The 57,671-nt window shown below is 39.4% G+C and carries 39 protein-coding genes (1 of these 39 cut by a window edge); 18 read left to right on the top strand and 21 right to left on the bottom strand.

Annotated features, from left to right (window positions below):
• Positions 1 to 80: 80 nt before the first annotated feature.
• Complete coding sequence (locus QNI15_RS20830) at positions 81 to 758, bottom strand: response regulator transcription factor (RefSeq protein ID WP_314033325.1); 678 nt, start codon at positions 756 to 758, stop codon at positions 81 to 83.
• Positions 759 to 1,156: 398 nt separating this feature from the next.
• On the opposite strand from QNI15_RS20830, the gene QNI15_RS20825 reads away from it, so the two are divergent.
• On the top strand, positions 1,157 to 3,592 hold the full coding sequence (locus QNI15_RS20825) for a TonB-dependent receptor domain-containing protein (RefSeq protein WP_314033324.1): 2,436 nt from the start codon (positions 1,157 to 1,159) through the stop codon (positions 3,590 to 3,592).
• An 875-nt stretch (positions 3,593 to 4,467) separates the two neighbouring features.
• On the opposite strand, the gene QNI15_RS20820 is transcribed toward QNI15_RS20825, so the two are convergent.
• The 3 genes from QNI15_RS20820 to QNI15_RS20810 all read right to left on the bottom strand — a co-directional run bounded on the left by QNI15_RS20820 (position 4,468) and on the right by QNI15_RS20810 (position 7,666).
• Complete coding sequence (locus QNI15_RS20820; RefSeq protein WP_314033323.1) at positions 4,468 to 5,229, bottom strand: phosphatase PAP2 family protein; 762 nt, start codon at positions 5,227 to 5,229, stop codon at positions 4,468 to 4,470.
• Positions 5,230 to 5,288: 59 nt separating this feature from the next.
• The gene (locus QNI15_RS20815; RefSeq protein ID WP_314033322.1) at positions 5,289 to 6,086 is read right to left on the bottom strand and encodes a phosphatase PAP2 family protein; all 798 of its coding nucleotides are present in this window, start codon (positions 6,084 to 6,086) and stop codon (positions 5,289 to 5,291) included.
• A gap of 803 nt (positions 6,087 to 6,889) precedes the next feature.
• Entirely contained in the window at positions 6,890 to 7,666 is a 777-nt protein-coding gene (locus QNI15_RS20810) for a transposase (RefSeq protein WP_314033321.1), read from the bottom strand.
• Positions 7,667 to 9,075: 1,409 nt separating this feature from the next.
• Between QNI15_RS20810 and QNI15_RS20805 the strand changes: the two genes are divergently transcribed.
• The 9 genes from QNI15_RS20805 to QNI15_RS20765 all read left to right on the top strand — a co-directional run bounded on the left by QNI15_RS20805 (position 9,076) and on the right by QNI15_RS20765 (position 20,956).
• The gene (locus tag QNI15_RS20805) at positions 9,076 to 12,435 is read left to right on the top strand and encodes a SusC/RagA family TonB-linked outer membrane protein (RefSeq protein ID WP_314033320.1); all 3,360 of its coding nucleotides are present in this window, start codon (positions 9,076 to 9,078) and stop codon (positions 12,433 to 12,435) included.
• A gap of 42 nt (positions 12,436 to 12,477) precedes the next feature.
• Entirely contained in the window at positions 12,478 to 14,073 is a 1,596-nt protein-coding gene (locus tag QNI15_RS20800; RefSeq protein ID WP_314033319.1) for a SusD/RagB family nutrient-binding outer membrane lipoprotein, read from the top strand.
• 273 nt (positions 14,074 to 14,346) lie between these two features.
• Positions 14,347 to 14,763 (top strand): hypothetical protein, encoded by a 417-nt coding sequence (locus QNI15_RS20795; protein WP_314033318.1) that lies wholly within the window; start codon positions 14,347 to 14,349, stop codon positions 14,761 to 14,763.
• A 58-nt stretch (positions 14,764 to 14,821) separates the two neighbouring features.
• Positions 14,822 to 15,841: a tyrosine-protein phosphatase gene (locus QNI15_RS20790; protein ID WP_314033317.1), complete on the top strand. Its 1,020-nt coding sequence runs from the start codon at positions 14,822 to 14,824 to the stop codon at positions 15,839 to 15,841.
• A gap of 659 nt (positions 15,842 to 16,500) precedes the next feature.
• Complete coding sequence (locus tag QNI15_RS20785; protein ID WP_314033371.1) at positions 16,501 to 17,499, top strand: PstS family phosphate ABC transporter substrate-binding protein; 999 nt, start codon at positions 16,501 to 16,503, stop codon at positions 17,497 to 17,499.
• Complete coding sequence (gene pstC, locus QNI15_RS20780) at positions 17,474 to 18,361, top strand: phosphate ABC transporter permease subunit PstC (protein ID WP_314033316.1); 888 nt, start codon at positions 17,474 to 17,476, stop codon at positions 18,359 to 18,361. Before QNI15_RS20785 ends, pstC begins: the two co-directional genes overlap by 26 nt.
• An 8-nt stretch (positions 18,362 to 18,369) precedes the next feature.
• Positions 18,370 to 19,251 (top strand): phosphate ABC transporter permease PstA, encoded by an 882-nt coding sequence (gene pstA, locus QNI15_RS20775; RefSeq protein ID WP_314033315.1) that lies wholly within the window; start codon positions 18,370 to 18,372, stop codon positions 19,249 to 19,251.
• A 58-nt stretch (positions 19,252 to 19,309) separates the two neighbouring features.
• Positions 19,310 to 20,191 carry a phosphate ABC transporter ATP-binding protein PstB gene (gene pstB, locus QNI15_RS20770; RefSeq protein WP_314033314.1) on the top strand — a complete coding sequence of 294 codons (882 nt, stop codon included), beginning with the start codon at positions 19,310 to 19,312 and terminating at the stop codon, positions 20,189 to 20,191.
• A 588-nt stretch (positions 20,192 to 20,779) separates the two neighbouring features.
• Positions 20,780 to 20,956, top strand: coding sequence for a hypothetical protein (locus QNI15_RS20765; protein WP_314033313.1), 177 nt, complete (start codon positions 20,780 to 20,782; stop codon positions 20,954 to 20,956).
• A 533-nt stretch (positions 20,957 to 21,489) separates the two neighbouring features.
• On the opposite strand, the gene QNI15_RS20760 is transcribed toward QNI15_RS20765, so the two are convergent.
• The 5 genes from QNI15_RS20760 to QNI15_RS20740 form a co-directional block, all read right to left on the bottom strand.
• The gene (locus QNI15_RS20760) at positions 21,490 to 22,389 is read right to left on the bottom strand and encodes a glycerophosphodiester phosphodiesterase family protein (RefSeq protein ID WP_314033312.1); all 900 of its coding nucleotides are present in this window, start codon (positions 22,387 to 22,389) and stop codon (positions 21,490 to 21,492) included.
• A gap of 40 nt (positions 22,390 to 22,429) precedes the next feature.
• Complete coding sequence (locus tag QNI15_RS20755; protein WP_314033311.1) at positions 22,430 to 23,857, bottom strand: RagB/SusD family nutrient uptake outer membrane protein; 1,428 nt, start codon at positions 23,855 to 23,857, stop codon at positions 22,430 to 22,432.
• Positions 23,858 to 23,954: 97 nt separating this feature from the next.
• Positions 23,955 to 27,401 (bottom strand): SusC/RagA family TonB-linked outer membrane protein, encoded by a 3,447-nt coding sequence (locus tag QNI15_RS20750; RefSeq protein ID WP_314033310.1) that lies wholly within the window; start codon positions 27,399 to 27,401, stop codon positions 23,955 to 23,957.
• Positions 27,402 to 27,702: 301 nt separating this feature from the next.
• On the bottom strand, positions 27,703 to 28,779 hold the full coding sequence (locus QNI15_RS20745) for a FecR family protein (RefSeq protein WP_314033309.1): 1,077 nt from the start codon (positions 28,777 to 28,779) through the stop codon (positions 27,703 to 27,705).
• Between the two features lie 250 nt (positions 28,780 to 29,029).
• The gene (locus QNI15_RS20740) at positions 29,030 to 29,614 is read right to left on the bottom strand and encodes an RNA polymerase sigma-70 factor (protein WP_314033308.1); all 585 of its coding nucleotides are present in this window, start codon (positions 29,612 to 29,614) and stop codon (positions 29,030 to 29,032) included.
• Between the two features lie 1,247 nt (positions 29,615 to 30,861).
• Here QNI15_RS20740 and QNI15_RS20735 point away from each other — a divergent pair.
• Complete coding sequence (locus QNI15_RS20735) at positions 30,862 to 31,209, top strand: hypothetical protein (RefSeq protein WP_314033307.1); 348 nt, start codon at positions 30,862 to 30,864, stop codon at positions 31,207 to 31,209.
• Positions 31,210 to 31,285: 76 nt separating this feature from the next.
• Here the strand turns inward: QNI15_RS20735 and QNI15_RS20730 are convergent, their stop codons facing one another.
• Positions 31,286 to 31,993, bottom strand: a complete 708-nt coding sequence (locus QNI15_RS20730; protein ID WP_314033306.1) for a response regulator transcription factor — start codon at positions 31,991 to 31,993, stop codon at positions 31,286 to 31,288.
• Between the two features lie 457 nt (positions 31,994 to 32,450).
• Positions 32,451 to 32,705 (bottom strand): hypothetical protein, encoded by a 255-nt coding sequence (locus tag QNI15_RS20725; RefSeq protein ID WP_314033305.1) that lies wholly within the window; start codon positions 32,703 to 32,705, stop codon positions 32,451 to 32,453.
• Between the two features lie 195 nt (positions 32,706 to 32,900).
• On the opposite strand from QNI15_RS20725, the gene QNI15_RS20720 reads away from it, so the two are divergent.
• Both QNI15_RS20720 and QNI15_RS20715 read left to right on the top strand, forming a co-directional pair.
• Positions 32,901 to 33,389, top strand: coding sequence for a hypothetical protein (locus QNI15_RS20720; protein ID WP_314033304.1), 489 nt, complete (start codon positions 32,901 to 32,903; stop codon positions 33,387 to 33,389).
• 629 nt (positions 33,390 to 34,018) lie between these two features.
• The gene (locus QNI15_RS20715) at positions 34,019 to 34,288 is read left to right on the top strand and encodes a GlsB/YeaQ/YmgE family stress response membrane protein (RefSeq protein ID WP_314033303.1); all 270 of its coding nucleotides are present in this window, start codon (positions 34,019 to 34,021) and stop codon (positions 34,286 to 34,288) included.
• 261 nt (positions 34,289 to 34,549) lie between these two features.
• Here QNI15_RS20715 and QNI15_RS20710 read toward each other — a convergent pair whose 3' ends face one another.
• The 9 genes from QNI15_RS20710 to QNI15_RS20670 form a co-directional block, all read right to left on the bottom strand.
• Positions 34,550 to 35,746 carry a T9SS type A sorting domain-containing protein gene (locus QNI15_RS20710; protein ID WP_314033302.1) on the bottom strand — a complete coding sequence of 399 codons (1,197 nt, stop codon included), beginning with the start codon at positions 35,744 to 35,746 and terminating at the stop codon, positions 34,550 to 34,552.
• Between the two features lie 23 nt (positions 35,747 to 35,769).
• On the bottom strand, positions 35,770 to 37,617 hold the full coding sequence (locus QNI15_RS20705; RefSeq protein ID WP_314033301.1) for a glycerophosphodiester phosphodiesterase family protein: 1,848 nt from the start codon (positions 37,615 to 37,617) through the stop codon (positions 35,770 to 35,772).
• Positions 37,618 to 37,715: 98 nt separating this feature from the next.
• Positions 37,716 to 38,954, bottom strand: a complete 1,239-nt coding sequence (locus QNI15_RS20700) for a hypothetical protein (protein WP_314033300.1) — start codon at positions 38,952 to 38,954, stop codon at positions 37,716 to 37,718.
• A gap of 88 nt (positions 38,955 to 39,042) precedes the next feature.
• Positions 39,043 to 40,881: a glycerophosphodiester phosphodiesterase family protein gene (locus tag QNI15_RS20695; RefSeq protein ID WP_314033299.1), complete on the bottom strand. Its 1,839-nt coding sequence runs from the start codon at positions 40,879 to 40,881 to the stop codon at positions 39,043 to 39,045.
• Positions 40,882 to 41,021: 140 nt separating this feature from the next.
• Positions 41,022 to 42,440 (bottom strand): RagB/SusD family nutrient uptake outer membrane protein, encoded by a 1,419-nt coding sequence (locus QNI15_RS20690; protein WP_314033298.1) that lies wholly within the window; start codon positions 42,438 to 42,440, stop codon positions 41,022 to 41,024.
• 93 nt (positions 42,441 to 42,533) lie between these two features.
• The gene (locus QNI15_RS20685) at positions 42,534 to 45,941 is read right to left on the bottom strand and encodes a SusC/RagA family TonB-linked outer membrane protein (protein ID WP_314033297.1); all 3,408 of its coding nucleotides are present in this window, start codon (positions 45,939 to 45,941) and stop codon (positions 42,534 to 42,536) included.
• A 329-nt stretch (positions 45,942 to 46,270) separates the two neighbouring features.
• Positions 46,271 to 47,311 (bottom strand): FecR family protein, encoded by a 1,041-nt coding sequence (locus QNI15_RS20680; protein WP_314033296.1) that lies wholly within the window; start codon positions 47,309 to 47,311, stop codon positions 46,271 to 46,273.
• A gap of 268 nt (positions 47,312 to 47,579) precedes the next feature.
• The gene (locus tag QNI15_RS20675) at positions 47,580 to 48,140 is read right to left on the bottom strand and encodes an RNA polymerase sigma-70 factor (protein ID WP_314033295.1); all 561 of its coding nucleotides are present in this window, start codon (positions 48,138 to 48,140) and stop codon (positions 47,580 to 47,582) included.
• Between the two features lie 1,033 nt (positions 48,141 to 49,173).
• A complete protein-coding gene (locus tag QNI15_RS20670) occupies positions 49,174 to 49,887 on the bottom strand; it encodes a response regulator transcription factor (RefSeq protein WP_314033294.1) in 714 nt (237 codons plus the stop codon).
• An 885-nt stretch (positions 49,888 to 50,772) separates the two neighbouring features.
• Between QNI15_RS20670 and QNI15_RS20665 the strand changes: the two genes are divergently transcribed.
• Positions 50,773 to 51,573: a ParA family protein gene (locus tag QNI15_RS20665; protein ID WP_314033293.1), complete on the top strand. Its 801-nt coding sequence runs from the start codon at positions 50,773 to 50,775 to the stop codon at positions 51,571 to 51,573.
• 119 nt (positions 51,574 to 51,692) lie between these two features.
• Positions 51,693 to 52,199 (top strand): hypothetical protein, encoded by a 507-nt coding sequence (locus QNI15_RS20660; protein WP_314033292.1) that lies wholly within the window; start codon positions 51,693 to 51,695, stop codon positions 52,197 to 52,199.
• A 294-nt stretch (positions 52,200 to 52,493) separates the two neighbouring features.
• Here the strand turns inward: QNI15_RS20660 and QNI15_RS20655 are convergent, their stop codons facing one another.
• Complete coding sequence (locus QNI15_RS20655; RefSeq protein ID WP_314033291.1) at positions 52,494 to 53,150, bottom strand: hypothetical protein; 657 nt, start codon at positions 53,148 to 53,150, stop codon at positions 52,494 to 52,496.
• A gap of 429 nt (positions 53,151 to 53,579) precedes the next feature.
• Between QNI15_RS20655 and QNI15_RS20650 the strand changes: the two genes are divergently transcribed.
• From QNI15_RS20650 to QNI15_RS20640, 3 genes are all read left to right on the top strand, one after another.
• On the top strand, positions 53,580 to 55,706 hold the full coding sequence (locus tag QNI15_RS20650; protein ID WP_314033290.1) for a type IV secretory system conjugative DNA transfer family protein: 2,127 nt from the start codon (positions 53,580 to 53,582) through the stop codon (positions 55,704 to 55,706).
• A gap of 157 nt (positions 55,707 to 55,863) precedes the next feature.
• Positions 55,864 to 56,253 (top strand): toprim domain-containing protein, encoded by a 390-nt coding sequence (locus tag QNI15_RS20645; RefSeq protein WP_314033289.1) that lies wholly within the window; start codon positions 55,864 to 55,866, stop codon positions 56,251 to 56,253.
• On the top strand, positions 56,154 to 57,671 hold the 5' portion of the coding sequence (locus QNI15_RS20640) for a DNA topoisomerase (protein ID WP_314033288.1). The gene runs 555 nt beyond the window's last position; 1,518 of the gene's 2,073 nt are visible here — the first part of the coding sequence; it begins with the start codon at positions 56,154 to 56,156; its stop codon lies beyond the right edge, outside the window. Before QNI15_RS20645 ends, QNI15_RS20640 begins: the two co-directional genes overlap by 100 nt.

The raw sequence follows: 57,671 nt of genomic DNA, 5'->3' as shown, positions 1-57,671 counted from the left end.
GGATTATTCATCATATGTGATTTCATAATGGATTATCTCATAGTAGATTATTTCATGATGGGACTCATAAGCAGTCAGATTTAGCTGGTAGAGAATTTATACCCTACACCATAACGGCTCTGAATATAATCTTTTCCTCCTTTTTCCACGATCTTCCGTCTGAGATTCTTAACATGGGAATAAATGAAGTCAAACGAATCAATCTGATCTGCACTATCGCCAAGCAGGTGTTCGGCAACGGATTCCTTGGTGATGATCCGTTCCTTGTTGTAAATAAAGAATAGTAGCAGATCATACTCAGATCGGGTAAGTATCAATGGTTCATTGTTAACCAGTGCCTGTCCCTGTTGGGGAAGGATGGTAATTTCCTGAAACGAAATCTTAGTACTTCCTCCCTGAAGTCTTCGCCGTAAGATGGAATGAATACGTGCATTGAGTTCAGACAGATGAAAGGGCTTGGTCAAATAGTCATCGGCTCCCAGCTCAAGACCTTTCAACCGGTCTTCCAGTGCGTTCTTAGCCGAAACAATGATAATACCGACTGTGGAATTAACCTGTTTGAGCTTGCCGATAATATCAAGTCCATTTCCACCAGGTAAGGTCAGATCCACAATAATGCAATCATAACTATACAAAAGTGTTTTTTCCTGCGCACTTTCAAAATCCATAGCTGTCTCACAATGGTATCCAGCCTTTGTCAGATAGTTTGCCATTGACTGGCTGAGCGCACTTTCATCCTCGATAAGTAATAGTTTCATTGGCTAATAGCTTCATCATTTTAGGCTAATACTATTATTTCCCGATATCATATCCCTCATATCATATCCCTCACATTGACTGGTAGATAAGTGACTGGTAGACCTCAGACAGGTAGATTAGTGCAATGTAGAGTTGAATTCTGGAGAAAAATAGGATACTTCGTTTTTCACCAGATGATCTTCACCAGATGATCCTGATTCAGTCCTTCTAGCTGTAAAAAAGTCTTTTCCTGTAAAAGAATACCTTCCTACAGAATTTCTCCAAAATTGAATGATTCATTTACAAAGAGTATTACTTATTATCTACTATTCTGCCTGTTAGAATAAAACTCTATGCTTTCAGATAAAAGCCTTAAAATATGGGTTTTACTAATGGGTTTTTACTAAAAGGATTCATTATGAAATATCATACATACATTTTTATCTTTCTTTTCTTTGCTTCTTTCTTTGGCTTTCAACGCTTGTCAGCACAAGCTGGCAAAGTAGTCGTGTCCGGAGTAATCAAAGATGCTGCTACTAAAGCAATGCTGCCTTTTGTGAATGTAACACTTTATTCTCAGAAAGATACAGTCTTTCTCACAGGTACTATCACCAATGAAGAAGGACTATTCACTTTACCTGCTGTAAATAGTGGTTCCTATGTGCTAAAAGCTACCTACCTGGGATTTGAGCCCATCACACAATCACTACAAATAGGACAACTCAGCGAATTTTTACACATAGGAACAATTGAGCTAACAGCGCAAACTACCCAATTAAACGAGGTTGTCATTCAGGGAAGTTCGGATGCAGTTAGCAGGTCAATGGAAAAAAAAACATTTTCACTGGCAGACAATCTTAGTCAGAGTGGAGGTTCGGTATTACAAGCAATGAAAAACCTGCCAGGCATCACAGTTGGAGAGGGGGGCAGTGTACAGCTGAGGGGAAATGATAAGGTAATGGTCTTGATTGATGGCAAACAAACTGCCCTGACTGGGTTTGGTTCACAATCCGGATTGGATAATATTCCTGCTTCGGCCATTGAAAAAATTGAAATCATCAATAATCCCTCTGCCCGATACGATGCCAATGGCAATGCGGGTATTATCAATCTGGTTTTCAAAAAAGAAAAAAAGGAAGGCCTGAATGGTAAAGTAGGATTTTCCGCAGGGTTGGGAGCTTTGTGGGTCAAACAGGAGAATTATCCAACTATCCGGCCTCAATATCAGACTACCCCAAAAATCAATCCTTCGTTTTCTCTCAATTATAGGAAAGGGAAAACAAATCTGTTTGTACAGGTAGATAATCTGTATACTCAGACATTGAACAAAAACGAATTTACGGATCGTTTCTATGATTCGGGTCAGCTTATACGCCAGCAGCTCAAACGAAACCGCAATACTAATGTGACTACACTCAAATCGGGTATAGACTGGATGGTCAATGAACAGAATACTTTTTCCTTTTCAGGTCTTTTTAGTAGTGAAAAAATCATTGATCGGGGAGACGAACCATTTTTCACCTATGATCTTTCCGAACGGAAGCGGTTGTGGCAGTTTCTGGAAGATGAGCTCAAAACCACGGTAACAGCTTCAGCCAGCTGGCTGCATACATTCCGTCAGGCAGGACGAAAGCTAAACATGGGATTTAACTATACCTTCCATCGTGAAGATGAAAAGTACTTTTTCACCAATGTTATGCCTACCTATACTGGAAAGGATGCTTTCAAACTTTTATCAGATGAGAATGTTTCAGATCTGACTATCGATTATACCCATCCACTAAAATATGGTCACCTGGAAGCAGGTTTTAAATTGCGCCGCCGGTATATCCCTACCAACATGCAATTTTTTCCCGGGTATAATTCCCCACTTGATAGCAGCGCTGGAGGATGGGCTAACTATGGAGAGACGATTCCGGCACTGTATGGCAATTATGTTTTTGAATCCAAATATCTGGAAGTGGAAGCTGGTTTACGGGCAGAATATGTAAATTTACGTTATCAGGTCAATCCTACTCATCCTACCTACAAAAGTAATGGGTACACCTATGGACAGCTTTTTCCTTCTGTGCGGGTAAGTTATAAACTCAATGAGCTTAACCGGATTTCCCTGTTTTATAATCGGCGGGTAGACCGTCCCAATGAAGTGGACATTCGTATCTTTCCCAAATACGATGATGCAGAAATCATAAAGGTCGGCAATCCGGCTCTGCGGCCTCAATTTACCAATTCTGTTGAGATTGGTTACAAAAACAGCCATCCAGGAGGTTTTGTGTACGTTTCGTTGTATCACAAACAGGTCAACGCTACCATTACCCGTATTTCTAGTACGACCAATGCTACAGGAGCGGATAATACGTTGATTTATGCTATTTTTCAGAATGCAGGACATAGTTATACAACCGGAATGGAAATTATCTACTCCTGGCAATTACAAAAATGGGCGACCCTGAGTCTGAATCTGAACGGCTATCAGAATACAATTGATGCCTTCTCTGTTGTAAATCTTTATCCTGTAGAAAATACCTTTACAGCAGAAAGACAATCACTTTTTTCCGGCAATATCAAACTGAATGGATTGTTTCGTCTTCCCCGTAAGATTGAAGCCCAGTTCTCTGCCATTTACCTGGCTCCTGATATTGTTCCTCAGGGAAAAGTCTACTCCCGTTTTTCGATTGATATGGGGGCAAAGAAAACCGTGCAGAACGGAAAAGGAGAACTCTTTGTCAATGCAACAGATATTGCTGCAACGTTGAAAATTAAACGAAGAATACAGGGAGATGGATTTCATTATATCAGTACAGATTACTATGAAACTCAGGTAGTACGAGTAGGATATAACTATAAATTCTAAGGAACAACAAATAGGCAACGAAATTTATTCTACAGAAAAATGGCAATTGTATATTCACTTACTAATCTGTATCAAATAGAATAGATACACCATTAAAATCAAACAATTTTCGAACCAAAGAAAACGCAATCTATAGGAATGGGATCTTTTCAGTCAAAACCTAAACCCTATTATACTATAGGACGTGTGCTTCTTTTTGCATTGTTTTCTGCAATCATACTAGGACTATAGTTTCATGCTATACACCACAACTTTACCTCCCATGGCCGAACCATCTGCTTATCACTTTTGTAGGTAGTATTACCTTTGGACTTACTATCTTATCTAATCATTGGGAAGGACTCAAGCTTTTAAATGTTAAAGCTGTTAGAGGTGGGGATCTTACCTGACCACTACAGCTTTGCTCGTCTGATAACAGGCTTTTGTTTTGGTTTATGCCTGCCGGTCTTACAGTGCATTGTTAAACTTTTGTCAGGACATATGCAAATCAGACTTTTCCCAACTGTAAATAGTTATTCGCAGCGAGCAAGCTTTTTATTTCTTGTTTCCCTATCAGGAAGAAATAGCCTTTCATACGTATCTTTTATGTAGTCTGACCTATGTAATTAGTCCTGTATGGACATAGGGGATCAGTATGATTATTTAGAGCATCTGGTAGGTGGAATGGATGCAGGCTTTTGTAGGTTCGGGATTGGATGCTATTTTGTTTGGACCAGCCACATTGAAGACAAAACGTCTCGCTTTATCAATTGGACTACATACTGCCTAGAATTTTGGTCAATGGTGTTTGGGGTTTAAAAGCGGCTCGGAATCTGGATGGTAATCGTTGATAAGAGATACGAAACCAAAATAGAATTAAACAGCAATAAGCTATTCTATATGTTTTTTCTGCTTAATTCTACCCAGATAATTCCTGCAATCATCCAACTGAGTCCCACCAGATATCCCCCCAGGACATCACTCAGAAAATGAAACCCTAAATAGATACGGCTAAAGCCAATGAGTAAAATAATTCCTATACTTAGCGATATGATCAGCAATTGAAACGTAAAACGATTAATTTTTCGTATGATCAGATAAGCTAAAAACCCATAAAGTGCCATGGCAGTAGCAGAATGCCCACTTGGAAAAGAAAAGGTGCTGATGGGATGATAGGCCACATGGAGTGGACGGACACGTTGAAAGAATAACTTTCCCCAATACACACAGGCTCCCATGCCTATCATCACAGTGAGCCAGGCTAATACTATACTATATCGTCTTTGCCATATAAATCGTGTACTTATCGCTACCACCATACCAATGCTGATCCATTGGGAGGCAAGTTGAGTAGTCCCTAATAGTAGTATACTGATTGTAGAATTACGCCTTTGAAACAAAAACAGAGTAAGCTGCTGATCTATTCGTATCATAGGCTCAGAATTAACAATATTTTCAGCAATCTCTGAAAACAACAGACTATTCAATAGCAATATTATCACTAGAATAGTAAGGGGCAATCCTGTAAAATACTTCAAGGCCAAACGCTTCCTCAGGAACTGATAAACAGAGGGATATTTCTTTTGCAGCCAGTAAACAAACTCTAATTGATGTAATTGTTTCTGTAGGAATTGATATAAGTGAATAGTTTTCTTCATTTTCAACTAATAGATAGATTTCGTTGGCAGGCTTTTGCAGAAATGATTATCCTTAGCAATTATCCTTTCTTCCTATGTAAATAGCGCTGATGGATTTGGGGAACAATCCAGCCTGTGAAAGCCCCCATGGCATACCCAACCAATATATCGCTGGGAAAATGCTTGCCAGCCGCGTACCGACAATAGCCAGTAACAGCAGGCCAGACTACAGCATAGGACCATACTAATGGCTTCCATCTGGAGTCAGGATAATAATGAGAAAAGGTACTGGCTGTAAAAAATGACATAGCCGCTGTCATTGCCACATGTCCCGAATAAAAACTTTGTTTACTGTTACGGTTTAACTTAACATCCAATGGCACATCAGGATTGTATACATAGGGTCGGGGACGGTTTGTTATAGTTTTGGTCAATGATACCATTCCATAGGTAAGCAAGCCGGTTTCTACCTGCATAAGAAGGATAGAGCCAAACTCTTTTCGGGATTTTTCTGCACTCAGATAAAGCAAAGGTAAGCCTAGAGAAACTAAAGCCATTCCATCACTTGCCCTCTGGGCAAAAGCTGAGTAGCGATGGGTCGCATTGCGGTCAAAGATGAAAACAGACGAACTTTGAAGACTGGCTACTTTGCTCGCTGTCAGAGGTTTTTGGGATGCCTGAACGATTAGTGATAGACCAGACAAAGCGACTCCTGCCGAAAGAATCGGAATATGTATTTGCCGCCTCATCGAGTAAGGAATCTGATCGCTCAGAAAAAAACTATCAGTTTTGTCTGTAAATAAATCTGTTTGCTTTAAAAGTGTATTACCGGAGATAAGCTTATTGCCAGGGAATTCATTTCTGGTTATAAAGCTCATTTTTGTTATCTTCCGATAGGAATTGTCCAAATAAGAACTGTCTGACAGATGAATTCTGGAAAGAATTGTTTTATGATAGGACTGTATAAGATCTGAGTTCTGAGATGCCTGTGCATGAGAGGGTTGTGTCTGCAATAAACAAACCTGTGTGATACTGAATAACCCACAAAAAGGCAGGAGGCATTTAAAGATAGCTACAAAAAGTTTATAGGGCAGATTCATTGGCAAAAGAGAAATATTAAACAAGAGAAATAGAAATCCGTATAAATAAATAAACTGTTGTAGTCTTATTTACCGTTGAACTGACCACTAGCTTTTTAAATCATCGCTCTTATCAGGTAAGAATGCTATATACAAAGAGAGGATAATTGAATGCGCTCTAAAAACAATGAATAGAGGATGGCAATCAACATGACAATTCTGGAGAAATTCTGGATTTATGGTCACTACTAACTAAAAAAATAAATACATATAATCCGAAATCAGTTGATGCCGATCATTGTTTATTCTCAGCATAGAGATATATAGCTTAAATCATCTTAAGGGAAAAAAAATCAAAGATCAAGTAAACAAGAATAGAATACCATAAGTTTTTCTTGTAACATTTCAATACCAGGTACTACTCTACCCAGCTTTTTTCAGGTATTGATAATGAGTTGCTTGTATAGAGATCCATCGACATAATGCCTGTATTCTCATGTATATAGTCTCAGCTATAGCCTGTTGGTTTCTCAACATTTCTCTTATGGAGTCAATGCCCTTGCGGGCAAAACTTTTAGCTTTGTAACCATGATTCTTTGTTTTTATCTTTTGTACTTTTTTATGTATATACAGGCCATACTGATACACATACTATAGGCTATGCTTACCAAGGCAATTAATTTTTTGAGTTTAGATAATGATTTTACATGTGACTTCTCTAAGTCAAATCCTCGCTCTTTGAACGTATGAAAAACCGTTTCTATAGTCCACCTTCTTTGATATAACTGCCCAAGAAAATCTACTCTGGCTGTTCCAAATAAAAACAGAAAATCTCCATCAGCTAAAGCTTTTACCCACACCTGTCCCCATACTCCATCTACCAGGCAGTCTTTGAGCAGCAATGCCTGCCCTGCCGGTAAAGTTAACTCCTGCAGACTCAACTCCTGCCCATCCAAACGGTGAATCAGATGAGGTTTAGGTAATCGCATAACAAACAATAAGTCATTGTCTTTTAAAAACTTGATCCACTTATGGCTGACAAACTCCCTGTCTCCAATTACTAATCCAATCCGTTTTTTACCAAGTATCTTCAGGCATAGTTTGATAAGGTCTATTCTGTCCTGCGAAGAAGAATTTCCACTTTTGTTATCAAGTAGCTCCCAATATAAAGGTACCTGCATGGAATCCTTTCCGGCAATAACCATCAGCATATTTACCTGACAAGAACCGAAATCCCATTCGGTACGGTCAATGCACAAACGCAGTTTGCCTTTCGTGGGCAATAAACTCACAAGTAAGACGGCTACAAAAAAGTAATCTATTTCCACTTCTCTGAAAAAGTCCTGAATCCTGACCTCGTTTGAGCTTTGCTTTGTCATGGAGATGTTGGGCTATTTCTGCGAATTGCACATTTCTGCTTTTTATCAATCCTATCACAAATTGGCAGATAAACTTTTTCCTGGCCAAATTCTGCACGATTGGTATTTGTGTCAATACTTTGCTAATTTGCTCTATGAGGCTTTGCTTCATGGAAGGAAATGGTTTTGTAGTTTAGTCACCACAAAATTCATCCTTCCCTGCTTTTTTACCTAATTTTAGTAGGGTAGAGTATACAAGGAACATCTACCTTATCAGAAATCACCTTATCAGCAATAGATCTGGAAAGCAGAACCGAACAAATAAAATTGGAAATAAACCTGATTCTGAAGCAATTAAAAACGATGAAAAAAGTAGGAAGTAAACAAACCATTTCAGATATACTCGATCAGTTGCAAATCTTGCATCAAATGCAAAAAGAGGTAGCTGATCTCTACTAAATTTTAGGACAGCAGACCTTATAGGGTACTCTTATATAGTCCTGATTACATGCGCTGATTCTTAGCATCTTCAAACTTGCATAAAATAGTGTTCATATCCAAAAAATCTCACCCCACTCAATGGTATCTGCTAAAGATCTAACCACCTGACTAGCCCTGCGCAGCGGGGTTTTTATGTTTGTTGGTTATTTGCAGGATTAAGGAATTGTTATCCTCAGGAATAGGTGTACCTGGCAGTAGAAAAGAACAAATGAAAAAACAATAATATAGCTGTAATAGTATAATTAGTGTAAAAACAGGTGTTCTCATTAAAGAATATATAAGAGCCTCATTGCAAGCAAAATCGTGTTAGTATTTGCCTTCCCAATAGAAAAGATAACTTCTCACTCAATACTGTTTCACAAACTTGTATAGTTTCTTTTTTACCTCTATTTCCCAACCCATAAATCCTTTCCTACTTACTGTTTTCAAATTATTTTCTTAAGGTATACTAGTGTTAAAAAGCCATGAAAAAAAGTAAATTAACAACCTGTTCCGGTAAGAAAAAGATAACACAACCATGATTTATGATTCGGCTTTTTCTGAACATCCTCTTCTACTTTTGCAGTCAAAGTAGACTGTCTACAAACATGTAGTAACAGAACTGGCCTCACAATAATCACAGACAATTTCTGATAATGAGAGGTATTGTATTCCCTCTCTAAAGGAACAGCTATGGAGCTGGAATATGGCTCCTTTTCAGGATAGAAGCCTCTTATCCTGAGATAAAAAAGTCTATCATTCCAGCAAAATATCATTTTCTTTTTGACTGCAATAACCCTGCTGACAGGATTTGTATTGCCTCTGCCAAACAGAGGTATAACCAACTCAAATCCGATCAGACTATTGATCCAATATCAGACAATTGATCTAATAATTGATCTTTTCAAAAGTTCTACCAACTTTTTCAATCAAACCGTTTACACACACACATGAAACAACAATCTACAAGACCTTATAGGTATTGGAGTATCTTTTTCTTCCTGTTCCTGAGCAGTTCTCTGCTTTCATTTGGTCAGGAAAAAGCTATTCGGGGTAAAGCAAGTGCTGCTGATGGCAGTGGCATTCCCGGAGTGAATGTACTACTGAAAGGGACTACCCGCGGAACAGCTACAGGCCAGGATGGAACCTATTCTCTTTCTTTGCCACAAACGGATGGCACATTGGTTTTTTCTGCTATTGGTTACGCTACCAAAGAAATCTCAATCGGGAGTCAAACAGCTATTGATGTAACTCTTGAGGAAGATACACGCCAGCTTAATGAAGTAATCGTAACGGCACTGGGTATTAAAAAAGAATCGCGAAATATTGGTTATGCCAGCCAAGATGTAAAAGGGGAAGATCTGGTCAAAGCCAGAGAATCCAATGCGGTTAATAGCCTGGTAGGAAAAGTGGCCGGATTAACAATCGGAAGTTCACCTGAATTGCTAGGAAGACCTAATATTGTTTTACGGGGTAATACGGATGTACTTTTTGTGGTAAATGGTGTACCTGTCAACTCTGATAGCTGGAACCTGAGTGCAGATGATATTGAAACCTATACAGTACTGAAAGGAGCTAATGCAGCCGCATTGTATGGATCAAGGGGGCTGAATGGAGCGATTGTCATTACCACAAAAAAAGCAAATAACAAAGGCTGGCAGGTTGATTTTAACTCCAGTACTATGATCGAAAAGGGATTCTTGTCTTTTCCAACTGCACAAACAGAGTATGGAAGAGGAAACAACTTTTTGTATGATGCTTTCAATAATAATACACTCTATGATTATGGCACCGGGTCTAATAACAGACGTTATCCGGAATGGGGACCTCGGTTTGAAGGGCAAGCCATCAAACAATATGACAGCCCGATTGATCCTATTACCAAAGAAAGAACCCCAACACCCTGGCTTGCCAGAGGAGTAGATAATTTGAAGCATTTTCTGGAAGCAGGTGTGCTTTCTACCAATAACATTTCTTTGTCTACTTCAGGTGAAAATTATGATATTCGTGTATCAGGCTCACATACCTATCAAAAAGGACTTTCTCCCAACACCAAGCTCAATGTAGACAATCTGAATGTGATGGCAGGAATTAACTTTTCTTCCAAATGGAGACTTGAGACCAATGTCAATACCAATATTCAGTATTCACCTAACATTCCGGATGTATCCTATGGTCCTAATAGCTATGTATATATGTTTGGAGTATATGGATCAGCTGACTATGATGTAAGAGACTTACGTGACTATTACAAAGCGCCTCTGGGGGTAAATGGTCTGATGCAATACAACTTTGAATACGGCAGGTTAAACAACCCTTATTTTATGGCTTATCAGTGGACTCGTGATCATCACAAAACAGATGTGTATGGATCTGCCAAACTAAGTTATAAAATCAATACGGATTTAGAGGTGAGCTTACGCACACAGGTCACTACCTACAACCAGAGCCGTTCTGAGAAAGTCCCGGCAGGTGCTAACCTGAATGCCTATACTCCCTGGTGGTATTTTGGATGGTATGGAGACTATCATGTGGATAAAAGAAACATGATTGAAAACAACACAGATCTGTTGCTTACTTACAATAAAAAACTGGCAGACTGGAATCTGTCTGCCCTGGCAGGAGGTAGTATGCGTCTGTTTAGATATGAATCTGTCTATGCTACAACCAAAGGTTTATCTCTACCAGGAGTATATGATCTGGCAAACTCCCGTCTGGCCGGACTATCGTATGATTTTGGTTCTCAAATGCACGTATACAGTGGCTATTATAGTGTAGACTTAGGATATAAAAATCTGTTTACTATTTCACATACCGGACGGGTGGATAATCTATCTACTCTGCCGAAATCTCACAATACATTCTACTACCCATCAGTATCAATCAGCAGTGTGATCTCTGATTATATAACTCTTCCTGTTGCCATCAGCTTTTTGAAAGTTCGTGCATCTTTTGCTGATGTAAAAGGAGGTGGTACCATGGCTCAAGTACCCTCTGCTTACATGATGATAACAGGAAATTCGACAGGTAGTAGTGCCTTGCTTGGGTACGGTAGCGAATTGTATTCTTCGTATGATGGTCCTAATTACTCACTACAATCCCAGGTTTCCAATGCTACCTACTACAATGGCACGCCTTCTATCAACTATTCTACTACTTTAATTAACTCCAAAGAGATAAAGCCTTTCAATATCGTTACCTATGAGGCGGGATTAGATGTACGCTTCCTACAAAACAGACTAGGGTTGGATGTCACTTATTTCACTACCAATAACGGTCCGGTAATTTCTGCAATTACCAATGATCCGGCTACAGGCTATACAGGAGGTCGGTTGACAACCAGCCTCACAACCCGTAAAAAAGGATGGGAAATAACCATCAAAGGCACACCTGTACAAACATCGAGCGGATTTAAGTGGGAGATTCTGGCCAACTGGTCAACTTATAGAGAGACACTGTTAAAAATTGGTGGAGGACTTGAATCATTCTCTCAAAATGGACATAAATACAAAGTAGGTGAAAGAATGGATGCCTTTTATGGAACTGGCTTTGTCAGAGATAACAAGGGAGATATTGTATTTGCCTCTACCGGTGGGCCTTTAAGTGCTACTCCTGCAGGTGTTGCCAATAACCAGTTTCTGGGTCATCTTAATCCAGATTTCACCTTTGGTATTAATAACAAATTCTCCTATAAGTCTTTCAGCTTCAGCTTTCAGTTTGATGGTCGTGTAGGTGGCAAAATTTATGACAGAACATGGTATCAGATGATGAACGGAGGAACTGCACCAGAAACCACACAAGGCGAATATGGTAAATCACGTTATAGTGAGTGGCAAAGTACAAGTAATGGTACAAAAGCAGTAACCCCTGCTTACGTAGGAAACGGTGTTGTGATCACAAATGGTACACCAAAATTTGAAGAAGGTAAAATTACCAACATGGATGAACTTACCTTTGCCTCCAATACCAAAGCCGTAACCACGCAAAGTTATCTGACAAGTCTTTTGGGAAGTAACTTTGATGAATATTATATGATCATCCGGACCTATGCCAAACTGAGAGAGGTTGTCATTAGTTACAAAATACCTGTTACACTATTTGGACGCTCAGGATCATTTGTGAAATCGGCGTCTGTATCCCTGATCGGTAGAAACCTGCTTTATTTTGCATCCCGGAAAGATTTCGATATAGACCAGTATGCCAGTGGCTACAATGCCTATACCCGGACAATAACCGGTAATAGTGGAAGTATAGATCTTTCCTCTCCTACTACCCGCCGATATGGCATTAACCTCAACTTTACTTTTTAATCAAGATATTCAGCTTAATCAAGCTACTCAGCTACATACATCATGAAACGTTATTTCATTATATTCTCTATTCTTGCCAGCATAGTGTTGGTAAGTAGCTGTAACAAGGAAGATTTGTCTCTGAACCCCAATGCAGCTGGTCCTGGCTCTACCATTCCATTGTCGCTTGTGTTTAACCGGTTAGGAAATGAATTGTACTATGGTGGTGGGGTTATGGATGGTAACTCAGGTTCTGCTAGTGAAACTCCATTTAGTCAGGTAATGCGCTGGAATCAGTATTTTGTTTCCAACTATGATTATTACTGGAGTAAAAACAGTTATACATGGTCTAATACGGCTACTAACTATGGCATGCTGAAATATGTGGTTTTGCTCGATGGACAAATATCCAAACAGCTGGGCACTACTCCTACCCCCTATGCGGCATTGAGTAAATTTTTCAGGGCTTACTCACTGATATGGTTTACACAACGTGTAGGTGACATTCCAGCCTCTGAGGCAGGTAATCCGGATAATCTGACTCCTCACTTCGATTCACAACATGATGTATACAAGAACTCGCTGGCACTTTTGGATTCGGCCAATACGGTTTTAGCTAAATTTGCACAGATAACACCTGGATCAACCATCGATGGGGATATTTATGGACTGACTTATTTGCAATGGCAGAAAGTAATTAATACCTATAAACTAAGGGTTTTAATTAGCTTAAGCAAACGGGCTACTGACAATGCCGATCTGAGTATTGCACAGCAGTTTGCTACAATAGTTAATAACCCTGATACGTATCCGATCATGACATCTACTACGGATAATCTTGCCTATAAGTACAATGCTGCTTATAATCAGTATCCTGCCTATCTAAATAAGGCCTATAATGCATATGCCAATGTAGGAAAAACCTACCTGGATTTAACGACAGCCAATCTGGACCCTCGTACTTTTATTGTGGCTACTCCGGCTCCGGCACAACTTACTGCAGGGAAAGTTATTAGTGATTTTTCAGCATATGTAGGTGCAGATCCCAATACAGCACAAAGCCAGTTATTTACAGAAGCTGCCAACGGTTTGTATTCTTTTAATAACTTCAATCGCTACTTTAATACAGCTGATGGCTCAAGCGCAGAACCCTATATTATCATAGGATATCCTGAAATGTGTTTTAACATTGCAGAAGCTATCAACAGAGGTTGGGTAAGTGGCAGTGCTGAAACCTGGTACAAAAATGGTATTAACGCTTCGCTGGCTATGTATGGAATCACAGAAGGAAAATCACTGACTATAGCTGATAACACAGGAAAATCACTGGGTACCGTGACAGCCAATCTGTCAGATTTTCTTGCGAAAGTAGCCTATGCAGGGGATAATGAAACAGGTTTAACCCAGATCCTTCAACAAAAATATGTAGCTATGTTTCACAATTCCGGATTTGAAGCCTATTATAACTGGCGACGTACCGGACAGCCAGCTTTCTCACAGGGAGGTGTAGGTATTGGGACTTCTGCTTATAAAATTCCGGTAAGATGGCAGTACCCGGTAGACGAACAAGTAGCCAATGCAGCCAATTATTCCTCAGCCATACAAAGTCAGTATGGAGGCAGTGATGATGTAAACGCTACCATGTGGCTATTGAAATAATAGTTTTTAACTCACTAATCCATTCTTCCTTTTTCATAGTAAAAGATTGCGACAAAAGTATCTGTGGCAATCTTTTACTATCTCCATTTAATGGATAAGATTAATTGATAAGAGGCTTAGTTCTTTTTCACGTAAACTCCTCTCTACTAATAGACCACTCTATGAACAAAAGTCTGACTGGAGTATTTGGCTGGCTTATACTTTCTGTTAGTTGTATAACAAACACAAGCTCAAACAACAGAAAATCAAACGACAGCAAGCTATCCAAAGATAATGGGGTATTTCAGTATCATTCATCCGATTGTCACTTTCTATTCAAACCATACAACGACTAATTTCAGTGATACCTATGTGGTTGGCTTTCCCACCGGAGTGAATATTCTAAAAAGTGAAAAGATTGGATTCAGCTTTGAAATAACGCCTTTTATAAGAAGTAACAGCAGTGAAAGCCAGGTAACACATTTCCTTTTCCATCCGGGTATATTATTTCGTTTCAAAAAGGGTTTCACCCTTACGGAACGACTTGCATTTGAAACCTCTGGCCGCTATGGTTTTACTACTATTTTCAGTAAAGTACTAATCAGAGGAAAATATACCAGCCTGTTTTTGGCAATACCTATTCCGGTTCGATTTGGAACACAAATACCCAGTGCTATTGGATCAGGTATACAAACAGGTTTAACATTTTAATAAATCATTACACCAGATCACAGACACAATCTATCATTTATTTCTAATGCCTTATTTTATGAAATTAAAAAATACGATCGTCTTATGGGCATTACTTGTTAGCCTACCCAATGTATATGCTCAAAGTCTAAAAATAGAACAAGTAAAAGAAAATACTTTTCATGTATGGGTAAATCCCAAAAGTAAAATAAGTTGGAACACTCAGCCTGATGTATGGAAAAACGCCAGAGCTTTACCCTTGAAATCATCTGAACAAGTTGTAGAACTGGCAGCGATACATCCTATTCTAAAAGAAGAAACAGGTAAAACTAAGTCTATGTATGCAGCCCCCAGAGCGATTATGCTGCAAGGTGCTGCCAACTTTCGTGATCTGGGGGGATATTTAACCCAGGATGGCAAACAGGTAAAATGGGGTAAAATGTACCGTTCCGCAGATATCAGCCATCTAACCGATTCCGATCTGAAAACCTTATCCGCACTACAGATTCAGATGGTATGTGATCTGAGGGGTGAACAGGAGGCTGCGAGTGCTCCTGATCGCTTGCCTGAAGGTACAGAAAGAATACTCTTACCTACAGGCAGTGAAAATATAACTGGAAATACAGGTGATTTTATGCGTAAAATTAAAACAGTAGAAAGTGCCGACTCAATGATGACTACTTTTTACACACGTACAGATCATCTGGGAAGAAAATATAAACCTGTTTTTGAACAGCTACTGAGCCTGGAAACCAATAAAGCTCTTATGTTTCATTGTACAGCAGGTAAAGATCGGACAGGTGTAGGAGCGGCCCTGATTTTGTATGCATTAGGTGTAGATGAGCCTACTATCATTGCTGACTATGAAGCCACGAATATCTATCGAAAAGAAAGCAATGAACGCTACATTCAGGCAATGGTAGGTCAGGGACTTGCCGAACCGGTAGCCAGAACCATGATGGCAGCCAAAAAAGAATATCTGCTGGCAGCTTTTGATGCGATAAAAAAACACTATGGTTCAGTGGATACTTTCCTGGTACAGGAAATTGGATTGACTCCTGAAAAAAGAGCTTTACTCCAATCACGTTTTTTGTATTAGTAGGTTTGTGTTAGAGGAAAAACGATTCAGCTCTTTGAGGCTATCTAACATATTTTTAAAGCGAAGAAAAGAGCAGGCTTTGTAGTGAGCCGAACATATTTTGAAGCATGTATCCAGTTGCTATGTACCGCAAACTAGTTAGTTTATAAGGACAGTACAAAACCTGTCCTTATAAACTAACTAGTTTCAGATATTCTATCCAGTATGTATCAGGTCTATTTTTCAGCAAGTATCTGGAGAAAGTCGCTTCCTGATATTAATTCTTTGTTACCTTTTGGGTAGGTAGGAAATTCGTATCCAAAATCTAACTAACTTATACCTGTGTTTAATCTACATATTAGAATAACTAAAAGGGGGTCAGGCCTGTGATTGCATGATAGGCCTGATTTTATTTTCTACAACATACTGTACTAAGTTCCTACTTTTGATCCATGCATTTCTCTGAACCATCTGCCTGGGCTCGAGAAGCATAGTTCCAAAGGTTCTTCAGTCTCTCTTAGCACCATGTAAAGCTCTGATTTACAATAGAAAATTAACAAAAGCTTAACTATATCTGCTCATCACCTATTCAGCTAAAATTCTACCTTAGTAAAAGACCGCTTTATCACTCTTATGGTAGCAATCGCATGAATGGGAGAAGCAATATAGCTTTGGCAACAATGATATGGTTCTTGTGCACTTTCCTGTCTGCATGTAGTAACTCTTCTCAGCCAATTCTGATTGATGGTTCAAGTACTGTATATCCTGTTTCGGAAGCTGTTGCGGAAGAGTTTCTGAAACACTATCCGGATGTTTCCATTGCCATTGGAGAAAGTGGTACAGGAGGAGGATTTGATAAATTTTGTCGTGGTGAAACCACTATCAATGATGCATCCCGGCCTATTACCTCTACAGAAAGAAAACAGTGTCAGCAAAATGGGGTTGAATTTATTGAACTTCCTGTAGCACTGGATGGCATTGTCATTGTGGTTCATCCTTCCAATCACTGGGTAAACCATCTGACGGTATCCGAACTCAAAAAAATATGGGAGCCTAAAGCACAAGGAAAGATACTTCGATGGAACCAGATCCGCCCCCAGTTTCCCAATCAGGAAATTCATTTGTATGGAGCAGGCATTTCCTCTGGCACCTATGACTACTTTACAGAAGCGATTGTAGGAAGAAAACAGGCTAGCCGGGGAGACTATACAGCCAGTGAAGACGACAATGTACTGGTAGAGGGAATTTCTACCGACCCGATGGCACTCGGCTACTTTGGACTGGCGTATTATACAGAAAATAAGGACAAGTTAAAGGCAATAGCTATTGATGATGAAAAACCAGAAAATGGAACGCAGCCTGTTGTTCCCTCTTACCAGAATATTGCTTCAGGATATTATCAGCCGCTTACCCGCCCTGAATTTATCTATGTACGTAACGATCGTACGCAGCAGCCTACAATAGCGAATTTTGTGCGATTTTATCTTCAACATGCCTCGCAACTGGTCAGGGAGGTAGGGTATGTCCCTTTACCAGATCAGGTATATACACTTGCCCTGAAAAGATTCGAACAGCGGCAAACCGGATCTGTATTTACCCGGAATCATAGAAAAGATGTACCATTGGAAAAGCTTCTTACTACCCCAACCATACATGAAGCTCACACGAAAGATAACTGAAAAAGGAATAGAGCTATTTCTGGCAGTCTGTGGTGCACTAAGTATTTTAACCACTCTGGGTATTCTGGCTATTCTTGTTAAGGACTCAATTGACTTTTTCGGGCAGGTATCCATTCTTGACTTTCTTACCGATTCACAGTGGACCCCCTTGTTTGAACAAAAACACTTTGGTATCAGAGCCTTGCTAAGTGGTACTGTACTTACTACAGGAATTGCTCTTATAACAGCCCTTCCTGTCAGCCTTATTATTGCCATCTATCTGAGTGAATATGCTTATTCAACGGTTCGCAGCTATCTCAAACCCTGTCTGGAACTACTGGCAGCTGTTCCTAGTGTTGTCTACGGATATTTTGCGCTAACCTTTGTCACACCTTTGTTACAAAAGCTAATCCCTACGCTTTCAGGTTTTAATGCTCTTTCGGCAGGTATAGTTATGGGAATCATGATTATTCCCCTGATTGCCTCTTTAAGTGAAGATGCCCTACAGGCTGTACCCGATACATTGCGTGAGGGATCAGCAGCCCTGGGTGCATCCAGATTACAAACATCGACCCGTGTAGTATTTCCTGCCGCCTACTCAGGTATTATGGTAGCTATCATTCTGGCAATTTCAAGAGCTATCGGGGAGACTATGATTGTCGCCATTGCCGCTGGCCAACAACCTCGTCTTACCTTTAATCCTTTGGTGCCTATTGAAACCGTTACAACGTATATTGTTCAAGTGAGCAAAGGGGATACTGCTCAAGGGTCTATTGAATACAAAACCATCTTTGCTGCTGGTCTGAGTTTGTTTGTTCTTACTTTTCTGCTCAATAGTCTGAGCTATTGGATTACCAAACGTTTTAGTGAAAAATATGAATAGTCATACATATGAGTAATGTAACACTGCATTCACCCCTGAAAACTAAAACCTCGCTCAAACGACTTTGGGACAAGCTGTTTCAAGGTTTGGGTATTGTATGCATTTTGCTGACAATGGGTGTTCTTATTACCTTGCTTTTTGATATATTCAGAACAGGTTTTGATCGTATCAGCTGGGATTTTATTACAGGTCATGCCTCCCGTAAAGCAGAGCTGGCAGGATTATTACCTGCTCTGGTAGGCACTACATGGATGATGTTGCTGACAGGTGTGCTGGCTGTTCCTACAGGAATAGCTGCTGCAATCTATCTGGAAGAATATGGAAACAATAATCGGTTTGCTTCCTTTCTGGAAATCAATCTTTCTAATCTGGCAGGTGTACCTTCGGTCATCTATGGTATTCTCGGCTTACAGATCTTTGTGCGGCTAATGCATCTGGGGGCCAGTTTTCTGGCTGCGGCCCTTACGCTTTCACTGTTGATACTACCTACACTTATCGTTACTACACGTGAAGCGCTTCGGGCAGTGCCTTCTACCATCCGGGAAGCCTCCTATGCATTGGGTGCTTCCCGGTGGCAAACAATCTTTCATCAGGTGCTGCCTCAGGCTGCTGGTGGCATTCTGACTGGAATCATTTTGGCTTTGTCAAGAGCAATTGGCGAAACAGCGCCACTAATAGTACTGGGAGCAAAGGTATTTGTTTCCTTGCCCCACTCGCTGTCTGATCCCTATACGGTATTACCACTTCAGCTTTACAACTGGATTTCCAGGCCGGAGAAAGCCTTTGCAGTCAATGCTTCGGCAACCATTATTCTCTTTTTACTCATCACATTTGCCATGAATGCAGTCGCTATTTATCTGCGAAACCGATGGCAGAAAAAACGATTATAGGTTCTGAGACCACGTTTCTCAACCATCAAGTGAATTAACCATACAACGTTATTTACCTATGCAAAGTCAACATTCGTTCCCTGCCAGTGAACCTGCTGCCAATGTGTCTGAAAAAGTTCAGAAACAAGGACAAACCCAAACGTATGGGCAAGTACATCAACCTGACCCTTCTCAAACAGCCCTTACCACGCCTTTTATCGATGTACAAAACCTGTCATTCTTCTATGGACAAAAGCAGGCACTTACAGCTATTTCCATGCAGATTACAGCCAAAAAAATTACAGCCCTTATTGGCCCTTCCGGGTGTGGTAAATCTACCTTTCTCAGACTGCTCAACAGGATGAATGATCTGATTGATGGTGTACGGATTGAAGGGCAGATATTGCTGGAAGGACAAAATATCTATGATAAACACTATGATGTGTATCAGCTCCGCAAAAAAGTAGGTATGGTCTTTCAAAAGCCCAATCCCTTTCCTAAATCTATCTTTGAAAACGTAGCGTATGGCCTTCGGATTACTAATTCGCTCTCAAGAAATGACATCAACCAAATTGTGGAACGATCACTCATACAGGCAGGGTTATGGGGGGAGGTAAAAGATAGTTTACATAAATCTGCATTGGCCCTCTCGGGTGGGCAACAACAACGCCTCTGTATTGCCAGAGCCTTAGCCATTGAGCCAGCTGTATTGCTTATGGATGAACCTACCTCTGCCTTGGACCCGATTGCTACGGAAACAATTGAGCAGATGGTAAAAGAGCTTAAGCAATCCTATACTATCATTGTGGTTACCCACAATATGCAGCAGGCTATGCGGATCAGCGATGAAACGGCCTTCTTTTATATGGGTGAACTGGTCGAGTTTCAAGATACAGAACAACTCTTTTACAGCCCCAAAAATGACAAGACTCAGCACTATGTCAATGGAAAGTTCGGATAAAGGGGATAAAATGTAATGATTTATAAGGTGTCTAAACTGCTTGCTTTACAGAAGCGATCAAGTATACCCAACCTTATATATTGCTGGAAAACTTGCCTAACTAGTTTTTGTGACATAACCATCCAACATCTGCTTATAGGTTAATCTGCACATAAATGCATCTGTGTACACTTAATGGGATTTGCTTCAAAAAGCAGGCACGCTATAGAATAACATGCCTGCTGGAGGAATTATGCGTAATCGTATACTAAAAGCAAACAAACCATAAAACAGCCTGTCTGCTTACTCCTTATGAAGGACGTAACATATAAAGGTTGTATACTAAAGTAGATAGAAGACAGAACATTTTAACCCCCTCTACTAAAGCTTAACACAGATATAATAGAACTATATTTTATCTATACAAATGGTAATCGTCCGATAAAAAACAGGCAGGTTATAGGATAACCCGCCTGCATGGAGTAAGTTGTGTGATTGTACCAGAATCATCCAAATGTGTAAAGCAAGCGAACTACACAGTAGTTGGTCTGCTTAGTAAGGACCCCAAAAAATAACTATACGAATGATAGACTAAAAAAATAGAAAAAAATGGAAAAAGCATACAAGCTCCATTACAGAATGTCGGCTTTGTATGATTCAAAGCTTTCCTATACACAGTATATGCAACAAGGTCGCCTGACTGTAGTGATTGACCATACAGAGTCTATCTTCACTGCCAAGTTAATCACAGGAAAACGATCAGAAAACACCTCTGGCAAGTCTTAACACAGATATAATAAAGCCTATGTAGAATACCATCTAAGGTTACTGGTAAACTACAGAAGGTAACAGTAAAGTAAAAAAGTCGGCATAGTACAAGGCGGGATTGTTACAAAGTCTCATATCTGTTTTGTTAGTACAATATGCTAGTATGATTAACTAAGTGTCTATAGTATGATGCTACCATAGATCAAACACATCTGTAAAAACACATCTGTAAAATAGAAGCTACTTTTGAATCTGTTTCAATGTATCAATCTTATGCGAACAATATTTATAGTGGTGAGTGTCGACCTGTGGAGTGTGTTTCTGGTCATTACTGACAGTTTCTACGTATCCTCTTCCACGGGTAAGTTAGTAGCCGATGGTATGGTAGTAATAAGTCTATGTCTAAAACACTAAAGCCGATCTGTACCTGGATCGGCTTTAATGTTTTATATCTTCCAATTTTTACAAGGACTTGGAACAAAATTAGATTATTCAATCTGACATGGGTTGATCTAAATCAATCAGCGTTGTAATTCTTGTTCCAGTTTCACTTACCGATGCAGTTTGCGTGCCCTTAAAAAACTGAGCAGCTCCTTAGGACGATCGGTTTGAATCACATTAGCACCTTTTTCAATTAACCATTCATAACTACCTTTCAGATCTGTCTCGGAACGGTCATCATCATGCCCTCCATTCAGACTAGCCCATAAGGAGTTAATCCATATTCTTGACCCCCGCTTTTTCATCGTAGTAAAATAGGAAAATAAAGACGAGGTATCACGCGTAAAAGATAACTCAAACGCTACAGGTTTTAACTGAGATTGAAAATCATCAATGACTTTGCGGGCATTCGGATCATCGAGCTTCACCATTGCCATATAAAATAATTTATCCAGAAGTACTCCGTTTTCTTTTTTTACCTGATCAGCACTCAGATAGTATCCTTTAAAGATTACATGATCTATAGTTCCGGTACGTTCCAGTATGGGATAGGCATCGTTAATAAATTCATAACACTTATCCAGATTGAGCATTACCTTACCTTTGGCAACCTGCAAAGCTTCTTCCAGCGTTGGTATCTGGTGATAAGTCACACGTCCCAGTCCATTGCGCAGGTGTAGTTTACGCAAGGAATCCAGCGTCATGTCCATTACATGACCTTTTCCATCAGTGGTACGGTCAATGGTCTGATCATGCATCAGCACCAGATGGCCGTCTTTGGTTCGTTGCACATCTATTTCTACTATATCCACTCCCATTTCAATAGCCAACCGGATCGCGGCCAGTGAGTTTTCAGGAGCATTGCGCCAGTCACCCCGATGGGCTGCTACCAAAACTTGTTTGCCTGTGGGATTTTTAAACTCTTTAATAATGGAATCAACTTCTCTTTGTTGTGCCCAAGACGGAACAATAATAAGAAACAGTATTATTGAATATAGGATTTGCTTCATGATCTGATTCTGATAAAAGCTATTTGATAATGTATGGTCGTTAGTATCCAGTGTTTTGTTTGATAGCGGGATCTGTATTAACCTGTGACTGAGGAACAGGCATAAGCAGATGATGAGTATCTATGGTAACAGACTTGTTGTTGGCTTTAAACCAGCTATTCATCACCTCGACAGCCCTGTCAGTTCGAAGCAAGTCAAACCAGCGATGCCCCTCTCCTACCAGTTCCAGCCTCCGCTCCAGGTCTATGGCTTCACGCAGATCCGATAGCGAAGCTGCTTCTGATGGTAACAGATTGGCCCGCTGACGAACCTGATTCAGATAAGTAGCTGCCTCGGTTGTTTTCTCCAGTTCATTTTCCACTTCTGCCAGCATCAGCAATACGTCTGCATAACGTAACACCACCACATCACTACCTCCATCTGTAATCAGGTTCGATGGCTTGGTTAGCTTGCCATTGAAAGGTATTCCTGAGGAGGTAAGTTTGACATAGGTGTCTTTACGCAGGTCACTCTGTTGGTAGAGGGTATATAAACTTTTGGTAGGCAGATTATGCCCTTTGGCACCTGTCTGGGTTCCGGATGGACTAAACTGCTGAAACATCGTACTTCCTTCTGTATTCCCGTTGATTCCGGAAGCAAACTGCACGGCAAAAATGATTTCTTTATTGTTTTCATTCGAAAGGCTAAATACCTCTGCAGGTGTTGTCATCAACAGATGCTGGCCAGAAGTGACAACAGCCATCAGCTGACTTTCTGCCAGTGAATACTGTTTTTGGGTCAGATAGACCTTTCCCAATAGTGACTGGGCTGCTGTTTTGCTTACCCGTCCAGGCTGAGAGGAAGTGGCAGGAAGCGTTTCTATCGCCTGTGTCAAATCCTGGATAATCTGCTCATACACTTTGTCAGCTGCTGTACGACCCTGACCAAAATAGGCATTAGGATTAGTGGTCTGCCCTGTTACCAGAGGCACATCACCATACAACCGTACCAGGTTAAAGTACAGCAATGCCCGGATGAATCTCATTTCTCCTTTGCGAGCCTGCTTTACCTTTTCATCCTGATAGGGTATAGCATCAATGCGGCTAAGTACAACATTGGCTTTTTGAATACCCTGATAGGAATCCCGCCAGGTTGCCGTTACAATTCCATTGGCGGGAATAGTTGTAAACTCATCGAGTTGTCCATACATCCCGTCATCATTGGCAGGCACTTCATCGTAAGTGTTGTCAGAAGGAATCTCTCCAAAAGCAGGCAGATACAGTCCATATAACCCATTGAACTGAAGGTTGGCATACACAGCGTTAACATATTCTTCTACCTCGGTTTCGTTGCTCAGAAATACACTCAGATCTTTGGATGTAATCGGGTCCTGGAAAAGCTGGTTGGTACACGAGCCCAGCACAAGCAAAGCTCCGGTAAGCAGATATATATATATTTTAAATGGGACGAGCATTGATATATATTTCATGGTTTTATTACAGTTTTAAAGTGAAGACAGAATAGCATACTGTTTCCAGTTAGAATAGCATACTGCCCATGTATGGATAGATTGGTCATGGCTAAAATCAGAAAGACAGATTAATACCCAGAATGTAGGATTTGGCAATAGGATAATTGGTATAAGATAGTCCGGATGTAAGTACATCAGACGAAGTGGCCTCCAGATTGTATCCACGGAATTTAGTGAGTGTAAACAGGTTATTGGCTGCAACATACACCCGCGCATTGGTTAGTCTGAGTTTAGAGGCAAGGGGTTTGGGCACAGTATAGGCTAACTGTATATTTCGTAACCGTAGAAAGTCACCATCCTGAAAAAACAAATTAGAGGCACGGGATAACTTTCGGGCAGCGGAGAAGTTGCCCATGTTGGGTTGGGCTAAAAAGCCGTCCGGATTTTCTGTCGGATGGTAACGATGCGCAAAATAATAAGCATCTGGAACACCAAACCCCTCACCCGATTCGGATTGCAGCGCCAGTGATCGTTCATAGGTTTTTCTTCCCTCAACCCCTGCCAGCGAAAAATTAAGCTCAAGGTTCTTATAGGTTAGGTTACTGCTCAGGCCATAGGTAATCTTAGGCATATACGTACCAAATCCACGCTGATCATCTGTGTTAATCACACCATCTTTGTTTCTGTCTTCTATTTTGTAGTCACCTGTCAGGGTTCCGGAAAGATGGGGTGTAGTATTGATCTCCTCCTGAGTCTTGTATACACCTGTAATTGTATAGCCATACAACTCGGCAATTGGACCACCAACCTTTGTGACAAAATTACTTTCTGATCCTTTGATGATTTGTTTCTGTCCGGGCGCCAGGGCCAGTACCTTGTTTTTATTAGTCGCAATATTGGCGCTAACCTGCCATTGCAGTGGTCCCAGCGTAATTTTTGCAGCAGAGATCTCCAGTTCCAGCCCGCTGTTTTTTACCTTTCCGATATTTTGGATAGACGAACTAAAACCAGACTGCTCTGGAATAGGTACATCCAGTAGCAGGTCTTTTGTAATAGATGAGTAGTAATCAATGGTTAGATTCAGCTTGTTCCATAAGCTTACATCCAACCCAACGGTAGAGGATGTTTTGGTTTCCCAAGATAAGTGATCATTGGGCGTTGTTGTGGCAGCAAATCCGGAACCTAACGTACTGCCAAATACATAATTGGAAGAGGATACCAAGGCTTTCGAGCTATACGATCCTATCTGGTTGTTACCAGACTGTCCCCAGGTAGCTCTGAGTTTGGCAAAGGTCAGCACATCTGAAAATGGATAGAAACCTTCCTGGCTCAGTATCCAGCCAGCGGTAATGGATGGAAAGTTACCCCACTTGGTATTTTTACCAAAACGGGAGGAGCCATCTCTTCTCATAGTTAATGAAAGCAGGTACCTGTCCAGAAACGAATACTGAATCCGGGATAGGTAGGAAATCTGCACCCATTTGTATCGGTTAGCTGTAGCTGTAAATGCACTCGCGCCTGCAATATTGTCCAGTGTATTGTCGGCTATACCCGAACCGGTTATTTCTGTGGTAGCGGCAGATTCTTTCTGAAAAGTATATCCTGCCAGTACGTTTATATCATGATTGCCCAATGCCTTTGCATAGGTAAGTGTATTCTCCCACAGATAGTTGATCGCCGAACCATCTGTCTCTCTGGCAATGGCTGGTTTGGGAGCTGCGCCTCTGTATTGTCCTACATCGGAAGGATTGAAAAAATCATAGAGACCGCTTCTGTAGTCAGCGCCAAGCAGGGTTTTAAACGTAAGTCCACCAGGCAGTCTGGCGGATAAATACGTATTGCCAAAGGTACGGAAGTTGTTGCGTTTGTTTTTTATCTTTTTTGCCAGAGCTACAACGCTCTCTCCCAAGGCCCCATCTTCAGGTGTGTTGGCAATAATCTGATTGCTGATAGCTAGTGTACCATCGGGTTTATAGGGACTGAAAAACGGATACATAATCAGCATGCCTGCTATGGGATCATTGGAAAAATCGGTATTGTTATCAAAGTAGTTTTGCACGGTATACGACGGATTGGCTATGATGCCAAAATCAAATCTGTCTGATAGCTTAGAATCGACTTTGATCGTAGAGCTGAATCGTTGTAATCCATTATTAATCACAATACCCTGCTGGTTAAAATAGTTGGCAGAGACATAGTAATTTGATTTTGCAGAACCTCCTGCAATAGCCAGATTATAACTACTGATAGGAGCAGCACGAAACAACTCATCTGTCCAGTTGGTATTGGTAAGGCCAGGCTGTTTATCCAGATACGGTTGTAGGTAATTGAGTCTGAGCTCCCGTAAACTGGCCCCTTTGGAAAGTCGCGTAGCCCGGTCATCGTCTATACTTCTGTTTGCAGGATTTTTGGAAACGTATCCCCAGTCTCTGGCTTCTGTAAAATACTCGGCAGCCTGATAGGCATCGGCATATTTGACCCGGTCAGCATGCTGCTGAAAACCATAATAAGCATCAAAAGATACGGTTACCTTTTCATTTTTGCCTTTTTTGGTTGTAATCAGGATTACCCCATTGGCAGCCCGTGAACCATAAATAGCCGCGGAAGCAGGATCTTTCAATACATCTACCGATTCAATATCGGCTGGATTAATGGAGTTAAACGAAGTTCCTTCGGATAAGGGAAATCCATCCACTACAATCAGAGGAGCTCTGCCAGCTGTCAGTGTTCCAATTCCTCTGATGACAATCTGTGGATCTGTTCCCGGCTGAGCGGAAGCATCGTTGATAATTACCCCTGCCGCCTTTCCCGATAGTTGCTGAGCAAAACTACTGCCCGCATAGCGGTTGAGTTCTTCTGACTTTACCTGAGAAATCGCTCCGGTAACATATTTTTTCTGCTGAGCTCCATACCCTACCACTACTACCTGATTCAATGATTCCACAGAGGCTATCAGACCTATGCTCACTTTTGTCTGTGTCCCCACCTTCACCTCTTGTGGGATATAGCCTATAAAGGAAAATACCAGTATAGCATCTTCATTGACAACAGTGAGAGAATAGGCACCGTTTGCATCTGTAACTGTTCCCTGTGTAGTGCCTTTCAGACTTACACTCACACCAGCCATAGGAGCACCTGTTTGCGAATCGGTGACAATGCCCGAGACTGTTCCCTGTGACTGTTGAGGAGCAGTTGATTTCTCTTTGATCAGGATGAAGTTATCCGATTGCTGATACACGACCGGATAGGCCGACAGAATTTTGCTTAGTACCTGACTTAGCTTCTGATCTGTTCCTTTGAACGAAATTTTTTCCTGCATCGGAACCAGGCTTTCATCACAGATAAAGGCACAGTTTAGCTTTTTTTCTATCTGATTGAGTGCATCACGTAATGTCACATCGTGGAACTCTACCGTCAGCGACTGGTTGAGAAGGTTGTTTTGAGTATAGGCATTTTCGGCATATCCCACCAGGGCGAATACACGCAAAAACAAGCCTATCAGCATGCTGTATCTCATAAATTTTAGTAGGGCAACAGGTATCCTATGTCCATTTTTTTTCATAATTTTGAACGTTTTTAATGGTGATTAAAGACAATAAGGCCCCACAATGAGTGAATACTCATTGATTTCGTTGGTAGCGAAAGCCGGGGAAGAATCAAACCGGAAGTGTTGGTAGCACTTTCGGTTTTTTTATGCAAGAATTTGGTAGCTTATTATTTCATACATGATACAGCGGGGTTTGGTTACACATAGTTTAAGTACATATAGTTTAGTTACACATAAGGATTGTTCGTTATTCTGCTTTGATGCTTTACCAAATAATTGACAGGTTACGCATTTATAGTTTAACAGTTTATAAGGTCTAACAGCCATTGCCATGAATCGTAATTTTCCTTCCAGTTTGTTTATACCGGGCTCCCAGATAGGTACATAAAACCGTCAGTACCTCTGAAAGAGGCTTATTATCAAACCGAGCCTTTAAAACACACTGATTCATCTGAGCATTACTTAATTCAATCGAGACATTATAATGCCTGTTCAACGTAGCCACTATCTCACCTACAGAAGTCTTTTCAAACACCAGTTGCCCGGTAATCCATCCCTGGTAAGCCTGTAAATCCTGAAAAGCCTCCTGGCTTAATTTGTCTGTTTTATGATGATAGACTGCTTTTTGATGAGCATTCAGAAAAACCTGTGAGGTGGCATTGGTCACACGTACTTTTCCGTGAATGACAGCTACTTCTGTTTTCTCTTCATTTGGATAGGCTTTTACATTAAAACCCGTTCCAAGTACTTTAGTCTGAAGCTGGCCACTCTGTACCAAAAAGGGCTTATCCGGGTTTTTCATTACCTCAAAAAAGGCTTCCCCTTCCAGATAGACTTCCCGTGTTCTTCCTGTAAATTGAGCCGGATACCGAAGTAAACTAGCCGCATTCAGATACACTTTGGATCCATCCGGTAAACTCACCACTGTTCTTTTACCCGCCGGATTATAAATCTGTGTATACACAATTGCCTCAGGCTTCTGTAACCAGTACAGGGCAATACCACTAAAACAAAGAATCAACAAAATAGCGGCAGCCATTTGCCAACGGTTGACCGGATTATTTAGGAGCAAGCTATTTCTGATCCAGACATGAGGAAATGAAGTTTGACGTTTTGGTCGCTCTACACTTTCTACCTTTGCCTGAATGTTTTCCCAGATTTCGGTTTCCAGGTGTATTTCATTGTCTAGGTGTATTTCATTGTCAATCGGCATTTCATTTGTAAGGAGTATTTCCTGATCCCTGATGTGACTATCCCCAGACTGATTGGGAGCAGGCTTGTCCATTTTGGATTCATAGGCATAATACCACTGCTCAAGCTGACGAATTTCGTCTTCAGTTGCTGTATTAGACAGGTACTTGTCGATTAAATGCTGGACTCGTTCGGTATTCAAGGAATATATAGTAGTGTTTCATACTATAAGTCACACAACTTACCCTGATCCCTTACTGTGTTGAATAATTTTTTTACTTTTTTCAGATAGGATTAACTAAGATGGATTAACTAATGAGATATCAGCCAGGATATGAATAGCGATAAGAACAAAGATTTGTATGGATAAAGGAAGAAGTTATACTTAGGTACAGAAAAAAGACAGACAATATTGAAACTTGAGGCTGAATACTAACCGCATACATTAATGCTTAAAAACCACCTATGCTGATAAAAACGAAAACATATAAAAACTCGCGCAGTCCGATCCGTAATAATCGCAAGGCTTTGGACATATGCACTTCTACTGTTTTGGGCGAAATCTGAAGCAGTTGGGCGATTTCCTTTAGTGAGCGTCCTTCATTGCGGCTAAGCTCAAATACCTCCCGGGATCTTTCAGGCAGCTTTTGTATCTGATCCTGAACAGCATCTGTTACTTGCTGAAAGTGAATCTGTTCTTCTGTGCTATGGGATAATGCAGAACTCTGCTTCAGAATAAGCGTATGGTGACTTTGATGAAGCGACTGGTTACGGATGTAATTTAAAATTTGATACTTGAGTGCAGATGACAGATATCCATCGAGCCCTTTTGTAATCGTTAGATCTTCACGTCTTACCCATAAACTGGTAAATAAATCCTGAATAATGTCTTTGGCAACTTCTGAAGACTTTACATGGTAGAGAGCAATCCGGTAAAACTTTTTCCAGTATTTTTTGTAGATCAGATTAAATACATGCCTATCGCTGGCTTTCAGCAAAGCAAGTAGTTGATCGTCTTCTGGAAAAGGAGCGTCCATTAAGATGTAAGCTGGGACATGTAAATGATAAATTCAACAGCAAAAATAGCGGAACAGGAACAATCGCTGATTAAGACAATGTTAAATTTACATATTGCTTTTTTTTACCTATTCCTCTCCTGGATGTTATCCTTACTATAACACAGGCTTGTATACAATTTGCACTAGACCTTTCGTGAATGGTTATAGTATTTATATTGTACAGATAACCGATAGTGTAATCAGCCTAGTAAAGAAGAACAATTTCAAATGGAAGTTGACCTTGTTTTTATTAACAGATACTATTATCTGTTAATAAAGGAATAATTCTGTTTGCGAACACACTTTACGAGTATACTTATATGAATGAACAGATATCCGAAAAGTATACTCGCACCTATAGCAGGAATCGGTTCGTGAATATATATAGGTATCCCAATTACCAGACCAATTACCAGTAGAAACAAAACGACATTACTCACATGGAGAAATTGTGATTTTGTAAAATAAGATCTTTTAAGAATCATAATATAAAACAAAATCTGATTTAGTAGCAGAACAATACCTAAAACCATTAAAAGAGGCATTAAGGTGAGTTGATCTGGAAAATGTATGCTTTCACCTTCATAAATGTGTTTTGTGGCTTCTCTGATTTCCGTGATTAAAAGACCACAAAAAGTACAACCATACAAAAGAGAGATAACACTCCACAGTCCCATAAGTAGATTGAAAAATAACTTTCTCATCAGAAAACATTCACCAGAGCACATTCATACAAAAGCTTAAAAGTACAAGTTATCCTCTACAAATGAGAGCTTCCAGTTTTATCAAAATGTAAATTCTCATTTGCAGCAGCCTGTCTAATTGAACCAAAGCTTCCTTTTTAAGAATCTTCAACTAGCTAAACTTTTTTCAGCCAATTGCTTTTGACCTTTGTTACAGGGAAAATAGTAGAACTGATCTATACCTACCTGAGAGTATTCTACTGAAGCATATTATATCGAATGGGAAAATCACAACTTTTTTCAATCTGTGGCAAGTATTACCTAGTTTTTAAATAAAATTATCAGAGTTTTATCTTGTTAGTGGAAAACTTCAACACTCACAGACTGTATTTTCTCACTGTTTAGAAATCACATATTCTCTGTTACGATTTCTTTTCGTAAGCGACACAAACTTCATAGTTTAATAAAACTGAGACTTACTGTCTTTGTAAAATAGCTTCTAGTTTTGAACCCCATTTGAAAAAAATTACAAGCAGTCATTATATGCGACCAATGTTCATAGCTGTTATTCTGAGTTTATGGAGTATATTTCTAGTCATTACAGGCATTTTCTTACTAAGTTCTCCTACGGGTAAGTTAGTACCAGATGGTATAATAGGTGCAATTCTCTGTCTGAATGTGGTTATCTTCTATGTAAAGAATTTTCTTACAGGTATAGGGATGAGAATAGTTACTATACTCTTGTTTCTAGGCAGCTTTTTTGGCCTGTTATTGATACTTGTCGTCAGATTTTCAGTTGCTGAATGGATTTATTTCCCGCTTTTTCTGCTTTTATTAGCTATGCATATACTGGCTTTTTATCGTTCTATCAGGTCAAATACACGGATTTAGGAGAAACAGAATGTACAGCTTGTAAAGAGCAGTGATGGGATACATGTTAGTCAGATACATGTTAGTCAGATACATGTTAGTCAGATTCAGGATCAAATCTATACCCTACTCCTTTTAGGGTTTTAATGTAATCTACTCCAATTTGCTCCCGGATTTTACGAATGTGAACATCTACTGTACGGGGTGTAATATAAACCCCGGCTCCCCACACATAGGTTAGCAGTTGATCACGACTAAATGTATTCCCTTGATGTTTAGCCAAAAAGTACAATAATTCAAACTCTTTTTTGGGTAATTGTAAGATCTTATTCTGGTAAGTAATAGTATAGCTAATACGATTAATTTTCAAATCCGCTATATGTAACTCATCACTTGTCTTAACCTGTTTATGCTGCTGACGAAATAAGGATTTCAGACGGCTGACCAGTGCACGGGGTCGGATTGGCTTACTAATATAATCATGTGCCCCTATATCAAAAGCAGCTACTTCGGCATACTCTTCCACTCGGGCTGTCAGATAGACAATAAATGTATGTTTTAACGCAGCTATCTGTTTTAAAAGGCGTCCAGCTTCAATTCCATCCATCACAGGCATAGAAATATCAAGCAGGATTATGTCTGGTAGAAAAGTTTGAGCCAGTTGTAGTGCATTTTTCCCATCCCGACTAGTTTTGACCTGGTAACCTTCCTTACTTAAGGTGTACTCCAGCAGTTCTACAATATCTTCATTGTCATCTACGACGAGTACCTTGTACCCTTTCTGTATAATGATAGGATGATTCATATACGTAAAGGGATCTATGTAAAGGAGGTGAAGTGATAGGTATTTAGAACAAATTTAGCAAGATTCTTCAGATTCGTTTCTGGTAGCCTGGACTCTTTGCGAACTTTAGTATAGAAGGTAAATACACATTTCAAGATATAGTCGCGTATGTATGTAGTTAACATGTAGTAATTAGTAGGGACTTACCAAGAAGCTGGCACAATGTAAACAAAATAAAACACCCGATTAAATTAATCAGGTGTCTCTTATACTCTTACTGTAAATTGTAGATATTACATCTAATTATACTATACTACATCTAACTATGCTATTGCTACAACCTAAAGGCTGTGTAAGTAAGCCATAGTAGAAAGAAGTTTGTGGAATCTAAGGAGGTTTGTTCCTTTTCTATTATATCTACCTCGCACTATTTAAAAGCACTAGTTCAAAATGTTTTGACCCTCGACTACATACTATGTTATCCTGTAACAGGCTTTACTTTTGAAGAGGAATCCTGGTTAAAACTTCCCTGAATTCGTTTGCTTTCTTTGCTTAATGCCTCTGAAGCCTGCCCAATCCATTCGCGCACTTTTTCAGAACCAATAAAGGAAGTTAATGCTGCGCCAGCTCCGACTGCCCCTAACAAGGTGAGCATAGTTTGGTTATCCTTCACAAAAGGCTTAACACTTTTCCACAAACTACTCTTTTTTTTGTTCTTCTTTTTCTTTGCCATTTTCCTATGCTTTATATTATTAAATTGTTAATCATCTTAGGAAAAAGAAAAAAATACTATGCCTAAAAAGAGTAAAAACATACTTATGTTATCAAATTGTTAAAAAAATATTAGTAAAATATTATCAAATAAAAATAGTTGGATTATCTTTGATCTCCGTTCCATTAAAATAATCTATCTCAAAACCAACTTCTTATGAGTAAGACCAAGAAGGGAGAGAAAAAGGCTGCGCCTAAGACTTCCCTAAAAAAACTCCTCCTCTCTCAGATCACCACCCAAATTCTACAGGTGTTGCAGACAAACACAAAAACAAATGAGAAAGGCAAAACTGAGCTGCCCAAAGGATTAAAACTTAAAAAACTTATCAAGAAAGCAGGCAAAGCTGCCCGTAAGCAATTATTTAAGAAAGAAGCTACCAAAAAAGTAGAAACCAAAAAGAAAGAACAGGTAAAGAACACAGATGAGCCTGCTGTACCTATAGTGAAAGATATACCTGCAGCTGCTGAAGCAACAGGTAAAGCTACTCCTGTTCAGTCTAAAGCTAAAAACAAAAACAGTGTAAAAAGCAAAGAAGCAGCAACAAGTAAAGTAGCTACCAAAACTAAAGACATTTCGTCTAAAAAAGCATCTGAGTCTACTGTTGCTCCACAGAAAACCGTGAGTTCCTCAACTCAGAAAGATTAGTATCTTCTCTGTTTGCCAGTACATACGTTCTGATAGGACACTCATCATATATAAATACAATTACAATCAAAGCCGGCCTGTTGAAGATCGGCTTTGCTGTTTAGTATCATTTTTATGTCTGTCTAATCCAGGCCTGTCTAAAAAAACTTTTATAGCCAAACCATATGCTCTCAATTTTGACTCCCCAATACTTAACTACTTAAACAAGATAGACACAAATAAATATTCCCTCCTAAAGTAGCCCTTATTGTTTAACTATCCGGCTTGAGTAACAACACGTCCCTTTGTCTGAAGAGTGATCAGATAGATACCTTTGCTCATACTAGACAGGTTAACTTTACTTCTCCCTTACCAGAGTTTTGACTGGTTTGATATACCACTCTGTCTAACAGATCCATTCTAAAGAAATCGATAGAAGGTTTGATTGCTTCAGCCAGCAGGAAACATAAATTGAGATAGTTGATCACCAAGTTGTCCAGCAATTCTAATTAACAGAGATAAGGTGTATACCTTTTTTTTGATAGTAGCACAACCGAACTTAGTTCTACTTAAAGCTGGCATAGTTCTTTTTGTATGATGGTATAGTTTTAACTAACAAACGTTTACTTACGATTTAAAATAGTACAACTATGGGACTTTTAACCTGGATTATCTTCGGACTTATAGCTGGTGCCTTGGCAAAACTGATTATGCCAGGTGACCAATCAAACAATTGGCTTACTACTATTCTATTAGGTATTGTAGGAGCCGTTATCGGTGGTTTTGTCGCTTCTGCCATTGGCTGGGGAAGTGTAGATGGCTTCAATTTCAGAAGTCTGCTCATCGCCATTGGAGGCTCGTTAGTATTACTTTGGATTTATGCAATGGTAGCCCGACCACGTAGTCGAACCAGAATTTAAACAAACATACTTTTTAACAAACAAGTCACTGAGTATATACTCAGTGACTTGTTTGTTTTATACATTTGATGTTAATTCAGGAAAGTCAATTTACTTGAGCTAAGCTGGAACAAAGAAGCTTGTCCCAGCTTTGTTATCCAATTGGCTATGCCCGACAATTTTGATGTTCGGTGCATAACCCAACACATCTCCAATACCAATCAGCTCCTGAATTTACTGAAGGACGCAACGATCCATGGTAAAACATACTGAATAAGTCACCTAATTTAAAATTATCTTTGCCACAAGTGGATTCACAACATTCGTATTCCCTTCTATGGTAGCCCGTACGATGTAAATTCCATAGCTCAACCCACTATTTTTTAGCGAAATTGAAAATTGTTTCTCATCTGACTCTTGTTTGATTTTCTGCTGATACACCACCCTACCGTATATATCCAGGATTTCCAGTTTTCCAACGCAAGGTCCTATTCCTTTTAGATGTATTGTTAATTGGTCATCAGTTGGAACAGGCATTACAACCATACGGGGTTTTTCAGGATCTGAAATTATTGTTTTAGCTCCGCTACTAGGTTGTGTAGGATAAGATGTTGGCAGATTTTTAAACTGAGCTTCATTGATATCCAAGGGTTTATTAATAGCTAAATTGGACGGCAAATCGGAGGGCTGGCAGTTACAATCCAGACCAGTAGCTATACGTGCTGTTACAGCAGAGGGTTCTTTACCTTGAACGGCATTAGCATCAATCGGTGAACCAGTGACACTAGCTTTAGCTGTTGAAATAGTTAATCTGCTTATATAAAAAGTAGACCCATCGCTTCCCGGACGGCTGGGTGCAACAAGTGAGAGAATGCCATTACGGGGATTTGTTAAGTAACTTTTGATCAGGGAAGAATTCATACCATAGAATTGTAGTTCACAGCGGCGATTCGTATCATTCTGGGTTAAATCAGTTTCTCCATGAAACATATACATTTTCATCGCATATTCATTCACCCAGAAATACAAACGAACATTGGGCACATCATAGTCATACATCTGAGTATTCCAGGACGGAATGGCAAATGTTTGATGTCCGGTCGGTGTGTCTACTCTTCTTTCCACGATTAATTGCCCATTGTATATATAAACCATCAAAGCATTATTGAAACTATAGGTACTTGGCTGCATTCCTATACCAAATAGTAAAAGTTTTTCAGCAGGATTGCTTCCCACTGTACTAAAAGTCACATCAACGCTAAAGCCACTACCAATCTGATTTCGGATTGTTTCCGGAAGATAGTATCCATATACATTTCTATAATCTCTCTCAATAAGATAAAAATTGGTTGTAGATGAAGGTTCTACGGTTAGTGAACTCTGAGCAAAGCAAATACGGAAACTACTCAGAAGCAAAAACCAAAGAATGCATTGGATAAGTCCCAGATAGGTTATCCGGTAGTATTTCTTTTGTTTCATGATACACAGGTTAAAAATTGTGTTTAGGGGCGTTTGGTTTTAGGGTTATATCTGTTGTGTAATTCCAAAATACTTTGTACAAGATCCGGACGATCTGTCACAATTACTCCAGGATAGTTGGCATAAGGTAAAGAAGGATTATATGATGGTGGTGCAATCGTAAATTCAGGATTATTACGGGCATCCACCCCTAGGTCTACCAATCCGCTCGAAGTCAGATCCTGATCGGGCGAGGTTTTGCTGTACCAGGCATCAACCGTACCGCTGGGAACTCCACGGCAGTCAGTAGCAATTTCCCAGAAGGCTCCCGTGCGAATGCCACGTTCTTTGGTATAGGCAATCACGGACTTACCGCCAAACTCGGGTAAGGCTTTCAATAGCACATCTTTGGTTGCATCATTGTATTTGTAGATGTACTCAAAAGTAATCACAGAAGGCACATTGATCCAGCCATCAATAAATGCTTTGGTGGGAGGCACATACTTATCGGGTTGTGACTTACTGGCATTTTTCACAACAATAACCACTACATTAGTTTTATAGGCAAAATCGTTCCAGACATTACGGCTTGGATCAGAGAGATAAGTTTTTAAAGTTTGTGCCGATACCTCGATGGTTGATCCGGGTTTGAAGATAATTTTATGCAGCCCGCCCGCTGCCTTTGCTTTTTGCAGGCACTTGTAAAACGTATCCAGATAGCGGTCTTCTTCTTTTTCCTTAATATCCAGCGAGAGCAGAACAGGCTTGTCACCGCTCTGAATATAGGCAATCGCATCATCCAGTCGAGACACTGGCTCACTGGTCGGTTGCCCCCTCCGATCTCTCATCCGTCCGTCTTTGAGGGCCGGATAGGATACCCAGGTTCCTCCATCAGCTTTTGGTATATTAGGAGTTGCGGTGTTATAATTCAGATTTTGAATCCAGGCAGCTTGAACCTGAGTATCCGTTTGGCTGCCTGTATCCCAAGTTGGATACTCCTGCCCTTTAGTCTCCTGAAAGCTAATCATACGATTTACCTTCTGGTCGTGCAACAACACCAGTTCTCCATCTTTTGATTGCTGAACATCCAGTTCTATAGAGATATATTTACTATCGTATCCATTGCGCAACGCTGCCATACTCCCTTCGGCCACATTTCCATAACCCCAATATCCACGATGTGACGTAACAATGACCTGATTTTGATCGCCTGTACGTATTTCATTTAAGGCTTGGCATTCAGCGCTAGTTTTACCAATGCATGCATGCCCCGCAGGTAATCCCCATCTAAGGTTTTCTAAAGAAGAGGCAGAGATACCTGGGACCAAAATTCCTTCCAGAATAGCATTCTTAACACTGACTTCAACAATGACCGGATGTCTAGCAGACTGCCATCTGATACATTGAGGTGGAACTGATCCAAAAGTAGAATGAATTGATTTGAAAATAGTCATAAACCAAGATTCCTTCTTATACTCGCTGCATTCATCATCTACTTGTACTTTTGCATCCTTGGCTAATTCTTTCGTCCAGATACTGGGCACGGAATTGAATCCGTTATCATTAAACTTTTTCAAGGAAACCGACCAGGCTTTGGCTACCCAACCAGATGTTTGCAAATCAGAATAACATCCATAAACCAATTCTCCTTTTCCATCCGATTTCTGAGCATCGTAAGCAAATACCTTAAGAGTAACATTGCCTCCAGAACTGATCGTAGCCTTGATACCCTCTAGATTATTTTTAGACTTATTTCCACCCAAGTAAAAAAGACTGCCATAGTCGAGTTCAATCATCTGGTTGATGGTTGTACCAGGATTAGTTTTAGGATTTGGCGATGTAAAAATACGCTCAGGGCTCTGCTGAGCCAAAGCCGAGAAAAATGATAGCATTAGCGCTATCCAACACAGAGTGCAGCTAATGTTAATTGTATAATATTTCATCTTCAAAGATTTTTGTGAGGATTAATGGGATATTAAGGACTATATAGTTAATCCATAGTAGAGGAGGTTTTAGAAGGGATGCCTGAAGACAACACTTTTTTGAGATCTTCTACTTGTTTAAAGAGTTGCTCATATTGCCCTGCCAGGTCTTTATACTGATCCAGTTGGCTTTTCAACTCTTTGATCTGCTTCTCCTGTTCAATTGCATACAGGGTTAACTCTTCGATTTTGACCATAAAGTTCTTGCTCATCATAGCCAGGCTCATCCCATCTTTTTGCAGCTGGGCAGCAGAAGGAATGCCAGGCAGGTGCTGGTGCTTGCCAATGTATTTTTCAACTTCGCTGAGTGGATGCAACGTGTAATCACTTGAGAAAACATAGTCTCCCCAATCCTTTACTGCCCCGATGGCAAAGTCTTCAGAAACAACACCCTTTTCTACCCACAAGTAGTAATTGGCAAGTAAGGAATCTTTTACAAATTCGTGATTAATGCCATTAGGTTCAAAATTACCAATGTAGGTTGGGCCATTGACAGTCAGGGTAAAATCTTTCTCAATGTAGTTGGTATTAATTGCCAATTGAGCTCGCTGAGTGGTATCATATAGACTCAGATCGTGGAAATATCCATACAGTAATGGGTTGGTTGCGCGGGATTGGTTATTAATCATCAGAATTGACTTATTGGCAGGAAAGCTATATCCATCTCCAGACGAATAGCCGATCAGCACATTGCGACTTTTCAGATTTGTGCTATTGCTACCTGTATTAGCTCCCAAAAACACATTCCCTATTCCATCTGTGACACCGCCCGAAGAAGATCCAATCATTACATTGCTCTCACCTGTAGTTAGTAAGTTGCCCGAGCTATAGCCGATATTGATATTGTAAAGTCCGGTGGTAATCGAATTACCAGCTCTACTACCTAGGTTGATATTATATCGGGCGGTTGTCATTTGATAACCGGCTTGATAGCCTATATTGCTGTTGTAACTACCCAAAGTTAGAAATGCCGCCGCCTGAAATCCGATATTGGTATTATACTGGCCAGTGGTAAGGCTTATACCAGCCTGAGCACCGAAGTTTGCATTGTATTTACCATTAGCAATAAGTGCTTTTCCGGCACGGTAGCCAAAATTGGCATTATAATCGCCTAGTGTTCCGGCTTCGGTACCATAATAAGTATTTTGTGCAAATACTGACTGGCTTTTCAGGATTATTTGCCCGAAGAGCGAGATAAAGATCAGTAAGCTTTTTAGCCCATCAAATGTTAGAAAACAGTTTTTCATAAGATGATTTGTAATTAGTGATATAGATGGATTTGGTAGTATAGAATATAAGAAGTGTAGAATAGAGTAAGCATAAAACAGCCACAGCTCACTTGTGTAATTTCTGAGTCCGCAAATACTCAAGCAATTGTTGAGGCCGATTGGTTTCCAGTATGGTAAAACCCTGTTCGATGAGCCATCTCCAACCCTGATCGGGATGAGTCCGCGAAATCTGGTCATCATGTCTAAGGGAGTGATCTGCCCAGGTAGCCGCAACAAACGCTTTGCTGGAAGACTGTGTAATTTTCCTCAGTTGTGAGTAAGCTGCTCCGCCAGGGCTTTTCATGCGAAATTGAAAAGCTACGGGTTGCATCTTTGCCAGATACTCATCCACGTATGAGGATAGATTTGACATCTGGTCAGCAATGACCGGCACAAACAGTATCGAATCAAGAGAGTTTCCAAACTGCTTTCTGGCCTTCTCATAGGGAAGGTCTGAAACAAACATGGTTTGTTTTAAAGTCCCCGTCTTTTGAAGCAATGGTAGTATTCTCTCTACTTTATCGGCAGATTTATCCAGGTAGAGGATGATCCTGTTTTTGGCTAGCAGGAGCACCTCTTCCAATGTAGGTACACGTTCTTTGGTTAATACACCTGTTGCATCTTTCAGATAAAGCGTTTTCAGTGCTTTGAGTGTATAATCTGCTACATTACCTGCACCGTTGGTAGTACGATCAAGTGTTAAGTCATGTATAACAACAGGTATACTATCTTTGGACAAACGCACATCTAGTTCTATTATGTCCACCCCCATTTCAATACAGTTTTGAAAGCCAGCCAAAGAATTTTCAGGTGCCCAAAACCAATCGCCCCGATGAGCAACCACCTGCACCTTGTTTGCGCCTACCTTATTTGCACCCAACCTGTTTGTTCCCAGATTATATGAAGGTGTAATCTGATTCTTATAGGTATGTTCATCTAGCCAATAGGTAAAACCTTGTTGTCCTTTAATTTCCATCCTGACCTGTATTGAGTCATTGGTAGAAGATATTTTGAGCAGTCCATAATTTAGAAACGGAATTATGGGGCTTATCCGGTACCTGTTCACATCTGGCTTGAGTGTCTCCCAGGCATGGGTTAGTCCGCTCGATGTAATTTCATACATAGGATAGTCCAGGCCTTCGACAGTCAAAGTACTCACTTCAGCCATGTGACGATCACCACTTAGTACAATCACACCGGGTATTTTATATTTTGCCAGCAATTCAAAAAAACGCTTTCGGGATTTTGGAAAGTTCTCCCATTTTTCATCCTTATGGTCAGCGGGAATAATCTGCAACCCACTTCCAATAATGTGTATGGAGGCATCACTCCCAGCTAATTCCTGTTCCAGCCATTTCCACTGGGCTTCTCCCAATATGTCACCCTTGAAATTAGGCTGGCAAACTCCGTCTATCCGGTTCACCGGATCCTGATGATAACGAACATCCAGGAGAATAACTTTAACGGTTGTTCTTCCAACTTTATACCGATGAGAGCTATAAACTCCTTTCTGCAAACGAAGCGGACTGCTCTTGGATTCTCCCAAAAAATCTAAAAACAGTTGCTGGCTTTCTTCTTTTTTAGCATACGTACGGTTGCCATCATTTACTCCAAAATCATGGTCATCCCAAGTACCAATGATTCGGGTTACAGATGCTAGCTTTTTATACTCTTTCTGTTGAAGTTGAGATTCATATTTGGTTTTAAGAACCTGCATATCTTCTGAATCACCATAAATATTGTCTCCGAGCCATATCCAGCTGTGAGGCTTGTCATTACTAATATCTTTCCAAAGGGGTTGGGGTAAATCATGTTTGTTGCATGAGCCGAAGGCCAGCACAAGTGTATCTTCTTTAACAGAGAGAATTCTCTCTAACGTAGACTGTCCAAAAACTTTCGAATTCACGGAAAGGACTATCAGCCAACCAGTCAAACAGAAAATGCCTCTGTAAAGCCTTAACAGGCTCCTGTTTTTTTGTATAACCATCATAATTGAATTAACTAAATGAGCTGCTATTGCTTTATCAGGTGTCGGTATGCGAAAGATCAATAACCTGGATTCTGTACTAATCGGCCACCACTAGCATCAATTTGTGCCTGAGGAAGAGGATATAAAACCTGATAAGCCTGCATGGTAAAGGGTAACGCAGAAGCAGCGTTGGGTGATAAACCACCTTCATTGGCATGGTTCATCACTTCGATAGCCTTTCCTGTTCTGACAAGGTCAAACCATCGGTGATTTTCAAAAGCCAGTTCCAACCTACGTTCCAAAGCGATAGCTTCTCTGAAACTGTTCTGATCGGGTAATTCCTTGGCTGTGTAGCTATTCGCATTGGCTCTTTCTCTTATCTTATTGAGAAAAACAAACGATTCCCCATCTGCCTGATAGCCTATTTCATTGAGGGCTTCTGCATACATGAGCAATACATCTGCATAACGCAGTACCATGGTATTGAACCCAAAACTACCATCTGTGCCACGCACATCTATCCGTTTTTTAGAATAGGGATAACCTGTTGTCAGCTGGACAGATGCAGCAAACCGGTCATCGGGATTCTGCTGAAATAGTTGTATGATATTAGGGGAGGGTTTATTATTTACATCCTGACCTTGTGTAGGGTCGATAGTGTTGTTTCCTTCACCACTAGTGCCACTTTTGTACTGAACTTCAAAAATAGACTCTGCATTGTTTTTATTTGTTACACTAAATACAGCTGCAAAGCTGCTAAGCAACTGATAGTTGCCATCATTGATTAGTTGCTTTAATGTACTGGCTGCCTGAGTAAATTGCCGCCGGGTCAGGTATACTTTTCCAAGCAGGGTCAATGCAGCCCCATTGGTCGCTCTACCCACTTCAGTCGCCTCATATTTTGCAGGAAGCAGTGTAGAAGCATCCTGTAAGTCTTCAACGATTTGGTTATAAATCTGATCTGAACTGTTGCGGGTATGGCCAAAAGCTTCGAACGGATCTTCGATCTCATTCAGTACCAACGGTACATCTCCCCAAATACGTACCAGATTGAAATAAGTTAAAGCCCTTAAAAACTTGACCTCTCCCCGTCGAATATTGGCAATACTAGCAGTCATCTTTACCTTCTCGATCCGGTTGAGTACAATATTGCATCGCTGAATTCCCTGATAACAAGAGTTCCAGGTCTCGTTAAGCATAAGGTTATTAGAGGAAAGATTAAAATTATCAAAATTGGCTCTGGCTCCTCCATTCTGGGTCGTATTATCATTGAAGGTATTATCCGAGCGTACTTCCATAAAATGGTCAAAACCGTTACCGCCATACTGGCTTCCATCCTGTAGTACATCATAGGCTGCTATGACAGCCTGTTCTATATCTGCCTCGGTCTTGTAAAAGTTGCCTGTGTTTAGGTCGGAAATAGGAGTCAGTTCAATGAAATCCTCACTGCAAGACTGAATCAGCAGGATAAACAGAAAGAAATATAGGTATTTCATATGTGTGTCAATAGTAGATAGATCTTACAAATAAGGGTTGTTTGTTGGTGTATTAGCTATTGAAAATAGACAGGTATGGCTGAGCGCATGGAATCAAAAATTCACATTCAGTCCGATCACGAATGATTTTGCTACAGGATAGTTCCCAAACTCTTCGCCAGCTCTGACTGCATCGCCGAAATTGTTGGATACCTCCGGATTATACCCTGAATACTTGGTAAAAGTGAAAGGATTAAGTGAGGAAATGTAAACTCTTACACTTGTGGATTCGTCTTTCGTTAGGATTCGGGTGGGAATCGTATATCCGAGCGTCAAATTGCGGACTCTGACAAATGAACCATCTTCCACATGCCAGGAAGAAGGCCTTGTATGGCTGGCTGACCCTACTCCCCAAACCGGACGTGGTGCTTGGTCTGACAAATACACCGATAGGTTATTGCCCCATGTTTCGGCAAGATACCTGTGCATGGCATTAAAGATTTTAACCCCATGCTTTCCCTGTATAGTAAAGCTTACATCCACTCCTTTATAAGTAAATGAATTGGTAAAACCCCAGGTAAATTTGGGATTGTTATTGCCAAGCACCGTTCTGTCATTGGCATCCACATCCCCGTCACCATCTACATCTGCATAAATAAAATCTCCTACTCCCTGATTTTGACCCATCAGATGAGGTGTGTTTTTGAATTGTTCTTCTGTCTTAAATACTCCCAGTACTTTATAGCCATAATAAGAACCTATTGACTCTCCAACGCGAACGATAAATGCAGGATCATTCAAGCCTCCGTTGACCAGAAATTGATTCTGTCCCGGTGCAAGAGCTAAAACTTTATTGCGGTTTGTTGCAAAGTTTGCCGATCCATTCCAGGTAAGTTTTCCCAAGTGTAAAGAAGTAGTCAGCAACACTTCCAAGCCCTTGTTTTCCAGTTTACCGATATTTTGCAACGAGGATTGAAACCCGGATGACCCGGGAACGGTCACATCCAAAAGAAGATGATTGGTATTTGAGTGGTAATAATCCACTGACAGCGAAATCCGGTTCTTAAACAAGCCCAGATCTGCCCCAATGTTTACTGTTTTGGTAGCCTCCCACGACAAGTTCGCATTGGGAGATGTAATTGGGGCCAGTCCATTGCGAACAACATTACCCAAAACATAATTTTCTATATTCAGTAAAGCTGTACCTCCGTAAAAGGGAATTTCTGTATTTCCTGTTAGTCCGTAACTGGTTCGTAGTTTCAGATTCGAAACCAAGCTTTCAGAAGAAAAAAAGTTTTCGTCACTAATTCTCCATCCGGCAGACACAGAAGGGAACCATCCCCATTTGGTATTTTCTCCAAATCGGGAAGAGCCATCTCTCCTTATCGAAGCACTCAGCAGATATTTGCCATTAAAATCATATTGCACTCTTCCCAGATAAGAAAGTAAAGCCCATTGCCTTTCCTCGGAAAACCCATTGGTTGAAGTAGCAGCATTTAATGTAGTTACCTTGTCGTTAGGAAAGTTTCTTCCTTCCAGGTACAGTCGCTTGTTGGTTTCCTTTTGAGCGGTATATCCGATAAAAGCAGTCAAATTATGGGAACCTATCGACTTTGTATAGTTTAGTGTATTTTCACTCAGCCAGTTGTAAACGGAGGAATTGTTAGTCCAGGCATAATTAAAGGTAGTTGTAGGAGCATACTCAGTTCTCCAGTTCAATGTTTTAGGCCGGTAAAAAAATCTGTCCATATAGTTCAAATCTGTACCAAACGATGTTCTGAAAGTCAGATTCTTGAGTATGTCAAACTCCAGATACGTATTACCGAGCAGCTTAGTATGATTTAATGAATTATCTATTAGTTCTGCGAGTGCCACCGGATTTTCAATAGTTGCCACAGAAGATTCTCCCGAGCGGCTGGTACGAATCATTTCTCCCAATGCAAAACTTCCATCCGCATTGCGTACAGGCAGATTAGGATGATACATCAGAGCAGTGATTACCACTCCTTCACGCCACCAGTTCTGTTCTGTTTGTACCACCTTGTGATCAGAGAAAGAAGGATTAAAATTAACGCCTATTCTAAGTTTTGGAGTTAAATTTGCCTTCAGATTTATTCTGGCTCCATAACGTTTCACACCAGAATTGATGATGATACCCTGTTGATTAAAATAATTTCCGGATACATAGTAGCTTAGAGATTTTGTACCTCCACTAGCTGATAGTTCGTAATTCTGTATTGGTGCTGAACGAAAAATTTCATCCTGCCAGTCAGTATTGGTCAGCCCGGCTTCGCCATTCAGATAAGGAATTAAGTAAAGTGCATATTTATCACCCGAAGTAGCACGTTTATCAAGTGGATCATCCGCAGAGTTTTTTGCAGGATTTTTGCTTATCCAGGAAAGATCTCTTGCCAGTTTTGAATATCGGGCAAACTGATAAGCATCCATCACATCTACTTTCTTAGTGACCTGCTGCAGGCCACCGTAAGCATTAAAACTAATGCGTGATTTTTGGTCCAGCTGGCCGCTTTTTGTGGTGATTAAAATAACACCGTTAGAACCTCTTGATCCATAAATAGCTGTAGCTGCTGCATCTTTTAAAACTTCGACAGATTCAATGTCACTGGGATTCATAGCACTTAAAGGATTGACTGTGTAACCCGCCGAAAAATCATTATTGGTCGATTGCCCCTGTGAGAAAAGATCGGATGAACTGGAACTTAACGGCACTCCATCCACAACGATTAACGGATTGGTCCCCCCGCTAATAGAAGAAACGCCCCGAATAGTGATGTTGATACCCCCTGCAGGTGCGCCATTGTTCTGCGAAATGTTGACACCAGGCAGACGGCCTGCCATGGCCTGATCGAAACTACTCACTGGCTGATCTTTTATTTCCTTACTGTCTAGCTTGGCTATAGATGAGGTAAGAAGTGCTTTTGATTGCCTTCCATAACCTATGACAAGCACTTCATTTAACGAGTGATTATCGGCTGAGAGGGAAATTTCAAAATGAGTTTGGTTATCAATAATAATTTCTCTGGTGAGATATCCTATATAAGATACAACCAATAATCTTCTCTGCTCTGATATTATTTCCTGGTCTGGCAGCTCCAAACTAAAGTTACCGTTTACATCGGTAACACTTCCAATCCGAGTCTGTTTGATAAGTATAACAGCTCCCTGAAGCGGCATTCCGCTTTGAGCATCCTTTACTGTGCCCGTAATAGGATAAGGTGTATTTAGTGTTGTTTTTTTCGTTGTATTTTCATTCGCACGTCCATTATCACTTACTGCGATGATCTGGTCAAACTGCCTGAAAACCAAACCGGTTTGAGCTGTGATTTGTTGTAACACCCAGCGAACACTTTTTTTATCCGCATCAAATGTCAGCTTTCGGGTATAGTTTTCCACCAGATCCTTTTGATAGGTAAAGGTAAAATCAGTTTGTGATCCGATGGCTTTAAACACTTCTTTTACTGATGCATTACGGAAACTGACTGTCACTAAAACATGGTCCATATCTTGTCTTAGTGTGTGTTGTGTATCACTATTCCTCGCAATTACATGATACCCAGGGATTACACTTTGTGCATGGGTATTTTTGAAAATTACTAAACTACCAAGCAAAAAAAGGATGCATAGTGCTCTGGGTAAGGGTAAAAGAGATAATCTTACTGGTGTAAGAGGTACTTTTTTCATAAGTTTACAATGGATTTCGTAGAACATAGGTTTTATGGAACTTTCGCTGTGTCCAGGTTTGTGAATTCCTATAGGCACAGTTTTTCTCTAAGCAGTAGCCGCCCCACGGCTACTGCTTTTCGTTGATTTCAAAAAGAGAATTGAATTAATTACTTGTGATCTATTTGAGATGTACAGTCCCCACCACGGATAATTACTTGATTTTGAATTATTTCGTATTCTAACTTGAGAGCAAAGCTGAGAGCTTTTAGCACATCATGCAGGCTTTTCTGTCGGTAGGTACCTACCACCACACATTCACCCAATGCTTGATCAGTTAGTGTTATCTTTGCCCCATACCAACGCTCCATTTGACGTATTACATCCTTTAAAGGAAGCCCATCAAAGTGTAACACATTGTCTTTCCAGGCAATAAAAACAGCCGCATCCACTGGTTGGGTATGTATATCTTTTCCTGAAGGCTGATAAATAGCCTGTTGATTCGGATGAAGCAGCACTTTTTTATTCCCTCCGGAATTATCTGCTACTTGAGCTGCTACTTCGACTTTTCCTGTAGCTACAGTCACCCTAACCAATTCGCCAGGATAAGCCTGCACGTCAAAGGATGTTCCTAGCACTGTAGTTTGTATATCTTTTGAACGTACCTGGAAAGGTTTATTAGGATTAGGCACTACCTCAAAAAATGCCTCTCCTGTAAGTTCAACCTCTCGTATGTTTGTATGTTCGAATTTTTCCGGATAGGTAATTGAACTTGAAGCATTCAGTTTGACTATAGTGCCATCACCTAATTTGACTGTAATCCGTTCTCCATTTCGAGTTGATTGGGTCAGAAGATGTGGCGTCTGATTTTGCATACTAATCATCAGAAGCCAACTAAGTGTAAGAATGAGAACGGCAGCCGCTGCATACTGCCATACCTTGACAGTATACACGAATGGGAAGCGAACCTGTTTTGGTTGAATCTGCAACATCGGCGTAATCGGCAATGGTGAATCATTTTGATTGATCACCTGCATAATCTTCTCAAACATCCGCAGTTTAGATTCTTCCAATTGAGACAAACTCCATTCGTGAGCAATGTCTCTGATCTGCACTCTTTCACTAAATTCATGAATGATCTGCTGCTCTTTTTCAGAAGCTTTGCCCTCATTGTATTTCTCTAAAATTTTGAAAAATGCGTCTTTTGTCATCGCTCTGTTTTAGTATGAAAACCGAAAGCTCTACTATCAAAGCTCTATTATCTTAGATGTAAACTATCTCAACTGTAAAGCCACGCATTGAGATCCTATCTTAAGATAAATTTCCTTGTACACTTATATGACGCATAATCAGGTGAGCACACACGGTCCAAAAAGAATATTAACGTAATGGTAATATTGTTAATCTTACCATCATATGGCTTGGCTACCAAACAGATAGATCAAGACATCTTTTGTGGAGGAACACGTGTAGATTCGTTTATAGCAACCACATCAATACAACCAGATAGATTGTATCAGGGAGTGCCTGGCGGATATGTTTGAGGGCATTAGTCAGATTGTTTTCTACAGTACGTGGCGAAATATTCAGCTGTTCGGCAATTTCCTGAATACTATAGTGCTCAAATCGACTCATATAAAAAATTTCCCGGCATTTGGGTGGTAATTCAGCTGCTGCTGCCTCTATTTTCTCCTTCAAATCTTCAACATTAAACTGCATTAGGGCTTCGGGTTCAGCTGAGATTACAGCAATCACAGCTTCTTGCAATTCTGAAAAATGATCTTTCCGAAGTTGAGAAATAGACCGGTTCCGGCAAGCTTTAAACAGATAGGCCTTTACATTCTCTATCTGTTCTTTATTTTCCCATATCCGGATAAATACCTCCTGAACTGTATCTTCAGCCAAGGCCGAATCATTTAGAATGTTGAAGGAATAGTTTAGCAGGCGCCGCCAGTAACGTTCATACAACTGATTAAAAGCCAATCGATTTCCCTTATTAATCTCTAGTACCAATGCATGGTCTGCTATTCCATTCTTCATATAATTACCTTTGCTGAGTTGTCGTAGACAAATTGGAAGATTCCTGTCTTTATTGGAACGAATACAAAATAAAGTGACTCAGAAGGATTCAGAGCACGAATTTCACCTACTAAGTAAGCAAAGGAAGATACGGCGTGCAAAAGCTGTTGATTAAGTATTTTTTAAATTTCCATAATATCCACTTTCTAAGCAGTCAGTCCTAAGAAACCTTTCAGACAAATCTTAATACAAATGTAAAACCATCTGAACAAAATACCTGAAAAGAGGAATAGTACAATAGATAGGCTAACAGTAAAATAAAAAGCAGGTATGAAGCATCACTTCATACCTGTCGAGGAGCCTTACATAACAAAAAGGTATTTACATCATAATGCAGTCACCTGAGCCAGTTTATTACTATATATAAGGTGGTTTGCTCAGAGAGAAAAGCAGACATACCGTATTACAGAATGCCTGCTATCAGACTCAGAATGAAAAATAGACAGGTAGAAATATCATCGCCTTGGGGAAAAGTCATAGGTAAGAGGCAAACCAGAAGTAGTACTACTGCTTGCCTGAATAGCATTCAAAGTTAAAGATCATTTTTTCGATATCTAAAATAAAAAAAACAGTGTGACAATCAATGCGATATATCGAATTTAACAAAGATATAACAAAGCCTTAAAGGCTCATGCTATAATCGCCTGGATGGATAGAAGTACCTGGATAAATTTGCATCTATAGAAGGAATATTTCTTAATAAAATCAGGCAAACAGCAATGCCATAAGCCTGATTTGACGAATATCCTTTACTATTTGTCACTTAACACAAAGCAAAAATATATGCTTTTTAAAGTAGCATGAAGCTGGAGGTGTTATTCTTTTGTAAAGAAAAACACTTTTTCAATTATGCTTGACCCGCTTTGATAGTTGCTGTATAGGTGTTTGCTAGTAGGAATATAATCTGTCTACGATCAACTTCTATACAAAAGGCTAACTTTCCGTGATAGCTGAAGTGTATGAGTAAACTATACAGACACATCCAGCCTGAATATCAAGTATTTTCAGGTTCAGTAGTAAACTTATACCCTATACCCTTCACTGTTTTAATATAATCAAATCCTGTTCGCTCCCGAATTTTCCGAATATGCACATCTATCGTACGAGGTGTAATGTGCATACCTGCTCCCCAAACATGGCTTAGTAATTGTTCACGTGTATAGACAGTATCCTGATGCTGAACTAAAAAATACAATAACTCAAACTCTTTTTTAGGTAATTGTAGTACTTTATTCTGATAATTGATCGTATAGCTGAGACTATCAATTTTTAAATCCCCTATACGAAACTCAGTCGATGAATAAGCCAACTCATTTTTATCTCGGAGCAAGGCTTTCAAACGACTAACAAGTGCTCTGGGTTTGATAGGTTTAATCAGGTAATCATCTGCTCCTATATCAAAAGCTGCCACTTCAGCATATTCCTCTACACGAGCTGTCAGATAGATAAGGAAGGTATAGTCTAAGGCTGGTATTTGCCTTAAGAGACGTCCGGCCTCTATCCCATCCATAATAGGCATAGAAATATCAAGCAGAATCAGATCCGGAAGAAAAGACTGAGCTAGTTGTATCGCTGTTGATCCATCCCAGGTGGTTTTGACCTGATAGCCCTCCTTACTTAACGTATATTCAAGCAGTTCGGTAATATCTTCATTATCATCCACTGCAAGCACTTTGTAGCTTTTTGGTGTGATCTTAGACTGACTCATACAAGGAAAACAGGATGGCAAGTAAAAAGGTTGAAGCGATCAGGCAAAGTTAGAAACTCCAGGTCAATTTTGTTTCTATAAACATGTACTTCTGTGAATTTTAGACCTGAGAGTGATCACATAGTTACAACTTTATTAAAACTGTAATCAAAATTTCACCACAGTATAATTCAATGCTCATTCCTCTACCAGTCATAGATACTTATATATTTATATTGTATCATAGTATCTAGGTTCTATTTCACTTTATTAATTTATCCTTTCCTGCTCACTTCCATATGAATTTATCATAAAATACATAAGAAGCATAGATTTCATATTTTATTATACCTTCATAAAATCCACTTTACTTTTCCTCCAATATAAATTTTTCATAATTTAAAATTAAGCCTATTCTATGATACATATTAATATATCATAGAATATTCTTTTAGCATAATAACCATATTCTTCATATTATATGCATAGTATTTCTTAAACATAAATTATGAACACTACATAAAATATGAAAACTATGAATTTAGATTACAAATCTTATTATTCATACTTTTCATACAGATCACTAACAGATGCAATATTCATAATTTATTAATAATTCATAAAAATCACACAATTAATAAAATACAATTAAGTCATACTTTACATACTTTACATACTTTACATACTTTACATACTTTACATACTTTACATACTTTACATACTTTATTCTTAGTATTATCTAAGCATAAAGTATTATCAATTAATAAAATTCTCACAATACATCAAGATCACACAAATAATAAAATACGATAAAATAATATTTATCATCATTTTCATAAAATATGCATTTACAATAAAATATGTAAACTATTACTATTGTATACTAAACATAAAAAACATATTTTTGTGAATATTCATATTTTTCATAAAAACAATAAACAAATGATCATAGCCATAAGTATTCACAAAGGAGGAACAGGAAAAACAACTACTGCCTTTAGTCTGGGAGCGGCATTTGTCAAACAAGGAAAGAAAGTATTATTAATAGATCTGGATGCACAATGTAATCTGACCACTACCTGTGGAATCAATCCATTACTAGAAAACAATGTAGGACGATGGTTGTTGGAAATGTTTTCATTTTCAGAAGTAGTACAGTCCAAGCTCGGTATGGATATTATCCCTGCAGCCTATGAACTAGTTTCCCGCGAATCAGATATTATCAAGGAGCAGGGATCAGATTCACTTCTCAAGTATGCATTACAGGAAATAAAGGAAGAGTATGATTACATCATTCTGGATTGTCCGCCATCACTTGGGATTATGACAACAAATGCATTGGTAGCAGCCGATAAATACATTATTCCTATGTTAGCAGCTACGTATAGTTATGAGGCACTCGGAAAAATGCAGAATACAATTGAAAAGATAAAACGCAGGATGAATCCTTCACTCGAACTGGCGGGAGTTCTCTTTACCAATTCCTCTACACATGACAGAACGCTTTTGGGAAAATCAATCCGTGAGGCCACAGCCCAACAGGTAAAAGTATTTCAAACAAGTATCCGGACCAATAAAGCACTTGATGAGGCAGCAAATGCCAAACAGGCAATATTTGATTATGATCCAGATTCTACAGGAGCAAAGGACTATCTTAAACTAGCAGAAGAAATTGAACTTCAGCAGCATTCTCTGGCAGACTTGTAAGAATTCCTTAGGAATATACTAATTATGTAAATAGATATGAAGCAACACTCATACTCTATCACACATATTTAATATAAACAGCCAATAAAAGAAAATGGTTTTAAAACATAGCTAATACAATGAGCAAAGACCAAAAAAAACAAAGAGCATTGACAGTCTCTGCACTGGACTATTTACACGACTCACCCAAAACCAATGTTCCACCTGTAGAACTACAATCAGCAGATGAACAAGCAGGGGAGGGGCAACGTGGAAAAGAGGTGGCAAAAACAGATATCCAACCAGAAGAGTCTATATCATCGCAAAAACAGAAGGTAAACGCTCAGGAAACTAAAATTCAGCAAAAGAGCAACACTGCTTTCATCACGGAGAAAAAAGACAAACCCACTCAAACAGTAAAGGCAAAAAATATTGAAGTTCCCATTATTGTCCAACAGGAAGAAGAGAAGGGTAGGGGAGGCAGACCCAAACGGCCAGAACGAAAACGGTTTACGCTGAATGTAAATAAAAAATACCACGCTCTTGTTCAACAAGGACGTCTGGAAGAGAAATTTCGGACAGATTCAGACTTTTTGGATCATATTTTTGAAACATATTTCAAAAACAAACCCTATAATTTCGAGTAACAAAACTTTACAAAAATGTTTTGAAGCTAAAAGTACTTATTGGAAAGTAACTTTTCTGGCAAACCATTAGAATCGAAACATTACTAATTATATTCAATATTCCATAGCGTAAAGGATCATTGCTATGGAATGTTAAATATAAGATAACTCTTATCAACCATTTTTTGAAAATGGTACTTAACAAGTAAAACCAAAAGCTATGGACTTATATCAGATGATGAGAGAGGTTGACCAATAGTTAAAAATTCAGGATGGGCTTAGAATGTGCGAATTAAAAAAGAAAAGATGAGTTAGTTATTTTGGTCCTTCCCACGCTTTGCCTGAAACTAGATTAATCGGCACAAGGAATTCACCATTTTTTATAACTATTGAGTCATTTCCACCAAGGCTACTAGATTTTGGTATAACTGCAACAAATTCAAATTTGCCACCAACATTATCCTTTGATAGACTTGTAATATCAATATGTCCGTTTATGCTATGGCCTATAAAATAATCTTCAGTGCCATTCCTCTTCCATCCATTAACAGCACCGGAAACACCCCCATTAGCCGCCATTATAGATCCATTATTGTTAAAGAAATACACTCCCTTTGCTACTGGGAGATTAACTGAAATACTGATCTGATATCTTATCCCGTCAATTAATGGATTTTCTGTTTGTGACCATATCGATAAGTAATGTGCATTGGCTGTATAATCATAATCTAATTGTGCTACGCCATAATTCCGATCCGCACTCCAATCCATATCATTAATCTGCGCCCTCATATAATAATTCGGCCTCTCTAACTCCTTTGAGCAGGAAATAAAAATACATGCCAATAAACCAATGAATAAAATAATCTTATCAATGGATTTGAAAACAGTTATTATATGTATATAGAATTGGGGTTTCATTCCAACACTTACAATAGTAGTTAAAAATTTATTATACTTAAAGTATTTCAAAGTCAATTCAGACGCTGTAACAACCTCACAATTTTACTTAACAGCCAAGTAAAGGTAAATCTTTTTTGTTACTTTATGTAGATTGAATTTACTTGAAATCATTCCATAAATATTCTGATTCGCGATCAGGATTGATCGCGAATCAGAATTGATAAAAGTCCAACCTTATTCTACTTAGTTGCAATTACTATTGAAGTGATATGCTATTATTTCTGTTATATATTACTATTTACAGGATATCAACTGCAAATAATTATGTATTTAAAGCTGAAATTATACTATTAACTATTTATTCCTATTACACTGTAATTCAATAAAGTAGTCACTTTGATAAAGTAGACTTTTTCTTGCAAAAGTAGTCGTAATTAAACTACCTTTGAAAAGTAGTTTAATTACGACTACTTTTAACTCAGCAAAATTGATTTATTTATGTTAACAAATCAGGAAAGAGAATCTCTCATAAAGCAACAGTACTGGTATCTGTTGGTAACGGTGATAGTAGCCATGATGCACTATTATGTACTAGGATTTCCGTTTATAAAGGAAAGGTTACCAACACAATTTGCAGAACCGCTATATAAAACGTGGTACTTCATGATGGGTAATGTAGCTTGGCTTTTTAATCCATGGTATATACTTGCCATTCTAATCATTGGGTTGACATTTTATGGACTGGGGACAAAAGGTGTAAAGAGTACAACAATAACAGCAGAACAAGTAAGGAATACAATCATACTTGGCCTAATGACATTAATGGCATGTGCATGTTTATTATGGTTCAAACCAGAATTATTTAAAAAGGGATTATGGGTGATGCTGTATACAACAGTTCATTTTATAGCACAAATGGTGTTAGCAAAAGGGGCAACTCAATACAGCAGACTATTTAAAAACCCTATGGGTGAGGATTTATTTAATGATGAAAAAGAAACATTTCCACAAGAGGAAAGGCTATTGGAAAGTGAATTCTCAGTGAACATACCAACCGAGTACAGGCATAATAAAAAAGTAAGGAATGGATGGATCAATGTAGTTAATCCATTCAGAGCGGTAATGGTAGCAGGGATACAGGGTTCGGGAAAAACATTTTCAGTTCTCATACCTGCATTAGAGCAACATATAGTCAAGGGATTTTGTGCACTGGTATATGACATTAAATTTCCAGATATGACTCGGGCAGCTCTGGGAGCGTTGATGACAAGTAAAGAGGTTAACAACAAATACAATACGTATGAGCTTGACCCAAGGGTTTATATAATAAACTTTGATGATATTGAAAGGAGCCATCGCTGCAATCCCCTCGCGCCAGAAAAGATGACGGATGTACTGGATGCATTTGAATTAGCCCAGACATTAATGTTTAATATCAACAGGACATGGATTGAAAAACAAGGGGATTTCTTTGCAGACTCTGCCATAAACTTTATGACTGCTAACATTTGGGTACTGAAACGAATAGATGATCGCAGGCGAAAAAAATATGAGCAGGAACTTAAAAAATGGAATCAGGAAGCTAATAACTCTAAGCCAAAGCCAACACCTCCAGCGAGTGTATGTACATTTCCCCATGTGATTGAGTTTGCTAACACCTCCTACAAAAAGGTATTCCCAATTCTTTTAAATTACCCGGAGGTAGAAAATTACTCCCGCATGTTTGCAGATGCATTAGCAAACGGCACTCTTGAACAACTTGATGGACAGATTGCCACCGCTCGCAATGGAATTGCCCGTTTGGGATCTCCCACTTTATATTGGGTAATGACAGGGAATGATTTTACACTGGACATCAATAATCCTAAAGACCCTAAAATTGTCTGTTTGGGAAATAACCCTAAACGACAAAATATTTACGGAGCAGCCTTATCGCTGTATACCTCACAAATGTTACCACTTATAAATCAGAAGGGTAAAAGAAAATGTGCACTATTCATTGATGAGTTGCCGACCATGTATCTGAAAGGATTGGATCAGTTAATAGCTACGGGGAGATCGAATCTGATAGCCACCTACATGGGTATTCAGGACTTTTCCCAATTAGTGAGGGATTATGGTCAAAAACCTGCAGCAGTAATTCAGAACATGGTTGGGACAATCTTTTCAGGGCAATTACGTGGAACAAATGCAGAACAGCTTAGTAAGCAGTTTGGAAAAACGAATCAGAAAAAGGTTTCTGTCACCCATAGTAAAAATGACACGACAATCAATGAATCAGAGCAAATGCAGGAATTAATTCCTGCAAGCAAGATATCCTCATTAAGCCAGGGTACATTTGTTGGTTCTGTTGCTGATGAACGGGGACTTGAAATGCCAATAAAAATGTTTCATGCAAAACTACTGGTAAATCCAAGTAAGAACAGCTTACCTCAGGTTCCAATCATTTATGATTTTGAGCAGCTTAAAAACAGCATTCCACAGGAAAAAGATACACCGTTAGAGGAGTTTAAATCTAAATTTCTTTTTGAGAACCTTCAGAAAATTAAAAAAGAAATTGCTCAACTCGTTGAAGAAGAAATAGAAAGATTACCTCCAGATCTAAGAACAGCTTTTGCAATTTAATAGGTCTCCATACCATTATTCTATTTCCATAAAGTAAACCTACACATAAGTGAACCTAAACATAAAAGGTCACTACAATTCTTTCCACTTTACTCAGGGCTAATTTAGACCTGCATGACAAATCAATTGCTGTAAATTCAGTTAAATCCTTTCAGTTATGAACTTACTTATCGTTGAATCACCTAATAAAATCAAAAAAATCAAAGCCATTCTGGGTACAGAATGGGAGGTAGCTGCCTCTGTTGGACATATCCGGGATCTGCCAGCAAAAGGCTTAGCCATTGACAAAATTGATGGATACAAAATGCTTTATCAGATTAATGAGGATAAAAAGCAGGTGGTAGAAAGCTTGAAGCGAAAGGTAAGGCAGGTAGGTAAAGAGAATATCTGGTTAGCCACTGATCCGGATAGGGAAGGGAGGCCATTAGTTTCCATATCTGCCAGGCATTGGGACTTGACTATAAGAATACAAAAAGAGTTACTTTTCAGGAAATTACAGAAAGTGAAATTAAACAGGCTATTTCTTCTCCCCGAGTCATTGATTTAAATCTGGTATTAGCTCAGGAAAGCAGGAGAGCTATTGATCGTCTGGTAGGCTATCAGATCAGTCCGGTGCTATGGAAAAAACTCGAATCAGGGCTTTCAGCAGGACGAGTACAATCAGTAGCTTTAAAGCTTTGTGTTGAGAGAGAAAAAAACATTTTAGGTTTCATCGACAAGTCTACTTTTCAAATTAGTGCTTTTTTTCATGCTAACAAATCAGAATCAGGTAAATCAGATTTACTCAAAGCAAAGAAAAAGGAGCAATTTGAGGTAGAAATTAATGCTTTAAGTTATTTACAAAGCAGCTCAGATAAGATTTTTTCTATATCAGATGTTTCTACTAAACCCATTGAGAAAAATCCCCAACCTCCTTACTCTACTTCTACACTGCAACAGGATGGGGTGAAAAAACTGAAGCTTGATGTTAAAAAGGTTATGGATTTAGCTCAAAAGCTTTTTGAAGCTGGGCATATAACATATATGCGGACAGACAGCTTAAATTTGTCAGATAGTGCTATACAAGAAGCCAAAAATCAAATCTCAAGCCAGTATGGCCTCCCTTATTTCCAACAGAGAAATTTCAAAAGTAAAGCTGGTTCACAGGAAGCACATGAAGCAATCAGGCCAACACATTGGGAAAAGTCGACGGCAGGGGATACAGATGATGAAAAAAATATATATGATTTAATTTATCGCAGAGCACTAGCCTCACAGATGAAAGCAGCAAAATTTGATGAAACAACTATTATCATTTCTTCCAATGTACCTAATGATCTTTTTTACAGTTCAGCTCGTATAAACACCTTTGATGGATATCTGAAGGTATATCAGGAGGAAGAAGAAGAGGAACAGCAAGAGAATACCATTCAACCTGTCATAGTAGGACAGAGCCTGGAATTAAATAAAATGGAAGCAAACCAGAACTACGTTAAACCTCCTAAAAGGTTTGATCAAGCAAGTTTAGTTGCCGAGTTGGAAAAAAAGCAAATTGGCAGACCCTCAACCTATGCGTCGATTTTAAATACAATACTTTCAAAAAACTATGTAAAAACTGGTGATTCGTTAGGTCATAGTGTTAAAGCAATCTGCTTAACACTCGAAAATGGATCAATACTTCGTTCAGAAAAAAGAGAGTCAATTGGTGCTGATAAAAAAAAGCTAATACCGACACAAGTCGGAACCAAGCTAAGTAACTTTCTTGAGTTAAGTTTTCCTGGTATAGTCAACTATAACTTTACCTGTGAGTGTGAGCAGTTGCTTGATGAAATTGCTGAAGGAAAAAAAAATTTTAAACAGATAGTAACTGCATTTGATAAACAACTTACTGCATGGTTAGAAAAAGTAGATCAGACTTATACCGATGTTGAAAAAGAACAAATGAGAGAAATAGGAATGTATGAAGGGGAACCCATATTTATAGGG

The sequence above is a fragment of the Xanthocytophaga flava genome, from assembly GCF_030068545.1.
Classification (GTDB): Bacteria; Bacteroidota; Bacteroidia; order Cytophagales; family 172606-1; genus Xanthocytophaga; species Xanthocytophaga flava.
The sequence above is the reverse complement of the archived record's forward strand: the minus strand, read 5'-3'. Positions and strand labels throughout refer to the sequence as shown.

Coding starts and splice junctions, on each gene's coding strand:
- QNI15_RS20650 (WP_314033290.1), top strand. CDS start 53,580: ATGTTAACAAATCAGGAAAGAGAATCTCTCATAAAGCAACAGTACTGG.
- QNI15_RS20825 (WP_314033324.1), top strand. CDS start 1,157: ATGAAATATCATACATACATTTTTATCTTTCTTTTCTTTGCTTCTTTC.
- QNI15_RS20725 (WP_314033305.1), bottom strand. CDS start 32,705: ATGGCAAAGAAAAAGAAGAACAAAAAAAAGAGTAGTTTGTGGAAAAGT.
- QNI15_RS20740 (WP_314033308.1), bottom strand. CDS start 29,614: ATGGACGCTCCTTTTCCAGAAGACGATCAACTACTTGCTTTGCTGAAA.
- QNI15_RS20660 (WP_314033292.1), top strand. CDS start 51,693: ATGAGCAAAGACCAAAAAAAACAAAGAGCATTGACAGTCTCTGCACTG.
- QNI15_RS20830 (WP_314033325.1), bottom strand. CDS start 758: ATGAAACTATTACTTATCGAGGATGAAAGTGCGCTCAGCCAGTCAATG.
- QNI15_RS20810 (WP_314033321.1), bottom strand. CDS start 7,666: ATGACAAAGCAAAGCTCAAACGAGGTCAGGATTCAGGACTTTTTCAGA.
- QNI15_RS20785 (WP_314033371.1), top strand. CDS start 16,501: ATGATATGGTTCTTGTGCACTTTCCTGTCTGCATGTAGTAACTCTTCT.
- QNI15_RS20705 (WP_314033301.1), bottom strand. CDS start 37,617: ATGCTATCATTTTTCTCGGCTTTGGCTCAGCAGAGCCCTGAGCGTATT.
- QNI15_RS20715 (WP_314033303.1), top strand. CDS start 34,019: ATGGGACTTTTAACCTGGATTATCTTCGGACTTATAGCTGGTGCCTTG.
- QNI15_RS20755 (WP_314033311.1), bottom strand. CDS start 23,857: ATGAAATATATATCAATGCTCGTCCCATTTAAAATATATATATATCTG.
- QNI15_RS20710 (WP_314033302.1), bottom strand. CDS start 35,746: ATGAAACAAAAGAAATACTACCGGATAACCTATCTGGGACTTATCCAA.
- QNI15_RS20680 (WP_314033296.1), bottom strand. CDS start 47,311: ATGACAAAAGACGCATTTTTCAAAATTTTAGAGAAATACAATGAGGGC.
- QNI15_RS20720 (WP_314033304.1), top strand. CDS start 32,901: ATGAGTAAGACCAAGAAGGGAGAGAAAAAGGCTGCGCCTAAGACTTCC.
- QNI15_RS20670 (WP_314033294.1), bottom strand. CDS start 49,887: ATGAGTCAGTCTAAGATCACACCAAAAAGCTACAAAGTGCTTGCAGTG.
- QNI15_RS20690 (WP_314033298.1), bottom strand. CDS start 42,440: ATGAAATACCTATATTTCTTTCTGTTTATCCTGCTGATTCAGTCTTGC.
- QNI15_RS20815 (WP_314033322.1), bottom strand. CDS start 6,086: ATGAGCTTTATAACCAGAAATGAATTCCCTGGCAATAAGCTTATCTCC.
- QNI15_RS20700 (WP_314033300.1), bottom strand. CDS start 38,954: ATGAAAAACTGTTTTCTAACATTTGATGGGCTAAAAAGCTTACTGATC.
- QNI15_RS20730 (WP_314033306.1), bottom strand. CDS start 31,993: ATGAATCATCCTATCATTATACAGAAAGGGTACAAGGTACTCGTCGTA.
- QNI15_RS20800 (WP_314033319.1), top strand. CDS start 12,478: ATGAAACGTTATTTCATTATATTCTCTATTCTTGCCAGCATAGTGTTG.
- pstB (WP_314033314.1), top strand. CDS start 19,310: ATGCAAAGTCAACATTCGTTCCCTGCCAGTGAACCTGCTGCCAATGTG.
- QNI15_RS20645 (WP_314033289.1), top strand. CDS start 55,864: ATGAACTTACTTATCGTTGAATCACCTAATAAAATCAAAAAAATCAAA.
- QNI15_RS20750 (WP_314033310.1), bottom strand. CDS start 27,401: ATGAAAAAAAATGGACATAGGATACCTGTTGCCCTACTAAAATTTATG.
- QNI15_RS20765 (WP_314033313.1), top strand. CDS start 20,780: ATGGAAAAAGCATACAAGCTCCATTACAGAATGTCGGCTTTGTATGAT.
- QNI15_RS20685 (WP_314033297.1), bottom strand. CDS start 45,941: ATGGACCATGTTTTAGTGACAGTCAGTTTCCGTAATGCATCAGTAAAA.
- pstC (WP_314033316.1), top strand. CDS start 17,474: ATGAAGCTCACACGAAAGATAACTGAAAAAGGAATAGAGCTATTTCTG.
- QNI15_RS20675 (WP_314033295.1), bottom strand. CDS start 48,140: ATGAAGAATGGAATAGCAGACCATGCATTGGTACTAGAGATTAATAAG.
- QNI15_RS20760 (WP_314033312.1), bottom strand. CDS start 22,389: ATGAAGCAAATCCTATATTCAATAATACTGTTTCTTATTATTGTTCCG.
- QNI15_RS20790 (WP_314033317.1), top strand. CDS start 14,822: ATGAAATTAAAAAATACGATCGTCTTATGGGCATTACTTGTTAGCCTA.
- QNI15_RS20805 (WP_314033320.1), top strand. CDS start 9,076: ATGAAACAACAATCTACAAGACCTTATAGGTATTGGAGTATCTTTTTC.
- QNI15_RS20795 (WP_314033318.1), top strand. CDS start 14,347: ATGGGGTATTTCAGTATCATTCATCCGATTGTCACTTTCTATTCAAAC.
- QNI15_RS20735 (WP_314033307.1), top strand. CDS start 30,862: ATGCGACCAATGTTCATAGCTGTTATTCTGAGTTTATGGAGTATATTT.
- QNI15_RS20820 (WP_314033323.1), bottom strand. CDS start 5,229: ATGAAGAAAACTATTCACTTATATCAATTCCTACAGAAACAATTACAT.
- pstA (WP_314033315.1), top strand. CDS start 18,370: ATGAGTAATGTAACACTGCATTCACCCCTGAAAACTAAAACCTCGCTC.